Origin of the sequence: Devosia geojensis (assembly GCF_000969415.1) — a bacterium.
GTDB classification, from domain to species: Bacteria; Pseudomonadota; Alphaproteobacteria; order Rhizobiales; family Devosiaceae; genus Devosia; species Devosia geojensis.
In genome coordinates this window covers 1-56,010 of the sequence record NZ_JZEX01000088.1, presented here as the reverse complement: position 1 = coordinate 56,010, position 56,010 = coordinate 1, and the positions used below count along the sequence as shown (strand labels likewise).

Annotated in this window: 55 protein-coding genes (1 of these 55 only partly in view); 28 read left to right on the top strand and 27 right to left on the bottom strand. The window is 65.2% G+C overall.

Annotation, left to right across the window (positions count from 1 at the left end):
• The 6 genes in view from VE25_RS08850 to VE25_RS08825 are tightly spaced (at most 60 nt apart) and all read left to right on the top strand, a layout consistent with a single transcriptional unit that may run on beyond the window.
• Positions 1–824: the 3' portion of an ABC transporter substrate-binding protein gene (locus tag VE25_RS08850; protein WP_152664561.1), read on the top strand. 676 nt of this gene lie to the left of the window's left edge; the window shows 824 of its 1,500 coding nt (coding positions 677–1,500); the start codon falls outside the window, past its left edge; it ends in the stop codon at positions 822–824.
• A 60-nt stretch (positions 825–884) separates the two neighbouring features.
• Positions 885–1,832, top strand: coding sequence for an ABC transporter permease (locus tag VE25_RS08845; protein WP_046108243.1), 948 nt, complete (start codon positions 885–887; stop codon positions 1,830–1,832).
• Positions 1,829–2,698: an ABC transporter permease gene (locus VE25_RS08840; protein ID WP_046108242.1), complete on the top strand. Its 870-nt coding sequence runs from the start codon at positions 1,829–1,831 to the stop codon at positions 2,696–2,698. The genes VE25_RS08845 and VE25_RS08840 overlap by 4 nt, the downstream gene beginning before the upstream one ends.
• A gap of 23 nt (positions 2,699–2,721) precedes the next feature.
• A complete protein-coding gene (locus VE25_RS08835; protein ID WP_046108241.1) occupies positions 2,722–4,104 on the top strand; it encodes a M20/M25/M40 family metallo-hydrolase in 1,383 nt (460 codons plus the stop codon).
• 11 nt (positions 4,105–4,115) lie between these two features.
• The gene (locus VE25_RS08830) at positions 4,116–5,231 is read left to right on the top strand and encodes an NAD(P)/FAD-dependent oxidoreductase (protein WP_046108240.1); all 1,116 of its coding nucleotides are present in this window, start codon (positions 4,116–4,118) and stop codon (positions 5,229–5,231) included.
• 9 nt (positions 5,232–5,240) lie between these two features.
• The gene (locus VE25_RS08825; protein WP_046108239.1) at positions 5,241–6,290 is read left to right on the top strand and encodes an NAD/NADP-dependent octopine/nopaline dehydrogenase family protein; all 1,050 of its coding nucleotides are present in this window, start codon (positions 5,241–5,243) and stop codon (positions 6,288–6,290) included.
• A 116-nt stretch (positions 6,291–6,406) separates the two neighbouring features.
• Here the strand turns inward: VE25_RS08825 and VE25_RS08820 are convergent, their stop codons facing one another.
• The 6 genes from VE25_RS08820 to VE25_RS08795 all read right to left on the bottom strand — a co-directional run bounded on the left by VE25_RS08820 (position 6,407) and on the right by VE25_RS08795 (position 13,019).
• Positions 6,407–7,711 (bottom strand): aspartate aminotransferase family protein, encoded by a 1,305-nt coding sequence (locus VE25_RS08820; protein ID WP_046108238.1) that lies wholly within the window; start codon positions 7,709–7,711, stop codon positions 6,407–6,409.
• 103 nt (positions 7,712–7,814) lie between these two features.
• Positions 7,815–8,642, bottom strand: coding sequence for an ATP-binding cassette domain-containing protein (locus tag VE25_RS08815; RefSeq protein WP_052731838.1), 828 nt, complete (start codon positions 8,640–8,642; stop codon positions 7,815–7,817).
• Positions 8,639–9,622 (bottom strand): ABC transporter ATP-binding protein, encoded by a 984-nt coding sequence (locus VE25_RS08810; protein ID WP_046108237.1) that lies wholly within the window; start codon positions 9,620–9,622, stop codon positions 8,639–8,641. The genes VE25_RS08815 and VE25_RS08810 overlap by 4 nt, the downstream gene beginning before the upstream one ends.
• Positions 9,619–10,497, bottom strand: a complete 879-nt coding sequence (locus VE25_RS08805; RefSeq protein WP_046108236.1) for an ABC transporter permease — start codon at positions 10,495–10,497, stop codon at positions 9,619–9,621. Before VE25_RS08805 ends, VE25_RS08810 begins: the two co-directional genes overlap by 4 nt.
• Entirely contained in the window at positions 10,494–11,441 is a 948-nt protein-coding gene (locus VE25_RS08800; RefSeq protein ID WP_046108235.1) for an ABC transporter permease, read from the bottom strand. The genes VE25_RS08805 and VE25_RS08800 overlap by 4 nt, the downstream gene beginning before the upstream one ends.
• A gap of 51 nt (positions 11,442–11,492) precedes the next feature.
• On the bottom strand, positions 11,493–13,019 hold the full coding sequence (locus VE25_RS08795; protein ID WP_046108234.1) for an ABC transporter substrate-binding protein: 1,527 nt from the start codon (positions 13,017–13,019) through the stop codon (positions 11,493–11,495).
• Between the two features lie 262 nt (positions 13,020–13,281).
• Here VE25_RS08795 and VE25_RS08790 point away from each other — a divergent pair, with 262 nt between their 5' ends.
• Entirely contained in the window at positions 13,282–14,064 is a 783-nt protein-coding gene (locus tag VE25_RS08790) for an IclR family transcriptional regulator (protein WP_046108233.1), read from the top strand.
• 179 nt (positions 14,065–14,243) lie between these two features.
• On the opposite strand, the gene VE25_RS08785 is transcribed toward VE25_RS08790, so the two are convergent.
• The 3 genes from VE25_RS08785 to VE25_RS08775 are packed head-to-tail and all read right to left on the bottom strand — an operon-like array spanning position 14,244 to position 16,419.
• Entirely contained in the window at positions 14,244–14,642 is a 399-nt protein-coding gene (locus VE25_RS08785; protein WP_083988822.1) for a RidA family protein, read from the bottom strand.
• Positions 14,643–14,656: 14 nt separating this feature from the next.
• Positions 14,657–15,652 carry a GntR family transcriptional regulator gene (locus VE25_RS08780; RefSeq protein WP_052731837.1) on the bottom strand — a complete coding sequence of 332 codons (996 nt, stop codon included), beginning with the start codon at positions 15,650–15,652 and terminating at the stop codon, positions 14,657–14,659.
• Positions 15,649–16,419 (bottom strand): SDR family NAD(P)-dependent oxidoreductase, encoded by a 771-nt coding sequence (locus VE25_RS08775; protein ID WP_046108231.1) that lies wholly within the window; start codon positions 16,417–16,419, stop codon positions 15,649–15,651. Before VE25_RS08775 ends, VE25_RS08780 begins: the two co-directional genes overlap by 4 nt.
• A gap of 64 nt (positions 16,420–16,483) precedes the next feature.
• On the opposite strand from VE25_RS08775, the gene VE25_RS08770 reads away from it, so the two are divergent.
• From VE25_RS08770 to VE25_RS08760, 3 genes are read left to right on the top strand one after another with little or no spacing between them, the layout of a single operon-like run.
• Positions 16,484–17,677: an N-acetylglucosamine-6-phosphate deacetylase gene (locus VE25_RS08770; RefSeq protein ID WP_046108230.1), complete on the top strand. Its 1,194-nt coding sequence runs from the start codon at positions 16,484–16,486 to the stop codon at positions 17,675–17,677.
• Positions 17,658–18,122, top strand: a complete 465-nt coding sequence (locus VE25_RS08765; RefSeq protein ID WP_046108229.1) for a hypothetical protein — start codon at positions 17,658–17,660, stop codon at positions 18,120–18,122. The genes VE25_RS08770 and VE25_RS08765 overlap by 20 nt, the downstream gene beginning before the upstream one ends.
• Complete coding sequence (locus tag VE25_RS08760; protein ID WP_046108228.1) at positions 18,119–18,625, top strand: hypothetical protein; 507 nt, start codon at positions 18,119–18,121, stop codon at positions 18,623–18,625. The genes VE25_RS08765 and VE25_RS08760 overlap by 4 nt, the downstream gene beginning before the upstream one ends.
• Here the strand turns inward: VE25_RS08760 and VE25_RS21775 are convergent.
• Genes VE25_RS21775 through VE25_RS08750 form a run of 3 tightly spaced genes read right to left on the bottom strand, consistent with a single transcriptional unit; the run spans position 18,622 to position 21,831 of the window.
• Positions 18,622–20,874, bottom strand: coding sequence for an MFS transporter (locus VE25_RS21775; RefSeq protein WP_052731836.1), 2,253 nt, complete (start codon positions 20,872–20,874; stop codon positions 18,622–18,624). The two genes, VE25_RS08760 and VE25_RS21775, sit on opposite strands and share 4 nt — an antisense overlap.
• 11 nt (positions 20,875–20,885) lie before the next feature.
• The gene (locus tag VE25_RS22945; protein ID WP_160299969.1) at positions 20,886–21,023 is read right to left on the bottom strand and encodes a hypothetical protein; all 138 of its coding nucleotides are present in this window, start codon (positions 21,021–21,023) and stop codon (positions 20,886–20,888) included.
• Positions 21,024–21,030: 7 nt separating this feature from the next.
• Positions 21,031–21,831: a helix-turn-helix transcriptional regulator gene (locus tag VE25_RS08750; protein WP_046108227.1), complete on the bottom strand. Its 801-nt coding sequence runs from the start codon at positions 21,829–21,831 to the stop codon at positions 21,031–21,033.
• Positions 21,832–21,980: 149 nt separating this feature from the next.
• On the opposite strand from VE25_RS08750, the gene VE25_RS08745 reads away from it, so the two are divergent.
• Positions 21,981–22,754 carry a phytanoyl-CoA dioxygenase family protein gene (locus VE25_RS08745; RefSeq protein WP_046108226.1) on the top strand — a complete coding sequence of 258 codons (774 nt, stop codon included), beginning with the start codon at positions 21,981–21,983 and terminating at the stop codon, positions 22,752–22,754.
• Positions 22,755–22,825: 71 nt separating this feature from the next.
• Here VE25_RS08745 and VE25_RS08740 read toward each other — a convergent pair whose 3' ends face one another.
• The 7 genes from VE25_RS08740 to VE25_RS08705 are packed head-to-tail and all read right to left on the bottom strand — an operon-like array spanning position 22,826 to position 30,009.
• Positions 22,826–24,325, bottom strand: a complete 1,500-nt coding sequence (locus VE25_RS08740) for a M81 family metallopeptidase (RefSeq protein WP_046108225.1) — start codon at positions 24,323–24,325, stop codon at positions 22,826–22,828.
• A gap of 17 nt (positions 24,326–24,342) precedes the next feature.
• Positions 24,343–25,623 carry an amino acid deaminase gene (locus tag VE25_RS08735; protein WP_046108224.1) on the bottom strand — a complete coding sequence of 427 codons (1,281 nt, stop codon included), beginning with the start codon at positions 25,621–25,623 and terminating at the stop codon, positions 24,343–24,345.
• 9 nt (positions 25,624–25,632) lie between these two features.
• Entirely contained in the window at positions 25,633–26,445 is an 813-nt protein-coding gene (locus VE25_RS08730) for an HpcH/HpaI aldolase family protein (protein WP_052731835.1), read from the bottom strand.
• A gap of 13 nt (positions 26,446–26,458) precedes the next feature.
• The gene (locus VE25_RS08725) at positions 26,459–27,244 is read right to left on the bottom strand and encodes an SDR family oxidoreductase (protein ID WP_046108223.1); all 786 of its coding nucleotides are present in this window, start codon (positions 27,242–27,244) and stop codon (positions 26,459–26,461) included.
• Positions 27,245–27,246: 2 nt separating this feature from the next.
• Positions 27,247–28,206: a Gfo/Idh/MocA family oxidoreductase gene (locus tag VE25_RS21770; protein ID WP_052731834.1), complete on the bottom strand. Its 960-nt coding sequence runs from the start codon at positions 28,204–28,206 to the stop codon at positions 27,247–27,249.
• Between the two features lie 7 nt (positions 28,207–28,213).
• Complete coding sequence (locus tag VE25_RS08710) at positions 28,214–28,990, bottom strand: SDR family NAD(P)-dependent oxidoreductase (RefSeq protein WP_046108220.1); 777 nt, start codon at positions 28,988–28,990, stop codon at positions 28,214–28,216.
• An 11-nt stretch (positions 28,991–29,001) separates the two neighbouring features.
• Positions 29,002–30,009 (bottom strand): Gfo/Idh/MocA family protein, encoded by a 1,008-nt coding sequence (locus tag VE25_RS08705; RefSeq protein WP_046108219.1) that lies wholly within the window; start codon positions 30,007–30,009, stop codon positions 29,002–29,004.
• Positions 30,010–30,365: 356 nt separating this feature from the next.
• Between VE25_RS08705 and VE25_RS08700 the strand changes: the two genes are divergently transcribed.
• From VE25_RS08700 to VE25_RS08670, 7 genes are all read left to right on the top strand, one after another.
• Positions 30,366–31,085 carry an FCD domain-containing protein gene (locus tag VE25_RS08700; protein WP_052731833.1) on the top strand — a complete coding sequence of 240 codons (720 nt, stop codon included), beginning with the start codon at positions 30,366–30,368 and terminating at the stop codon, positions 31,083–31,085.
• 110 nt (positions 31,086–31,195) lie between these two features.
• A complete protein-coding gene (locus VE25_RS08695) occupies positions 31,196–32,827 on the top strand; it encodes an ABC transporter substrate-binding protein (RefSeq protein ID WP_152664560.1) in 1,632 nt (543 codons plus the stop codon).
• 82 nt (positions 32,828–32,909) lie between these two features.
• Positions 32,910–33,872 carry an ABC transporter permease gene (locus tag VE25_RS08690; RefSeq protein ID WP_046108218.1) on the top strand — a complete coding sequence of 321 codons (963 nt, stop codon included), beginning with the start codon at positions 32,910–32,912 and terminating at the stop codon, positions 33,870–33,872.
• Positions 33,873–33,874: 2 nt separating this feature from the next.
• On the top strand, positions 33,875–34,816 hold the full coding sequence (locus tag VE25_RS08685) for an ABC transporter permease (protein ID WP_046108217.1): 942 nt from the start codon (positions 33,875–33,877) through the stop codon (positions 34,814–34,816).
• Positions 34,817–34,820: 4 nt separating this feature from the next.
• A complete protein-coding gene (locus VE25_RS08680; protein ID WP_046108216.1) occupies positions 34,821–35,837 on the top strand; it encodes an ABC transporter ATP-binding protein in 1,017 nt (338 codons plus the stop codon).
• On the top strand, positions 35,824–36,864 hold the full coding sequence (locus VE25_RS08675; RefSeq protein ID WP_046108215.1) for an ABC transporter ATP-binding protein: 1,041 nt from the start codon (positions 35,824–35,826) through the stop codon (positions 36,862–36,864). Before VE25_RS08680 ends, VE25_RS08675 begins: the two co-directional genes overlap by 14 nt.
• Positions 36,865–36,885: 21 nt before the next feature.
• A complete protein-coding gene (locus VE25_RS08670; RefSeq protein ID WP_046108214.1) occupies positions 36,886–37,812 on the top strand; it encodes a dihydrodipicolinate synthase family protein in 927 nt (308 codons plus the stop codon).
• A gap of 24 nt (positions 37,813–37,836) precedes the next feature.
• Here the strand turns inward: VE25_RS08670 and VE25_RS08665 are convergent, their stop codons facing one another.
• Complete coding sequence (locus VE25_RS08665) at positions 37,837–38,880, bottom strand: amidohydrolase family protein (protein ID WP_046108213.1); 1,044 nt, start codon at positions 38,878–38,880, stop codon at positions 37,837–37,839.
• 328 nt (positions 38,881–39,208) lie between these two features.
• Here VE25_RS08665 and dusA point away from each other — a divergent pair, with 328 nt between their 5' ends.
• Positions 39,209–40,228, top strand: a complete 1,020-nt coding sequence (gene dusA / locus VE25_RS08660; RefSeq protein WP_083988819.1) for a tRNA dihydrouridine(20/20a) synthase DusA — start codon at positions 39,209–39,211, stop codon at positions 40,226–40,228.
• On the opposite strand, the gene VE25_RS08655 is transcribed toward dusA, so the two are convergent.
• Complete coding sequence (locus VE25_RS08655; RefSeq protein WP_046108211.1) at positions 40,189–40,875, bottom strand: retropepsin-like aspartic protease family protein; 687 nt, start codon at positions 40,873–40,875, stop codon at positions 40,189–40,191. The genes dusA and VE25_RS08655 overlap by 40 nt on opposite strands.
• A 152-nt stretch (positions 40,876–41,027) precedes the next feature.
• A complete protein-coding gene (locus VE25_RS08650; protein ID WP_052731832.1) occupies positions 41,028–41,867 on the bottom strand; it encodes an adenosylcobinamide-GDP ribazoletransferase in 840 nt (279 codons plus the stop codon).
• Between the two features lie 60 nt (positions 41,868–41,927).
• On the opposite strand from VE25_RS08650, the gene cobT reads away from it, so the two are divergent.
• On the top strand, positions 41,928–42,953 hold the full coding sequence (gene cobT / locus VE25_RS08645; RefSeq protein WP_046108210.1) for a nicotinate-nucleotide--dimethylbenzimidazole phosphoribosyltransferase: 1,026 nt from the start codon (positions 41,928–41,930) through the stop codon (positions 42,951–42,953).
• Between the two features lie 238 nt (positions 42,954–43,191).
• Here the strand turns inward: cobT and VE25_RS08640 are convergent, their stop codons facing one another.
• Positions 43,192–44,721 (bottom strand): sensor histidine kinase, encoded by a 1,530-nt coding sequence (locus VE25_RS08640; RefSeq protein ID WP_244466890.1) that lies wholly within the window; start codon positions 44,719–44,721, stop codon positions 43,192–43,194.
• Between the two features lie 98 nt (positions 44,722–44,819).
• Here VE25_RS08640 and VE25_RS08635 point away from each other — a divergent pair, with 98 nt between their 5' ends.
• The 3 genes from VE25_RS08635 to VE25_RS08625 all read left to right on the top strand — a co-directional run bounded on the left by VE25_RS08635 (position 44,820) and on the right by VE25_RS08625 (position 46,415).
• Positions 44,820–45,401: a thermonuclease family protein gene (locus VE25_RS08635; protein ID WP_052731831.1), complete on the top strand. Its 582-nt coding sequence runs from the start codon at positions 44,820–44,822 to the stop codon at positions 45,399–45,401.
• A 129-nt stretch (positions 45,402–45,530) separates the two neighbouring features.
• A complete protein-coding gene (locus VE25_RS08630) occupies positions 45,531–46,010 on the top strand; it encodes an Lrp/AsnC family transcriptional regulator (protein WP_046108290.1) in 480 nt (159 codons plus the stop codon).
• A gap of 6 nt (positions 46,011–46,016) precedes the next feature.
• Positions 46,017–46,415: a VOC family protein gene (locus tag VE25_RS08625; RefSeq protein WP_046108209.1), complete on the top strand. Its 399-nt coding sequence runs from the start codon at positions 46,017–46,019 to the stop codon at positions 46,413–46,415.
• Here VE25_RS08625 and VE25_RS08620 read toward each other — a convergent pair.
• The 4 genes from VE25_RS08620 to VE25_RS08605 all read right to left on the bottom strand — a co-directional run bounded on the left by VE25_RS08620 (position 46,412) and on the right by VE25_RS08605 (position 49,979).
• Positions 46,412–47,719 carry a HipA domain-containing protein gene (locus VE25_RS08620; protein ID WP_046108208.1) on the bottom strand — a complete coding sequence of 436 codons (1,308 nt, stop codon included), beginning with the start codon at positions 47,717–47,719 and terminating at the stop codon, positions 46,412–46,414. The genes VE25_RS08625 and VE25_RS08620 overlap by 4 nt on opposite strands.
• A complete protein-coding gene (locus VE25_RS08615; protein ID WP_046108207.1) occupies positions 47,719–47,952 on the bottom strand; it encodes a type II toxin-antitoxin system Y4mF family antitoxin in 234 nt (77 codons plus the stop codon). The genes VE25_RS08620 and VE25_RS08615 overlap by 1 nt, the downstream gene beginning before the upstream one ends.
• 150 nt (positions 47,953–48,102) lie before the next feature.
• Positions 48,103–49,137, bottom strand: coding sequence for a GTP 3',8-cyclase MoaA (gene moaA, locus VE25_RS08610; RefSeq protein ID WP_046108206.1), 1,035 nt, complete (start codon positions 49,135–49,137; stop codon positions 48,103–48,105).
• Positions 49,138–49,385: 248 nt separating this feature from the next.
• On the bottom strand, positions 49,386–49,979 hold the full coding sequence (locus VE25_RS08605) for a L,D-transpeptidase (RefSeq protein ID WP_046108205.1): 594 nt from the start codon (positions 49,977–49,979) through the stop codon (positions 49,386–49,388).
• Between the two features lie 252 nt (positions 49,980–50,231).
• On the opposite strand from VE25_RS08605, the gene rpiA reads away from it, so the two are divergent.
• The 5 genes from rpiA to VE25_RS08580 all read left to right on the top strand — a co-directional run bounded on the left by rpiA (position 50,232) and on the right by VE25_RS08580 (position 55,927).
• Positions 50,232–50,924: a ribose-5-phosphate isomerase RpiA gene (gene rpiA / locus VE25_RS08600; RefSeq protein ID WP_046108204.1), complete on the top strand. Its 693-nt coding sequence runs from the start codon at positions 50,232–50,234 to the stop codon at positions 50,922–50,924.
• 37 nt (positions 50,925–50,961) lie between these two features.
• Positions 50,962–51,474 carry a DUF2059 domain-containing protein gene (locus tag VE25_RS08595; protein WP_046108203.1) on the top strand — a complete coding sequence of 171 codons (513 nt, stop codon included), beginning with the start codon at positions 50,962–50,964 and terminating at the stop codon, positions 51,472–51,474.
• Positions 51,475–51,614: 140 nt separating this feature from the next.
• Positions 51,615–52,985 carry a glutathione-disulfide reductase gene (gene gorA / locus VE25_RS08590; RefSeq protein ID WP_046108202.1) on the top strand — a complete coding sequence of 457 codons (1,371 nt, stop codon included), beginning with the start codon at positions 51,615–51,617 and terminating at the stop codon, positions 52,983–52,985.
• Between the two features lie 306 nt (positions 52,986–53,291).
• Positions 53,292–54,668, top strand: a complete 1,377-nt coding sequence (locus VE25_RS08585; RefSeq protein ID WP_046108201.1) for a class II 3-deoxy-7-phosphoheptulonate synthase — start codon at positions 53,292–53,294, stop codon at positions 54,666–54,668.
• 335 nt (positions 54,669–55,003) lie between these two features.
• Positions 55,004–55,927 (top strand): hypothetical protein, encoded by a 924-nt coding sequence (locus VE25_RS08580; protein ID WP_046108200.1) that lies wholly within the window; start codon positions 55,004–55,006, stop codon positions 55,925–55,927.
• Positions 55,928–56,010: the final 83 nt, after the last annotated feature.

Here is a 56,010-nt window from a genome sequence, read left to right as displayed (position 1 = left end):
CGGGCGACCTCGACATCATCGAGCGTCCCGCGCCGTCCGACATGGCCACGATCGAGAACGATCCCAACGTCGTTTTCGAGCTCGTCACCGGTCTCGGTTTCTATGGCGTCAACTTCAACATGGGGAACGGCGACCGCTCGCAATCCCCGATCAACCAGGACGCGCGCCTGCGCGACGCGCTCAACCTGACGATCGACCGCAACGTGCTCAACGAAGTGCTGGGCATGGGAACTTATCTGCCGGCCTATCAGCCCTTCTCGACCGCTTCGTGGGCCTACAATCCCGAGTTCGACGGCGGCGAGCGAGACGTCGAGCGGGCCAGGGAACTGATGGCCGAGGCGGGCCATGAAACGGTCTCGTTCGAGATTCTCTATGCCAACAACAGTGCGATGCAGCAGCTCTTCGAGCTGGTGCAGGCCATGGCGGCCGAAGCGGGCTTCAACATCACGCTGCGCCCGACCGAATTTGCCGCCTATGTCGACGAACGCGAAGCCGGCAATTTCGAGGTCAGCCAGTTCGGCGCCTCCGGCCGCATCGATCCGGATGGCAACTTCCACCGCTATCTGGCTTGCGGAAGCGCTGGCAATGTCGGGCACTACTGCAACGACGAGCTGACCGATCTGCTGAACCAGGCCCGCGTCGTTAATGATATCGAAGAGCGCAAGGCGCTCTATGATCAGGCCCAGCGGATCGCCGCCGAGGACCTGCCGGCGCTCTACTTCTACTATACCCCGCGCACCTGGGCCTACAGCGCCAATCTCGAAGGGTTCGTGCCCTATGCCGACGGCGTGCTGCGCCTGGCCGGCCTCAAGCCCAAGCAATAGCAGCGAGCGGGGCGGCTGCCTGCGGGCCGCCGCCCCTTCCCGACATTCAGGCCCGAACTCGTGCTCAAACTCATTGCAAGACGCATTCTCGTCGCCATTCCGACCTTGATCATCCTGTCGATGATCATCTTCGGCCTGCAGCGCATGCTGCCCGGCGATCCGATCCAGACGATGATGGCCGAAGAGTCCGATCCGCAGGTGATCGCGTTCCTGCGCGAGAAGTACCGGCTCGACGATCCCGTGCCGGTGCAATATCTCGCCTGGGTCGGCAATGTCCTGCAAGGTGATTTCGGGCGCTCACTGCGAACCGGCCTGCCGGTGGCGGAGATGATCCTGCAGAAGCTGCCGATCACGGTACAGTTGGCGACCATGGCCATGATCATGGCCATGCTGATTGGCATACCCGCTGGCATTTTAGCGGCCGTCCGCAAGAACACCGTCCTCGACTACATCGCCAATGCCGTCGCGCTCTCGGGCATGTCGATACCCAATTTTTGGCTCGGCATCATCCTCATCATGGTGCTGGCGGTGAGCTGGAAGCTGCTGCCGGCCTCGGGTTACGTGCCGATCACCCAGGATTTCTGGCTGTCGGTCAGGACCATGCTGATGCCGGCCTTCGTGCTGTCGACCGCTGTCGCCGCCTATCTCATGCGCCATACACGCAGCGCCATGCTTGGCGTCCTCAGCTCCGATTATATCCGCACCGCACGCGCCAAGGGCCTGCTGAGCAAGACGGTGATCCTCAAGCATGCCCTGGGCAACGCGCTGATGCCTATCGTGACGCTCTCGACGCTGCTGTTCGGCGATCTCCTCGCCGGCGCCGTGCTCACCGAGCAGATCTTTGTCATTCCCGGTTTCGGCAAGCTCATCGTCGACGCCGTCTTCACCCGAGACTACGCCGTGGTGCAGGGCGTGGTGCTGTTCACCGCCATAGGCTTCATCGCGATGAATATCCTGGCGGACGTGCTTTACATCGTCGTCAACCCCCGTCTCAGGCACCCGCAATGACGCTAGCCGCACAAGCCGAGACCGTCGCGCCGCGCCGCCGCTTCCGTGGGCTGTCGAGGCTTGTGCGCAATCGCGGCGCACTGGTCGGTGTCGTCGTCGTCCTCTTCTTCGTGGTGCTCGCGGTGTTCGCACCTTGGCTGGCGACGCACGATCCGTTCGCGTCCTCGTTCACCAGCGTGCGTAAGCCCCCTTCGGCAGAGTACCTGCTCGGCACTGACGAGATCGGCCGTGACATCTACAGCCGCCTGCTCTACGGGGCGCGGGCATCGCTGATGGCGGGCGTCGTTTCGGTCGCCATCGCGCTTGCCATCGGCGTGCCGCTCGGCCTCATCGCGGGGTATTTCGGCGGGCTCGTCGATGGAGCGGTCTCGCGCGTTATCGAGGCATTGCTGGCCATCCCTTCGCTCATCCTCGCTATTGCGCTTGCCGCGACGTTGGGACCAAGCCTGATGAACGCCATGCTGGCCATCGGCATCGCCGCAACGCCGATCTTCGTGCGTTTGACGCGCGGCCAGGTGCTGGCAGTCAAGACCGAGGACTATGTGGAGGGCGCCCGTGCCATCGGGCTCCCGCACATCCTCATCATCGTGCGCTATATCCTGCCCAATGTCCTCTCCCCGATCGTGGTGCAGGCGACGATCACCATCGCCACGGCAATCATCGCCGAGGCCAGTCTCTCCTTCCTCGGCCTCGGGCAGCAGCCGCCCAATCCATCCTGGGGCTCGATGCTCAACACCGCCAAGAACTACATGACCCAGGCCCCCTGGATGTCGATTTTCCCGGGCGGGGCGATCTTCCTCGTCGTCCTCGGCTTCAACATGCTCGGCGACGGCCTGCGCGACGCGCTCGACCCGCGCAACAACTGACCAGTTTTCAGGAGTACTTGCACATGTCCCTTCGCGTAGCCGAGCATCTGGAAACCCAGCTCGACGCCATCATCGACCGGCTCGGCCAGTACGTCGCCTGCGCGAGCGTCAGCGCCGATCCGGCCTTCGAACACGGCATGCAGGCGGCGCGGGACTTCCTCATCGCCCGGCTCGGCGAGATCGGCATGGAGAACATTCAGCTGCTCGACGGCGGCGGACATAAGGCAGTTTACGCCGATTGGCTGCACGCACCGGGCAAGCCGACCCTCATCGTCTACGGCCACTATGATGTGCAGCCGCCCGATCCGCTCAACGCCTGGGAAACCGACCCATTCGTTCTCACCCGCAAGGGCGATCGGCTCTACGCGCGCGGGGCCTCTGACAACAAGGGCTCCTCGACCATCGCGATCGAGAGCCTTGCGGCCTATCTTGCGATCGAAGGAGGCTTCCCGTTCAACGTGCGGTGCCTCTTCGAGGGCGAGGAGGAGGTCGGCGCGGTCACCCTACCGGCGATCTTCGAGCGCTACCGCGATCTGCTCCAGGGCGATCTGGTGCTCTCGGCCGATGGCGGGCGAAACGGCTTCTGGCCAGCGATCAACGTCGGGTGCCGGGGCGTCAACGCCATGGAAGTGACCCTCAAGACCTCCGCCGTGCGCGATCTCCATTCGGGCCGCTATGGCGGGACCACCCGCAACGCCCTGCACGACATGGCTCGTCTTCTTTCCAGCCTCCACGACAACGACGGCCGGGTGATCGTCGATGGCTTCCTGCCGGAGACGTCGCTGCCGAGCGCCGAAGCTCGGCGGCACGTGGCGGAACTCGGCATGGACGAGGAGGCGTTCTTCGCCAGCTTCGGCGGCGCGTCGCACGGCTATCCCGACTATTCGGCGATCGAGCGGCTCATGCTGATGCCGACCCTCGAGATCAACGGCATGTGGGGCGGCTATACCGGACCTGGCTCTAAGACCGTGATCCCCAATACAGCGCACGCCAAGATCACCATCCGGCTGGTGCCGGGCCAGGACCCGAAGGAAACGGCGGCAACCGTCGCCCGGCATCTCGAGGCACATGCACCTGCGGGAACCAGCATCGAGATCACTTCGGACCGCGGCGGCGCGCCGGCCTACAATCTCGCCGAAGACAGCCCGCTGGTCATCGCCGCGGACCGGGTGCTGCGCGAAGTCACCGGCGAGACCCCCGTGCGCGTGCGCAGCGGCGGCACATCGCCCATCACCTCGACCATCCGCCAGGAGCTCGGCATCGACACGCTGATGTTCGGCTTCAGCCTGCCGGCGGACGGGGTGCATGCGCCCAACGAGTCCTACGCCATCGAAAGCATTCGCGAAGGCATCCGATGCTGGCCGCTGATGCTCACCGAGCTCGGTCGCGTCTGGGCTGCGAAATAGGAGACAAGAACATGAAAGCCATCGTCGTCGGAGGCGGTGTCATCGGCGCCTCCATCGCCTATAGCATGTCGCAGGGGGGAGCTGAGGTCACCCTGGTCGAGGCCGGCCGGGTGGGGGCGGGCACTTCGTCCACCAGCTATGCCTGGGTCAATGCATGCGAGAAGCTGACCTCGCGCGCCTATTTCGAGCTGAACTGGGCGGGCGTTCGCAGCCATTGCAAGCTTGCTGAGGAATTCGAAGGCGCCAACTGGCTGCATCGTCCGGGCGTCGTGCAGTGGCAGGACGCCGGCGCCGAGGCGGCCGGGTTCGACGAAGGCGATTTCGACAAGTTCGAGCGCCTGCGCGAGTGGGGCTACCCGGTCGAGAAGATCGATGCGCAGACGCTCGCCGAGCTGGAGCCCGATATCGATCTCGGCACCTTCAATGAAGACGGGGCTCTCTATTATCCCGAGGACGGCTGGCTCGACGGTCCTGTTTATGCCGGCGCCATGGTCGCAGCCGCCCGGGCGCGCCATAGCCTCAAGGTCGTCAAGGGCAAGGTGACCGGCCTCCTGGTGCGCGGCGGCGCGGCCGCCGGCGTCACGCTGGAGAATGGCGAGACGATCGAGGCGGACGTGGTCGTCAACAGCGCCGGCCGCTGGGCCAACGAGGTTGTCGGCAACCCGGAGCACGAGCTGCCGCTTGCGCCGACAGTCGGTCTCATCGCCTACACGGTCAGCTGCGACACGAGCCTGCGCCACGGGCTGCGCACGCCGCTGGTCAACTGCCGGCCAGACGGCGCCGGGCGCATCCTGCTGCGCGCCAACGATATCGACAAGGGCGTGCCGGCTGACGCGGACCCGGTGCCGTCGAACCCGGCGGCCCAGAAGCTGCTCTCGCGCGTCAAGAAGCTGATGCCGACCCTGAAGGGCGTTCACGTGGAGGCCGTCCGCACCGCGATCCGTCCCATTCCCAAGGACGGGTATTCGGCGATCGGCCCGCACCCGGCGCTCTCCAACTACTACGTCACTGTCACCCACAGCGGGGTCACGCTGGCCGCCTTCATCGGCGAGGGAGTGGCGAGCGAACTGGTGCATGGGCGCGATGTCGCGGAATTCTCCGCGTTCAGGCCGTCTCGTTTCTTCTAGGAGCCCGTCTTGCGCATCGCAATTCTCGGCGCGGGGGCCATCGGCTTCGCCAGCGCCGCATATCTCATGAGCCGTGGCCACGATGTCATCTTGTGGTCCCCATCAGGCAAGAGCACGAGTGCGCTGCGCACCGAACCGCTGACCTGCGAGGGCTTTCTCGAGGGAAAGTTCCGTCCAGCGATCGCCGGCTGCGCCACCGAGGCGATTTCGGGTGCACAGATTCTGTTTGTCGCTCTTCCCGCCAACGGGCACCGGATGGTCTACGAGCACCTGGCCGCCGCAATCGCGCCCCGTCAGGTCGTGGTGATCAACGCGCACCCGGCGCTTGGCGGGTTTCATCTGGCTTCGCTTCTCGAGGCATCGGGAAAGTCGAATGCGATCGTGGCCTGGGGTACCACGCTTCTGCGCGCCCGCCGTGGCAGTGGAACCAGCGTGCGCATCAACACGGTCAGAAAGCGCGTCGATGTCGCGACGCTCCCTGCGGGAGACGAGCACGCCATCGCGCTCTGCCGCGACGCCTTCGGTGATCATTTCGAGCCGCGGGCGGATCTGCTCGCCATCTCGCTCTCCAATCTCAATCCGCAGAGCCATCTGGCGCTCGCGCTCACCAATTTCACCCGTATGGAGCGGGCGGAAGCGTGGGGGCAGGGCGAGAACCTTACTCCTGCCGTGGCCAGGCTGATGGAGGCGCTCGATGAAGAGCGGTTGGCAACGGCCAAAGCCCTCGACGTATCGGTGCGCACGGCCGCCGAGCACTATCACCTGACTTACGGCATCCCTCTGGCGCCGCTCGAGGCGATGGCGGTGCAGATTCGCGCAAAGGGGCAGGGACAGCTTGGGCCTACGAGCGAGCAGAGCCGCTACGTGCTCGAGGACGCCCCCTTCGGCCTCTATCCGCTCGTCCGTCTCGGCGAAGTCGTCGGTGTCGACCTCAAGCTGCATCGCGCCGGTCTTCACCTGCTTTCAGCGCTTTATGATCGGGACTTCGCTGCCGAGAATGATCTCGTGGATGATCTCGATTGGAACCGCCTGTTGCGGCTGCGCAATCCAACGACATAGCAGCTGCGACACGTCCGCTTTGCAGTGCTTCGATCATGCCGAAGCCGTCATCTACGCATCTTTGGTGCAGAGTAACCCGCCCGGGCACCGGGCGAGTCCATGCGGGCTTGCGGCGCTCAGGCGGCCAGCGTGGGCGCAACTTCTTTTGCGGCGGCGCGCACGGCTTCCAGCGTCTGGTCGACGACATCGTCGTCGTGCTCGCTCGATACGAACCAGGCACCGCGTTCGAGAACACGCACGCCGCGGCTCAGCAGCGCCTTGGCGAAACGCGCATAGCCGGCCTTGTCGGAGCCGGCGAGATTCCGGTAGTTGCGAGCCGGGGCATCCATGCCGAAGGCGACATGGAACATCAGTTCGAACCCGGTGACCTGAGCCCTGACGCCGGCCTCGGCGAGCGCGTCGCGCATGCCGTTGCGCAGGCGCACGCCGTAGGCCGAGGATTTTTCGTAATGCTCGGGAGTCAGCGCCTTCTGGGTGGCGATCATGGCGGCCATGGTCACGGGTTGCGAGTTGAAGGTGCCGCCATGGAGCACGCCGCCGGTTGCGAACATGTCCATGAGGTCGGCGCGCCCGACGATGGCGGCGACCGGGAAGCCGTTGGCGATGGCCTTGGCGAAGATGGAGAGGTCCGGGGTGACGTCGAAGCGGCCCTGGGCGCCCTGCCCACCGAGGCGGAAACCGGTGATGACCTCGTCGAAGATCAGGATGGTGCCGTACTTACGGCAGGCCGCCTGCACGCCTTCGAGATAGCCGGGCATGGGGGCGATGGCGCCCTGATTGCACATGGCCGCTTCCATCAGCACGGCGGCGACGTCGCCGCGCGACAGGCGCGCCTCGACGGCGGCGAGGTCGTTCCACTGGAGGACGTCGAGACCGTCGCTGTCCTCGCGGGGCTGGCCTTTGCTGCCGCTCACCAGCACCGGATCGTCCCCGGGACCGGCATCGGCCAGGGCCGGGGCGGTGGACCACAGGATATTGTCGAACCAGCCGTGATAGTGGCCCTCGAACTTGACGACGGTGCGGCGCCCGGTGGCGGCACGCGCCAGGCGCATGGCGGCCTGGGCGACCTCGGAACCGGACGAACCGAAGCGAAGACGCTCGGCGCTGGGGATGCGCTCGCAGATGATGCGCGCAGCCTCGTATTCCACCGGAGACTGGCCGGCGTAGAGAATGCCTTTTTCGACCTGATCCTTGACCGCCTGCAGGACACCGGCAGGGCTGTGGCCGAGCACCATGGCGCCCATGCCGCAATAATAATCGATGATCCTGTTGCCATCGACATCGAACAGGTATGGCCCCTGGCCATGGGTGAACACCAGTGGGCCATGCCCCATGCCCAGACGGAAATTGCTGTTCACGCCACCGGAAACATAGCGAGACTCCGACGCAATGATGCGCGCGGACTCGTCGAACTTCAGCATTCGCTGCTCCTCGAGTTGTTTGGCCTAAAACACACGATGGGATGGTGCAGGTAAACGGCACGCCATTTCGTGGCACGGAACAGTTGCCGACAAATCCGGGAGGCTAGAGTGCGGTGCCGGCGAGGCCCGATTCCACAGTGAGAACGGCGTCCACCAGATTGCGGGTGGCGGGGGCAGCGGGGCGGGTAAAAAGCTCCACCGGTCGTCCGACCTCGACGATGCGGCCGGCGGCGATCACGGAGACTCGGCTGGTCGTATAGGCGACGACCGACAGGTCGTGGGCGATGAAGACCAGCCCCAGTTGCAGGTCCTGCACGAGGTCCTTGAGCAGGTTGAGAACCTGGGCCTGGATAGAGACGTCGAGCGCCGAGACCGGCTCGTCGGCGACGAGGACACGCGGATTGGGCATCAGCGCACGGGCGATGGCGATGCGCTGGAGCTGGCCGCCCGAGAATTCATGCGGGAAGCGTCCGAGAGCGCTGCGATCGAGGCCGACCTGATCGAGCACTTCGTGGATGCGCCTTGTGTGGTTGCCCTCGATGCGCAGGCTGCGCAGCGGCTCGAGCAGTGCGGTGCCGATGCGCATGCGCGGATCGAGCGAGCTGCGCGGATTCTGCAGCACCATCTGGACGGAGCGGCGGAACCGGGTGCGTTCGGCGGCGCCGGCGGCCCAGAGATCTTGCCCGTCGAACTCGACCTGGCCCCGCTGCGGGCGTTCCATGCCGGTGAGAATGCGGGTCAACGTGGTCTTGCCGGCGCCGGATTCGCCGACAAGGCCGACGGCCTCACCGGCACAGACATCGAAGTCGATGCCGTCGAGCACGGTGAAGCTGCTGCGCGGGCCGAAGAGGCTGGTGCGGGGCAGCTGGTAGGATTGGGTAACGTCCCTGAGGGCGAGGAGAGGGCGGCGCTCGATGGTCATCGCGGTCATGAGGCCACCGCCGGTTGGGAAGCGGCCACAGGGTGCCAGCAGGCGGCGCCCGTCGCGGCGTCGATCTCGGGCATCCTCGCGCGGCAGATATCGGTGGCTACAGGGCAGCGCGGATGGAAGGCGCAGCCGCTGGGCAGCGCCGGCAATGGCGGCACCATGCCGGGGATGGAGGTCAGCCGCGAGGAGCCGTCGAGGGCAATATTGTCCATCGTGGGCTGGGAGTCGAGAAGGCCGCGCGTATAGTGGTGGCGGGGATTGCGGAACACCTGCCGAACCGGGCCGTATTCGACGATGCGGCCGGCATACATGACTGCGACCGTGTCGCACATGGCGGCGATGACCGGCAGGTCGTGGGTGATCATCAGGAGGGCGCTGTTGCGCTCGCGGGTAGCGGCGCTGAGCAGGCGCAGCACCTGCTTCTGCACTGTGACGTCGAGAGCAGTCGTCGGCTCGTCGGCGATGATAAGCTGCGGATAGCAGGCCAGCGCCATAGCGATCATGATGCGCTGCTTCTGGCCGCCGGAGATCTGGTGCGGATAGGAGCGCGCTAGCTGCTCGGGACGTGGCAGGTTCATCTGCATCATCAGGTCAATGGTCTGCCCCATCGCTTCATGGCGGCCGACTCCGCCATGGCGCCGGATGACGTCGGCGATCTGGTCGCCGACGCGGCGGACCGGATTGAGCGAGGACATGGGGTCCTGGAAGACCATGGAGACGGTGCGGCCGCGGCGGGCGGAAAGCGCCTTGTCGGTCTGGGTGATGAGATCGACGCCATCGTGGAGGATCGTGCCTTGCGCCTTCCAGCCGGGCGGCAGGAGGCCCATGAGGGCGAGCGCCGTCATGCTCTTGCCCGAGCCGGATTCCCCGACCAGGCCCATGCGGCCTCCGGCCGGCACGGTGAAGGAGAGGCCGCGCACGGCAGCCAGCCCGTCATAGACGACGTGCAGGTCGCGGACCTCGATGGCGGCGGGCGCGGTCATGAGGATCTCCGCGCCAGCTTGGGATCGAGCACGTCGCGCAGGCCGTCGCCGAGCAGGTTGAGACCCAGCACGACGATGACGATGGCCAGGCCCGGCCACATGGCGAGCGGCGAGGATATCCCCACCTGCTGCTGGGCCTCGTTGAGCATCATGCCCCAGGAAATGGAGGGGCGTGTCACGCCGACGCCAAGATAGGAGAGGCCCGCCTCGGTGAGGATGCCGGCGGCAAAGTAGAGGGTGAACTGCACGATCATGACGCCGGCGACATTGGGCAGCACGTGGCGGAGGAGGATGAACCAGGTGGGCCGGCCATAGAGGCGCGCGGCGATGACGAAATCCTCCTGCGTCACCGAGAGGGCGGCCGAGCGGATGACGCGCGTGAAGGAGGGGGTGAAGAAGGCTGAGAGGGCCAGGATGGTGGTCAGCGCGCCCGACCCGATGGTGGCGGCAAGAACCAGCGCCGTCACCATGCCCGGGATGGACAGCATGATATCGGCGCCGCGCGAAATGGTCTCGTCTGTCAGGCGTCCGAAGGCAGCGGCGCTGAGCCCGGCGACGGTGCCGACAAGCAGGCTGATGAGGGCGGCGCCTGCGCCGACCAGGAGGGAGGTGCGGGCCCCCACCATCAGTTGCGAGAAGATGTCGCGGCCCAGCGCATCGGTGCCCAGCAGGTAGCCCGGCGAACCCGCCGGCAGCAGCCGGTCGGGAATGCGTGGTATGTTGGGGTTGTGCGGCAGGTAGAGGAAGGAGGCCAGCGCGATGGTGATGAAAGCCGCGGTGATGACGATGCCGATGGTGAGCGTCAGATTTCGGCGGCGCCGGCGCCGGGTGGCGCGCGCCGGAGCGGGTGCGGGAGCGGTGGCGAGGCTGGTCATCGCGCGAGCCTCACGCGTGGATCGAGCACGCCGTAGAGCAGGTCGACGATGAGATTGATGAGCATGACGAAGATGATGATGAGCATCACGGTGGATTGCACCACGATGACCTCGCGGGCGGCGACATTGGCCAGGATCATGCGGCTGAGGCCGGGCAGCGAGAACACGGTTTCGATGATCACGGTGCCGCCGATGAGCTCGGCGATCTGCAGGCCGACGACCGTGGCGATGGGCAGCGCGGCGTTGCGCAGGCCAACCTGCAGCAGCGCCTGCATTTGCGTCATGCCGGTGGCGCGGGCGGTACGCACATAGTCCTGGTTCATGACGTCGAGTACGGCCGAGCGCACATAGCGCGTGAGCGAGGCGCCGAGGATCAGGCCCAGCGAGATGACGGGCAGCACGAGCGAGCGTACGGCGCCCCAGAAATTCGCGTCCCAATTGGTCCACCCGCCGGTGGGCAGCCAGCCGAGGCGCACGCCGAACAGCAGCGAAAGCAGGATGCCCGCCCAGAAGACGGGAACGGCGATACCCACCTGGCTCAGGAGCGCCACCAGCGCACCGAGGGGCCGGTCGGAGTAGAGGGCGGAATAGGTGCCGGCGGGAATGGCGATCAAGAGGCCGAGCACCAGGCCCGATACGCAGAGCGGAATGGAAATGGAGAGGCGCGACACGACCAGGTCGGCAACGCTCTCGTTGGTGCGGAAGGAGCGCCCGAGGTCGCCCTGGAGCAGCTTGCCGATCCAATCGAAGTACTGGACCACCATCGGGCGGTCGAGCCCGTATTGCTGGGCGAGGGCGTTGATGGCCTCTGCCGTCGCATCCTTGCCCAGAACGACGGCGGCGACATTGCCGCCGGCCCCGCGGATGAGCAGGAAGATGGCGATCGAAGCTGCGATGACCGCCAGGATGAAGAATGCAAGTTTTCGGGCGATATAGATCGGCATCAAGAACCCGTGCTCGTGGGGAGCCGGCCGGAACCGGCTCCCGCGATGGCCTTACCAGTGAAGCGGTGCGAACTCGATCGCCACGGCAACGCGCGGTTCGAGAAAGCCCTTGAGATCGGGTTCGAACAGACCGACGCCCTTCTTGGCGATGATCGGGACGATGACGGCATCCTTGCGCAGGATGTCGGCGGCCTGCTTCATCAGGGCGAGGTATTCCTCGTCGGTGAGGGCCTCGTCTGCATCGGCGAGAGCCTGGGTGTAGTCGACCGAGCAATAGGTGCTCCAGCTGGCCTGGCTCTCGTCCGAGCACGCCCACTGGGCCGGATCGGCGTCGCCCGACATGACGGTGACATCGAACTGGGGCGGGCGGCCCTGGAAGATGAGCTGGGAGTAGCGCGCCAGGTCGATGGCGTTGCGCGTCATGTTGAAGCCGGCGGCCTGCATGGTAGGAACCATGATATCGGCCGGCAACGACAGGTCGGGCACGTCGCTGAGCGAGGCATATTCCAGCGGGGTCGAGGCGTAGCCCTTCTCGGCCACGAGCGCCATGGCCTTTTCGATATCGTAGGGATAAGGGCAGCTTTCGGCGCTCGCCGGCTCGTACCAGGGCTGGTTGGGCAGCGCGAAGGTGCAGGTGTTTTCCGCACCCCAGGAGGCGCCGAAGGCGTCGTTGTAGGCCTGGCGGTCGAGCGTCATGGCAAGGGCCTGGCGCAGCTCGGGATCGAGCTTCTGGTTGATCACCGCATAGGTGGGCTCACCGATCTGCGGATAGGTGACCATGGTGAAAGACTTGTCGAGGCCGCGGGCCATGAGCTGTTCCCAGAGGTCAATGGTGATGACCGGGATGGTATCGACCTCGCCCGCCTCGAGGGCATTGAGGCCGGCGGTGCCGTCGGTGATGATGCGGACGGTGACGTCCTTGATCGCCGGCGCCTCGCCCCAGTAGTTCTCGTTGACGGTGAACTCCAAAGCGCTGTTGGAGGTGTAGCTCACCAGCTTGTAGGGGCCGGTGCCGATGGGATTGGTGGCGATGGTGCCGGCAGCGGCCTCGGGCTGGATGAGGCCGGCGGTGGAGCCCATGCCCCTCCAGAAATTCTGGCTGGGGCGCGACAGGGTGATCCTGACGGTGCGGTCATCGACTTTCTCGATGGAGCTGACGGCCTGATAGGCCGAGGAGTTCTGCGAGACCGGGCTCTCCTTCATGGTGTTGAGCGAGTAGATCACGTCTTCCACCGTGACGGGCTCGCCATTGGAGAACTTGGCCTCGCGAATGACGAAGGTGTAGGTCAGCCTGTCGTCGCTGATCGTCCAGGACTCGGCGACGCCTGGGGATACAGAGCCGTCCTGGTTGAAGTAGACCAGCGGCTCGACCACGTTGGCCGGGATCCACAGGCGCAAGGCCGTCAGGTTGCTCTTGGTGTAATCGAGTGTGCCGGGGTCCTGGCGCGCCACCAGGATCATCTTTCCCTCTTCGGCGCGGGGCGAAGCGGCCATTGCGCCCGGCATGGCCGCCAGGATGGCGGCGGCTGCGGTCAGCGTGGCCAGCCCCAGGCGGAAGGACTTGGAGTTCGTCAGCATGTTGGTCGTTCCCTTGCTCGTGCAGCCTGTTCCTGCCGCCTCGCATGGCGAGGCGCCCTTCGGCAGTCGGCTCGTTCACAGAGAAGCCTTCGAGCGAAATCTGTAAATGCGACCGTGTTTCGCTTCACGAAAAAAGAGGGCTTCTCCTGCACAAGTGTTGGGCAGATTTGGCCTCTGTTGACAGGGCGAGCAGCATGTCCTCCTATCATGTCCGATTGGGCGCCGCGGAGCGCTTCCGTTGCACTGTTCGAGGGATTTTGCGATGAGCAAGGCAGGGGACCAGTACGCCGTGCTGCCGGTGGCCAAGGCGATGCAGGTTTTCGCCTATGTGGCCAGCCAGGCCCATGACGTGACGCTGACCGAGGTCGTGCAGGCGCTGGACATGCCTAAGACCACGGTGTTCCGCTACCTGCAGACATTGTCGGCGGCAGGGCTCTTCTCGCACAACATCGAACAGGATCGGTATGGCGTCGGAGAGCGCTTCCGAGAGCTGGCGCGGCTCGATGCGGTCTATCACAGCCTGCGCAGCACTGCGCAGGGCGAACTCGACAAGCTGGTGGGGGGCTTTCGCGAAACCGTGAACCTGGCGGTCTTGTCGCGGAGCGACATCGTCTATGTCGATATTCGCGAGGCCAACCGGTCGCAACGCTTCCAGGCGCGCATCGGACATCGGAATCCCATCCATTCCACCTCGCTGGGCAAGGCGATCGCGGCCTTCCTGCCCGAAGAGCAGGTGCAGGGATTGCCGGTGAACTTCGAGCCGCGCACATACCGCACGGTTGCGGACGCCCGCACGTTCCGTCGCCATGTCGATGACGCGCGCCGGCGCGGCTACGCTATCGAGATCGGCGAGAACGAGGACGGCATCGCCTGCATCGGCGTGCCGATCCTGGACGGGTACGGCTACCCGATCGCGGCGGTGAGCTTGTCGGCGCCGGACAACCGGATGAAGACGCTGGTGGACCGCGCGGCCGAGGCCCTGCAGGAGGCGTCGCGCCGGATCACCGCGGCCCTGCCGCAAATTTCGCTGCGGGGTGGTGTCTAGTCAGCGCATTCGTTCCTTCTAACGAAACCGACGCCGCTTACCGGACATGGCAGGCTGCAGTAGCGTTCTGACGTGCAGGAGGACCTGGCCGCTCGAGGCCGATCCGCTCGGGCTGGATGGGCGATAGCGGTTGCCCGTGTTCGGGGCTGCTCCCGGATTTCCCGGCGCACCGGCGGACGTCAGACGCGTTGGGCCTGCTGGCGGGTGGCGCCGACATAGGCGACGCAATCAAGCTCGAATTTGAGTTTGGTGCCGAGCACGCCGACGATGGTGCTGCGGCTGGGGCGCGGATCGCTGAAATATTCGGGATAGATGCGGTTGTAGAGCTCGCCGTCTGCTTCGTTCGCGAGGTAGGCCTTGACGTTGACGACGTGGTCGAGACTGAGCCCGCCGGCTTTCAGGATCGCCCGCAGGTTCTCGATCGAACGGCGCATCTCTTCCTCGAAGGTGCCCGGAATGATGGCGCCGGTGTCGCGATCGACCGAGGCCTGCCCGGATACGAACATCAGGTCGCCGGCAATGAAGGCCGGGCTGAAGGGCAGATGGGAGCGGGCGCCGCTGTCGATAAGCTTGAGCATCGTCATTCCTTGAATTAGGGAACAAAATGGGCGGGGAAGTTGTGCACTTCCCCTTCTGCGCGGCGGTCCTCGAGTTTCCGGTAGATCATCGGCAGGGTGGATTTCATCCAGTCGTCGCTGGTCACGACGAAACCGGGTCGGGAGGAATCGAGGCCGAAGGGATAGATGCGCACCGGCTTGGACAGCACCTCGGCCATGCGCGAATGCCAGCTGCGATGCATGTAGCCGCAGATGAGGTCCGGCTGGAATTCGGCGATGGCCCGTTCGAGCGGAGCGAAATCGGATGACTGGTCTTCCTGATTGACGGTGGCGATGCGCAGCGTCTGCAGCGCATCGGTTTCGCCGCAGGCCGCCTTGAAGGCGGCGAGGCGCGCCGCCTGCTCGGTGGAGACGTGGACGGTATCGAGGTAGAGGACGCGGTTGGGCTTTGAGCCGAACCGGGCGAACATCTCCCGGAAGGCGGGAGCATAGTCCAATCGGTAGCTGTGGACGCCCGGCAGGTCGATCAGGGCGTCGAGCACGCTGATCTGGCTGGTGGTCTGGCTGAGAGCCGAGATGTCGGTTTCGCCGGTGATGCCGGTCAGCACCACCATGTCGAGGCGGTCCCACAGGGTCACGGGCATCTTGGCGTGGGTGAAGCTGCCCATGATGAATTCGTGTCCGTCCGAGACCACGCCCTTTTCGAGGGCGATGACCAGGCGAGTGTAGAACTCGTTGTTGAAGATGCCGTCGCCGACGATGTTGCGGTTGTAGAAGAAGCCGACGCGGTGATGCTCCTCGGCCCACGGCGCCTGCACGAGGAACGAGCCGCGCCCGACCTGCCGGCGGATGACGCCCTCGCTCTCGAGATCCTTGAGCGTCTTGATGACGGTGATCAGCGAGAAATCGCAGAACTTGATGATCTCGTTCTGCGATTCGATCTTGTCGCCGGCCTTGAGGCCGTTGGTCTTCCAGCGGCGCAGCAAGAGGTCGCGAAGCTGGAGATGGCGCGGCGTCAGTTCAACGTTCACGGTTCTTCGCCCCAGGACATTTGATTGGCCAGGATACCACCATCGATGAACAGCATCTGCCCCGTGATATAGCGGGCCTCTTCTGACGCAAGAAAGACTGCGGCACCACCGATATCATCGGGCTCGCCGATGCGTCCCAGCGGAATCTGCCGCTCCAGCAATTGCCGGCGGCTCTCGGACTGGAGCCCGGCCGCCGTCAGCGGCGTATGCACCAGTCCCGGGCCGATTCCGTTGACGCGGATGCCGCGGTGGGCGAGCGTGACGGCCATGGACCTGACCAGCATGAGCACGGCGCCCTTGGAGGCGTCGTAGGCGACGCTGTCGCGCTCGGCCGCCATGGAGTTGGTCGAGCCCACGCAGATGATGCTGGGATTGACCTGGCCGGCCGCGACGCGGCTGGCGAAGGCCTGGCTGGCAAAGAGATAGGCGCGCACGTTCAGCGCGAAGGTGCGGTCGAATGCGGCCTCGGTGAGCTCGCCGAAAGGCGTATCGAGGAAAGTGCCGGCATTGTTGACCAGGGTGTCGAGCCGTCCCCATCGCCCATAGGCCGCCTCGACCAGGCGCCCGGCCTCGCCGGGCTGGGACAGGTCGGCCTTTATGAAGGCGGTTTCGGTCAGCGCCGAAAGTTCGGAGAGAGCCTTTTGAGCATGCTCGTCATCTCGATGGGAATTGATGATCACACGGGCGCCGGCCGTAGCGAAGGCCCTGGCGATGGCGAGGCCGATGCCATGGCTCGATCCGGTAACGCAGACGGTGCGCCGATCCATGTTTACACCCGATCCGAACTGAGTTAACTCATTAGCATAATAACATGCTAATAAGGGTTCGCCGATGGGTGTCAAGCAGAAGTGGGCCGGAGCGCTTGTCGTTACCCCCACCGGCGTCGTTCTGCGCGACCTGCTGATCGAAGACGACCGTATCGTCGATCTCGCACTTCCCGGCACACCCGTGGGTGAGGACTGGAAGGTGCTCGATTGCCGGGGCAGGCTGATCTTCCCGGGTCTCATCGACCTTCTGCAGCATGGGTTCGATGTCAACCTCTATTCGGATGCGACGCCGGAGGGCGTGGCCGATTCGGCGGCCAAGCTGCCCGCCCGGGGGGTAACCGGGTTTCTCCCTTCCATCGGCTGCCAGCCGCCACGCGCCTTTGCCGACGTGCTGACCCGTCTGTCGGCGGCTTGCGGCCGGGCGCAAGGGGCGCGCGCCATCGGCATCCACAGCGAGGGACCGTGCTTCAATTCGCCGGGTGCACACAATCCGCAGAACCTGCAATTGCCTTCCTCCGAGCTGGCCGCGCTTATGCTCGACAATGCCCATGGGCGGCTGGCGGCTGTCACCATCGCTCCTGAGTTGCCCGGCGCCGAAGCCTTCATCCGCACGATGAAGGACAATGGCGCGTCGGTCCATCTTGGGCACAGCCGGGCGGCGCCGGACGACGTTTCACGCTATGTGGGCTGGGGCATCGATGCGGTGACGCACATGTACGACGTGATGCAAACGCTACCGCCCGATGACTCCGGCGTGCATGTGTTTTCACTGCCGGACGCCCTTCTGGCGGAGCGGCACCTTGCGCTGGGCGTGGTGGCCGACGGCATCCATGCCCATCCCAAGCTGCTGCGCATCCTGGCGCAATTGCCGGTCGATCGCGTCTTCCTCGAGACGGACTCGATGAAGTATGCTGGTCTTCCCGGCACGGAATTCGAGTTCTATCCCGGCTATTTCGTGACCAGCGCGCCCGGCAAGGCGGTGCGCGACCGCAATGGCGGGCTCTGTGGGTCGTCGCTGACGCCGGACGAAGGCATGCGCAACTACATGGCGATGGCCGGGGCGGACCTGGTGCAGGCGGCTCATGCCGGCAGCCTGGTGCCAGCGCGGGTGATTGGCCGCCAGCGGGATATGGGCAGCATCGAGAAGGGCAAGCTGGCTGATTTCGCCGTGCTCGACCCGCTCGATCTTTCGGTGGTGGAGACGATCATTGGCGGACAGTCATTCTACAGGCGAGCAGATGCCCCGGCAGCAGCTTGAGAAATCCCTGCGCTATCAGGAGGACGGCAACGTCCACCTCGATTTCCACGGGGCGGTCAACACGACCATCGACTTCATCGTCGAGCGCTACGGCATCGAGGTGCTGCACGAGATTTTCGCCAAGGTCGGCAAGGACGTCTACCGCGACCTGCGCCAGCACATGCTGGATGGCGACCCCGACGAGATGGTGCGCCACTGGCGGCACTTCTTCGACCGCGAGAATGCCGACTACGACATAGCCGTGGGCGAGGACGAGATCGTGCTGACGGTGCGCCGCTGTACCGCTTACCACCACGTCGCCAAGATCGCCCCGGCAGTGTCGCCCTATTTCTGCGACCAGACGAGCAAGGTCAACGAGGCCATCGCCGAAGGCTCGGCCTATCGGATCGATACCGAAATTACCGGGCCGGGCGCCTGCCGCCAAGTCATCCGGAGGCGCGCATGATCCCGAGCGACCATTTCACCCGCTTTTACAACGAGGTCTTCAAGTTCCTGGAGAGCCGGGGCGAGGAGGACCTCGAGCTCTACTGGCTCGAAATCAGCAAGAACCAGGAGCGCCACATCCTGGAGCTGATTGAAACCAAGGGCTTTGAGGGCATGTACGAATATTGGTCGGTGATCCGGGACGAGGAGAATTGCGATCTCGACCTGATCGTCGATGACGAGCATATCGAGCTGCACATGCATAAATGTCCGAGCCTGACCAAGGCGATGGACAATGATGCCGAGCCGATGGAGCGCTATTGCGACCATTGCGCCGGCTGGATCGGCCCGATCATGGACAAGACCGGCTACCACCTGGTCTATGACGCGATCAGCCGCACCGAGCCGCGCTGCGTCAGCCGCATCTTCAAGGATCCGGCCAAGGCGCGCGAGGCCGAGAAATCGGCGCGGCTGCTGATGAGCTGGCCCGGGCGCAAAGCCAAGCAGGACGGATCAAAACCCTAGTTTTTCGCGCGGGGCAGAACAGCGCGCATCGATACGGCGAGCAGGACCATGAGGGCCCGGTGCGGCTCTGTCAGATGTGCTGTGCCGTCGAGTAAGGCCAGAACGAGATCACGGTCTTTGTGGCTGGCGGCAGCGATATCGGGTCGCAGGGCCTGGAGGGCGGCGAATGCGGTTTCGGTAGGGCCGTTGCCAAATTCGCTGGCCGCGGCCTGCAGTGTCCGGGCACGGATTCGGGCAGCTTCGCCCGACGGCATCGCCTTGGCGACCTTGCCCAGAAGTTCGGGCAGGCAATAGCCGGGCATCTTCTCCTCGCGGCGCCAGTTGCGCGCGAAACGTTCTTCGACGTGCAGGATCTTGGCGATGGCCAGCAGAACCACCTTGCTGCGCGGCTCGCTGACATGGCCGCCGTCCACCGCTTGTTGGACGTAGACGGCGACGAGCGCCGGGACACTCTGACGGTCGCCATATTTGCCGAGGGCCGAGGCGGCCGCCAGGCGGCAATCGATATCGGGATCGTCGGCCAGCATCGCACGGATGGCCGGCAGCTGGGCGGGGCTGCGGATATCGCCGAGGGAGCGGGCGGCGCGCGAGCGCAGCAGCCGGTTGGGATTGTCGAGGAAGGCGGCGATGGCGCCGGCGCTCGCAGTGGAGCGCAATTGGCCCAGGGATTCGAGCGCGGCATATTGCAGTTCGATCAGCCCGTCATAGCTGAGCATCTCCTCGAGCGCCCGGATGGCGGCAGGAGAGGGCGGCAGGCGGCCGAGGGCCCGGATGGCTTCGTGGCGAACGTCGAAACTCGGATCGGAGAGCGCGCCGATCAACTCGTTCCGGGCCAGGGTGCTGCCGATGCCGCCGAAGCCATAGGCGAGGTCGCGCCGCCGTTGCTCGGAGGTGAAGCTGGAGAAGCGCTGGATGCTCCAGAGCGCGCGGAGCGGATTGCCGGAATAGAACTGGCCGAGGAAGTCGCGGACGCCGGTGGCGCCTTCTTCCTGAAGCTGCGAGAACACCAAGGCCGAAAGCGCCGTGGCGAGGGCGCCGGCGAGGAAGAGAAGTTCATAGCCGCCCAGGTGAACGCCTGCGGCGGTGATGCCCGTCGGCTCGAAGTGCTGCACGAGCACGCCGGCAAGGACGGTGAGGCCGCCGCCGAAGATGCCGTCGCTGCTGTAGGCCAGAGCCATATAGCTCTCGCGATGGGCCGGGGGCACGTAGTTCAGCATGTAGATGCTGCCCGGCACCATGGCGCCCTGGACCAGGAAACCGAACAGCAGGAAGACGGCGCCCGCCAGGAGCTCGACGCCGGGAATGCCGGCATGGACGAAAGGCAGGACGAGCAGAAGCACGACCTGCAGGGCCTGCAGGGTGATGCGGATGGCGCGCGTGCCGTGGCGGTCGACGAACCAGCCGGCGGCATAGCTGCCGGCAGCAGCACCCACCGGCACGAGCGCGGCCATGAGCACAAGCTGGCCGCTGGAGATGCCGAGCCGTTCGCGGAAGAACAGCAGCAGGAAGACGTTCATCGCCGAGAAGATCAGGTACTGGCTGCCCGAGGAGAACAGGAAGGCGAGGAAATTGCGGTCGCGCAGGGGCACGCGCAGATTACCCAGCAGCTGAGATGATCCTCCGGCCGCCTGCCTTGGCGCGCCGCCGCCAAGGCCGAAGAGACAAAGAGCGCCCAAAGCACCGATGACGATACCGATGACGAAGACGGGGTAGAAGCGCTCGATGCCGTCCCGCCCATCCAGCCAGAGCTGGATGAGGAAGGAACCGATCAGCGCCACCGGCAGATAGGCGATGGCGATGCGGCCGCTGATCTGGCCCCGCACGAGGCGGGGGATGAACTCCTGCTGCCACGGCGTCACCGCGGCCTCCGAGAGGGTGCGGCAGATGGCGTAGGCGATGACGGCGCCGAAGATCAGCGCGAACGCGACGTCGGGGGCGTCGATGAATTGCGGCGCGAAGAACAGCGGCACGAGGAAGATGTAGCGCGCCAGAAGCGCGAGGGCGGCGACGCGGCGCATACCGAAGCGCAGGATGATCGGCAGGCTGGTAATACCCAGGATCTGGAAGAAAGGCAGGATGCCGCCGATGAGGCCGATGCGGTCCTTGTCGATGCCCAATTCGGCCGAGAACAACACCAGCGGCGCCCCGACCGTGCAGAGCACCGCGGTGGCCGTAAGGGCGGAATAGAGATAGAGGAACGGCAGGCGGCGGAGCTTTTCGTAGTCGGTCAACTCGGGCGCGGTGGACACGGGCGGATGCCTCAAAGCCGGATACGGAAGGTCTTGACGACATACTGGCAGTTTTCAACCTGCCAGCAGCAGGCGAGGAACTGGCAGTCGGCCAATCGCTGTCCGAAGCGGGGATTGGCGTAGGGCGTGCCGGCCTCGACGAGCTGCATTTGAGCCTCACGCGAAGGGGTTCGAGCGGTGGCGGAACTGCCCCGGCGTGCAGCCGCGGCTGCGGTGGAAGGCGGCAATGAATGTCTCGGCGTGGCCGTAGCCGACCAGATGCGCGATCTCGCCGATGCTGTGGCGCGTGGTGGACAAGAGGTCCTCGGCGCGGCGCAGGCGCATCTCGCGCAGATGGCCGCCGGCCGATGTGCGGTAGAACCGGCGATGCCGGGCGCGCAAGGCGCTTTCATGCACACCGAGAAGCGCAGCCACATCGCTAAGCGTGCGAATCTTGGGCAGGGTCTTGGCCGCCTGCCGCCAGGCCATCTCGAGGGCGCGATCGAGTTCGGGCGCAGGGGCGTCGACGGCGACGGCCGGATGCTGGAAGCAATCGAGAATGGCCAGGAGCAGCCGGCGACGGCGGTCGGCATCGACCGCGACGATGGAGCCGGCGAGATCGAGGCTGAGGCGCAGCATGGCCTGGATGTGGAGAGCATCCCCGGGCCGCGGGCGGAGATATCCCGGGCCATCGAGGCCGAGCGCGGCGGCATCGGGCCACTCGAAATGGCAGATGGAGGCAGTGGCGAAACCGTCGACGGCGGCGCCGGCGAAATGCGTGCCCGGCAAGATGAGCAGTCCGTCCGGGGCGGCGATGGTCAGGTCGTCCCCGGCGATGGCGAGGTGCACGGCACCTTCGTGAATCCACAGGAGGTCATGGAAGTCCCAGACCACGGGCCCGATGGGCATGCGTCTGTCGAAGCGGCCGAGGCGATGCTCGCGCAGGACGATGCCGTCGGGGGTGATGGGACCGCTCATGACAGCACTGCATCACCGCGGCATGGCGAAAGCCACCGCAAAGTGCGCTGATCGATCGGAATTCCTCGTTTGGCGTCGCAGGTCTCAACAGACGGGACGACCGGAACGGGCTTTGATGACCGAGAGGGGAACGCAGAAGGAGAGCATCCATGTCCCAGATCCAGCCGAACCTTGCCGGCCTCAAGCAGGACTTCGATCGCGACGGCTATATCGCCATCCGGCCGCTGTTCGACGCAGCCCGGATGGCCGAGATCAACCGCGAGTTCGACCGCTATATCGCCGAATGCGTACCGAAGATGGCGGACACGGAAGTGTTCTATGAGGCCAAGGGCGACAAGGGCTCGCTCAAGCAGATGCAGAACATGCAGCACTACGACGCCTATTTCCGCGACCTGTTGGAAACCGACACCATTCGGCAATTGGCCGAGACCATGCTGGGTGAGCCCGCCAGGGCGGTGAACCTCGAATACTTCAACAAACCCGCCGGCATCGGCAAACCGACCCCGCCGCACCAGGACGGCTACTATTTCCACTTCAATCCGCCGGCGGCGGTGACCGGGTGGCTGGCGCTGGAGCCCGTCGATGCCGAGAACGGGTGCATCCACTATGTGCGCGGCTCGCACCTGGCGCCGGGCTACCGCCCGCACGGTCGATCGGAAATCCTCGGCTTCTCGCAGGGCATCACCGATTTCGGCACCGAGGACGACAAGGCCAATACCGTGGCCTTTCCGGGTGAAGCCGGAACGCTCTTGATGCATCATTCCAAGACGGTGCACTGGGCGGGTGCGAACACCTCGCCAACGCGCGCCCGCCGGGCGCTGGGCTTCGTCTATTTCGGGCAGAGCGCAAAGGTCGACGAGGCGGCCAAGGCCGCTTATCAGGCTAGGCTGCAGGCCGATCTTCGGGCGGCCGACAAGATCTGAGCGACAGCGGAGCCCGGAGGGGCTCCGCCGTGCATCGATGCGATCGCTGTGGCAGCGCGGCATGGCGGCCCTCAGTGCAACGAGATGACCTTGCCCTCTAGCTTGGTGAAGGGCAGGCGGCGCAGGTCGCTGGTGCAGAGGCCGGGACTATCGACGTAGAAGCCGGCCCGCATGATCGGATCGTAGGCGGCACGGTGGGAAACGGCCGCCTTGATGACGACATAGGTGGCGTCTTCCGGCCGCAGGCCCTGCGAATGGTACTGGCCCAGGTCCATCGGCGCCGTCTTGCGTTCGGAGAGCAGAATCTTGGCCTGTCCATTGCTCACCACGGCGCAGCGGCCCATGCGGATGGTGGTGCCGCCCATGGAGGCGAGGTGCGACTTTGGATTCTCCAATTGGAAGACCCCGTCGCTGAGATGCTCGACCGTGCCGATGAAAGGGATGGGCTCGCCGTGGTGCGCGTCCGTCTTGCCGCCGATCTCGAGGGAGACGGTCTGACCCTTGCCGGCGGCGAAGCATTGAGCGACGGAGTCGCGGTCGGCGATGGCGGCGAGGATGTTGGTGCGGCCGGTTGCGAGCAAAGGCCCGAGCAGGCCCGTGGCGTCGCCAGGCGTACCGCCGCCGATGTTGTCGGCCGGTTCGATGAGCAGGATCGGTCCTTTGCCCGCCGGCAGGGCATCGGCCTTCGCCAGGGCGGTGGCGAGGTCGTCCTCATGCGGGTAGCCGGCGGCAATATTGGCCTCGAGCACATCCACCAGCGCGTCGAGGTGTTTTTCTGCCGCTGCGACCGGGCCTTTGGTGATGAGGTTCAGACTGAAGCCGCAATCGGCAATGTCGGAATAAGCGTAGCCGGCCATGACGTTGATGGCGAGGATATCGGGATCCTTCGCCTCGATAGCGCGGGCGGCGGTGAGCACGCTCCTCATCGGGTCGTTGGCTGACCCGACGCCTGTGGGCGGGATCACGTATTTGGTCGCTCGGTGCAGCGGTTTGAGGTCGGGTTCGCTGAAGGCGCGGTCGAGCAGTTCGGCGGCAGCGACCGCGGATTCGTAAGCGTCCGTGTGCGGGTTCTCGCGATAGGCGCGCAGGACCGTGGTGTTCTCGACCATCGTCCGGGAGATATTGCCGTGCAGGTCGAGCACGGCGCCGATCGGCAGGTTGCCGCGACCGGCTGCCGCCAGGCGTTCGCGGACGGTCTTGAAGATCAGGCCCTCGACGTCGTCCGAACCTTCGCTCACCATTGCGCCGTGCAGCACGAGGAAGATGCCGTTGATCTCGTGCATGTGGCGGTCGAGACCGGCGAGGAAATGTTTGAAGAAGAGGTCGACGACGTCGTCCGTCACCTTGCCGGCCGGCTGCGCCGCCATCTGGATGGTGGGCAGGATGCGCCAGCCGGCCTTGTCGGCATAATCGATGAAGCCGGCGCTGGGCGAGCCATTGCCGCGGTTCTGGTCGACGGCCGCCCGGCCGATCCTGATGCCGCCGTCCTCGAACTGGGCCATGCCGGTCTTGTGGGCGAGGAAGGTGTGGGTCTCATGGTAGAGGCCACCGAACAGGATGGTCTTGGTCATGACGGGCGGGCCTTGGGTCAGAAGAAGGTGAGGACGCCGTCGATGACGGTGTAGTCGTCGTCGACGATCGGCAGGAACCGCCATTTGTCGAAAGCGGTGCAGGGATGGGAGACGCCCGAGGCGACGAGATCGCCCACCTGCCAATCCGCGTCCGGACCGAGGCGGACATAGGCGTGCTGGTCGTTGGTGGCGAAGATTTCGGCCGTGCCGACCGGCAGGAAGCCGGCGCCCGGGCGGTAGCGTTTGAACGGCACCGGCAGGCCGGAATCGTAGGGCACGTCGCGCTTGCCCATGGAAAGGAAGGCCAGGCCTGGCTCCGGTATGGACTGGACATAGGCCCAGGCTTCGAGCGCCGGCTCGAGGTCGGACTTCCACGAGCGGCGCGGATCGGCCTTGGCCTCGTCCTGAGCCTTCTTGTAGGCGCCGGAATCGTTGGTGACGTAGCAGCCCGAACGCAGCAGCACGCGCACCGGAACGGGCAGGTCGAGCGTCGCGAAGCGGTCGGCGACGATGTCGAAATAGGAGGAGCCACCGCCCGAGAGGATGAATTCGTCGAGGCCGGCATAAAGGCCCGGCGGCAGGGCGCGGGCAATGTCGACGATCGATTGCGCGAAGGGCTCGACCAGCATCGGGTTTTCGCCGATGCCGGGTAAGACGCCTTCGAAGGTGGCAAGGCCGGCGAAGCGAACGAGTTTCGCGTCGCTCGCCGCGAGCCTTTCGGCCAGCGACAGGGCCTCGGCCTGGTCGCGCAGGCCGGTGCGCCCGCCCTTGGCGCCGATCTCGATCAACACCTTGACCGGACGTGGCGGGGCCAGCGGCGCAAGGTGGCGCAGCATATTGTCGAGTTGGGCGGGGGAATCGAGGAAGCAATAGAAGTCGAAGTCGGGATCGTCCCTGAACAAGGCGACAATTCCGGCCAGATGCGCCTTGCCGATCAGCTGGTTGGCCAGCACCACGCGTCTGACGCCGTAGTGATGCATGACCTGCACCTGGTTGATCGTCGCCGCGGTCATGCCCCAGGCGCCGCCGGCCAGTTGCTCGGCGAAGATGTGCGGACTCATCGTCGTCTTGCCATGCGGGGCGAGCGACAGGCCGTGACTGGTCAGGTATTGCCCGAAGACGCTGGCATTGTGGTCGAGGGCGCTGCGCTTGAGGACCATCAGCGGAAGCGGCAGGTCCTCCCTGAGCACGTTCCAGCCCTTGCTGCCGATCTCGGCGAGGGGGAAGGGGGCGGCTGTCGCGGGGATGCCCTTGGTGCGGCCGTCGAGCAGCGTTTTCGCCAGCGCTTCGAGGTCCATTGCTGCCTCCTAGATGGCGTCGAATGCGGACAGGACGTCGTCGGCATAGGTGGCCAGCGCCACCACGTCCGCACCGACGCTCAGCATGTTGTAGCCCATGGAGACGTAGTCCCTGACATTGGCCTTGCCGGCGACGGTCACGGCGATCTTGCCGTACTTGCGGGCGACCTCGGCGACGCGCTGGCGCACCTTGACGATCTCGGGCGCCTGGAGCTGGCCGGGAATGCCGAGGCGGACGGAGTAGTCGCCGGGACCGAAGAACAGCGCGTCGACGCCGTCGATCTCGGCGATGGCCTCGATCTCCTCAAGGGCCTCGGGATCCTCGATCTGGTGGCACACGAAACGTTCCCTGTTCGCCGCCTCGAGATAGTCGAGGAAGCCGACGCGGGTGAACATGCCGTCATTGTTGCCGCCGTCGACGGCCCGGCGGCCGAGCGGGGCGAACTTGGTCATGTCGCGTACGGCGCGGGCGTCGGCGGCGCCCATGACATGGGGCACGATGAGGCCGGCGGCATCGGCTTCGAGCGGACGGATATAGTCGGAATAGCTGCCGCGGGCGACGCGGACGAGACTGTCGACATCGTAGATCTTGGCGGCACGGATCTGGTTCTCGATGGCTTCGAGACTGGCCGACGTATGCTCCTGGCAGAGCCAGAGCGCATCGGGCCGGGCCTGGGCGAAGATCTCGGCAACCTTGGCGTCGAAAGTATTGAGCTTAAGCACGCGGGCGACCCCGCCGGCGGCGATGGTGCGCAGCACGCGGCTGGGACGCATGCGGTGCGCCGTCGCGGGGGTGGCGGAATAGGGCTGCTTTTCGGACATGGGGGACCCGGTGCTATTTTGCGGTGTAGCCGCCATCGACCGGGATATTGGCGCCGGTGATGTAGGCGGATGCGTCGGAGGCGAGGAAGACGATCGAGCCCATGAGGTCGGTCTCGTTGGCCATGCGGCCAAGCTGGGTCCGGTCGGCGTAATTCCTGACGAAGGGCGCCGGCTGGCCGCTGTAGAGGCCGCCGGGGGAGAGGCAGTTCACCCGCACATTGTCCTTGCCCAGGATGCTGGCGGCCCAGCGGGTGAAGTTGAGCATGCCGCCCTTCTCATAAAAGTAGATGGGCGAGGGATTGGCATTCATGTCGGTACCCGCATAGTTGCCCATCTCCACCCCGACCATGCCCATCATCGAGCCGATATTGATGATCGAGCCCGACTTGTTGGCGGCCATCGACTTGCCGAAGAGCGAAGTGATCTTGAAGAGCGCCGAAGCGTTGACGCGCAGGCTTTTGTCATACTCATCGAGGTCGTGGTCCCAGCCGTCGATGGCCGAGCGCGCGACCGCGTTATTGACCAGCACGTCGCAACGCCCGGCACGCTCGAGGATGGTCCTGTGCAGGGCCTCGATCGAAGCATCGGAACTGAGGTCGAGCGGCAGGGCGGTGACGTCGTTGCCGGCGGCGCGCTCCTCGGCGGCGACGGCTTCGAGCTTGCCCTGGTCACGGGCGGCGATGAAGGTCGTGGCGCCCGCTTCGGCCAGGGCGGCGACGATCTGGCGGCCATAGAGGCCGGCGCCGCCGGTACAAAGGGCGACCTTGCCCTTAAGGGAGAAGGTGTCGAGTACGCCCATGGTCAGGCTCCGAAGCTGGAGAGCAGGATTTCTGCACCGCCGGCCTCGCGGCTTTCGATGCCGGCGATGACCAGTTGCATCAGCTCGCGCGTCTGTGCAAACGGCACGGGAGGAGTGCCGGTGCGCAGGAACCCGACATAGCTTTCGAGCTGCGCCTTGAACGCAGTATAGGTGTCCTGGCTGCGTAAGGTAACGCCGCCCTCTGTGCCGGCAAGGGTGATGAAGCCGGAGCCGCCGATCTGGTCGGCGGTGGTGGTGATCACCACGTCGATGCCCCTTGAGTGCTTGAGATGCACGACATTGCGCTCATAGGTGCCGGTGTTGCGCACCGAGACGAAGCCGGGGCCGACGATCGGATAAATCGATTCCAGCGCGTGAATGCCATAGGTCTCCCACTTCTTGGCCATCGTGGCAAAGACCGTGCGCAGGGCGCCGAACTCGTGGGTGGCGCCGTGATAGGGCGCGAACTCCTTGGCAAAGCGCATGCCGGACGAGGAGATGATGGGCTTGCCCTCGGCCACCCAGCGGCTGAAGGTCTCGAGATCGGCCCGGTTGTCGCAAAGGGGTTTATCGACGAAGACCGGCAGCCCGGCTTCGACGAAGGGGCGGGCGCGTTCGACATGCTCGAAGCCCTTGTCGGTGGCGACGATCACGGCGTCGACCTCGCCGACCACGTCCTCGGCGCGGGCGACGACATTGGCGATTTTGGCGACCGCGGCGACCTGCGGCGCGTCGGCGGGATCGTCGGTCCAGACATGGGTCACCTCGACGCCGGGGATGCCCAGCGTTTCGGGGGGCTGCTTGCCGATATAGTTGATGATCGCCGGGTAGGGGCAGGTCTTGAGTGCCTCGGCGTCGTAGCGGCCGTTGATGATCATCGACCAGGAATAGGGGTGGCCGTTGCCCTCGACCATGCCGAGCATGGCCAGCCGGATCGGGCGGTCTCCAAAGGGAAAGTCCATCAAGTCCTCACCAGGCGGTCCAGCCGCCATCTACGCCCAGCACCTGGCCGGTGACGTAGGAAGCGGCGTCGGAAATCAGGAAAACGGCGGCGCCGGCGGTCTCGTGCTGGCGGCCGATGCGGCCGAGCATGGTCCCGGCCTCGAGATTGGCGATGAAATCAGGATGCGCCTGCTGCACGGCGGCATGCGGGAAGGGGCCGGGATAGAGCGCGTTGACGCGGATGTTGCGCGGGCCGTAGTGCCCGGCCATGTAGCGCACCATCTGGTTGAGGCCGGCCTTGCCGACGCCATACTCGATGGCGTTGGGCGCCATGCCGCCCGGGTATTTCTTCGGGTCGGGCGAGACGACGCCGTACATGGACGAATAGAGGACGATCGCGCCGCCCGAACCCATCGCATCGGCCGCAGCGCGGGCCAGAAGGAACGTGCCGGTGAGATTGATGCGGTTGGCCAGATCGAACGTCGCCGCGTCGAGCTCGCCGAAGGTCTTGCCGGAATTGAATGCGGTGGCGGCGATGAGCCCGGAGAGCGGGCCGAAGGCTGCCGCGGCATTCTCGACGCAGGCGAGGATGGAGGCCTCGTCGGCCATATCGAGAGGCAGCGTGGCGACGCTGCCCTTGCCCGGCGCCGCCTCGACCTCGGCCTTGGCCGCGAACAGGCGCTCGGCGTCACGGTCGGCGATGACCACATTGGCGCCCTGCGCCTTGAGCAGCAGGCAGACGGGAGTGCCGAGATATCCGGCGCCGCCGGTGACCAGAACGTTGCGCCCGTCCAGTGCGAACATGGCGTGCCCCCTCAATTGTCGACGGTGATGATCTTGCGCTCAGTCCAGGACCGCTTGGCGGCGAGCGCTACCTTGAGGTTCAGGCGGGCGTCCTCCAGCGTCGCCAGGTGGCACGGCTTGCCCTCGAGTGCATCGAGCATGGCGTTGGCCTGGATGGTGAAGCGTGCCTGATGCGCCTCGGTGGGCACAAGGCCATCCATGTAGTCGCGGGTCTCGACCGGCTTGCCGCTGTCGTCGGTGGAATAGCTGAGCACCGAGTGCTCGAGCGTCAGGTTGCCCTTGGTGCCGATGAAGTCGCTGCGGTTGGTATTGGGCTTCTGGAACTGGTTGATGGTCAGGTTGGCCATGGCGCCGCTTTCGAAGCGGATGTTTACGAGGCAGGTATCCTCGGTGTCGGTCCCCTCCAGCACCAGCCGGTCATACATGGCGCCGACCTGTACCGGACGTCCCATGAGCCAGATCAGCATGTCGAAGGCGTGGCTGGCAGCGTCGAGAATGGCACCGCCGCCCATTTCGGGGCGGGCATAGTAGGTGCGCTGGAAATCCGGGCGGTATTTGGGGAATTCCTGGGAGGAGTTCACGTAGGCGAGCCGCAGGGCGCCGATATCGCCATCGGCGATGCGCTGGCGCAGGGCCAGGAGTTCGGGAGCGATGCGGCGGATATAGCCCACTCGTGCCAGGATGCCGGCTGCGGTCACGGCTGCGAGCGCTTCGTCGACGCCGTCCATGGTCACGGCCAGAGGCTTCTCGACCATGAAGGGCAGCCTGGCCGCGGCGCAGGCCAGCATCAGAGGCACGTGCAGATGTGCGGGGGCGCAGATCACTGCGAGATCATGGGCTGGAAGGTCCACCTCGGCGAGGTCGGCATAGCCGCGTTCGAGGTCGAACATGGCCGACGCTTCGGACCGCCTCTCTGCATCGGGCTCGACGATGGAGAGCCTTGCCCTGCCGGTCGCGAGATAGCCGCGCAAGTGCCGACGACCGATCCCGCCACTGCCGATGACCAGGACCCTCTTCATCAATTCCGCCCCCCGCCATGCGACCTTGATTGTCGCTTGACACCCAAAAAAGATATGTTGTTATGTTAATGAGATATCTTTGACTGTCAACTGGATCGCCGGGGCTCGTGAAGAGAAATTTGCCCATAAATAGCCGATTTCACGCACATCGTTCTGCAGATAGTGCGATCACAGGTATCTTTGAGCGAATTTTTTGCTTTCAGAGGGAAAAGCCGTCAGAGAGACGTGAAGCTTCTGGTCAGTCGAGGTGCCGAAACATCGGCGCACGTGTCCGTTTTGGTCGACCAAAAAGGAAATATTTGACACCAAAATGGGATGTGTGGTTGCCTTTTGGCGAGTTAGGTGTGGGGAACGCCATGGCTGTGACGGCATCGGAAATCGCCAATGTTCTGGCCCGCGAAGTGCATGAGGGCGTCCTTGGCGTCGGCGCCATGCTGCCATCCGAGCGCGACCTATGCGCCCGTTTCGGAGTGGGGCGTACGGCGATACGCGAGGCGATCGGGCTGCTCGAATCGATGCGGCTGATAGAGCACCGCAAGGGATACCGGCCGCGCGTCGTCTATCCCACGCTGTCGCAGTTGCTCGCCAGCATTTCCGAAGCGTCGGGCTTGTTCTTCCGGGGAACGGAGGGCAGCGCCCATCTCGAGCAGGCGCGACTGTTCCTCGAGGTCAGCATGGCCCGCTATGCAGCCGAGTGGGCGACGCCGGCGCAGATCGGCAAGATGGTCGCGGCCATCGAAAAGGCGGATATCGCCGTCGAGGACCTGTCGCGGTTCCGGGACGCTGACGTGGAGTTCCATCGGGCGCTGGCGGAAGTGCCCGGCAATCCGATCTTCGTGGCGCTGCACGATGCCTTCGTCGACCGGCTGATGCGCGCCCGCCCGGCACCCAGGGACATTCCCAGCCACAACCGCCGCAGCAACGACGAACATCGCGGCGTGGTGCAGGCCATCATCGCACGCGACCCCGAGGCCGCCGTGTCGATCCTGACCAAGCATCTGACGCGAAATTACGCCGTCTACGTCAACCACGTCCTGGCTCCGTCCATGGCCGGCACGAAACCAGCGGAGGCGTGACGCGGCGAGACGGGTAACGCGGGGGACACACCCGCCCTGGTTCGAGATGCCGGCAGGGAGTGAAACCGGTCCGGACCAGATCAATCAATCTTCATGACAGGGGAACGCATATGCATATGAAGAAGCTCATGGCCCTGGCCGTCGCGGGGCTGATGTCGACGACTTTCAGCGGCTCGGTAGCCGCCCAGCCCATCAATGACAACCAATTGTCCGATCCGCGCGTGCGCCAGGCGATCGCCTATGCCATCGACATGGATACGATCGCCGAGACGATCTTCGAGGGCCAGGCCGTGCCGGCCGTCGGCATGCTGCCCGATGGTCCCAACAAGCCGACCGACCTCGAGCCCTACGCCTACAATCCGGACAAGGCCCGCGAGCTGCTCGCCGAGGCGGGCTGGGATTCCAACCGCGTGCTGGACGTCGTCTACTATTATACCGACCAGCAGACGGCCGACCTGATGGCCGCCATCCAGGCGTATCTCGCCGATGTCGGCATCCAGATGAACTATCGCCTGCTCGAGGGCGATATCGGCTCGCAGATCTCGGTGGTGCCGGATGATCCGGTCAACGGCCCGTCCAAGGTCACCTGGGACATGCTCTACGGCGCCCGCGCCGCGTTGGCGCTGCAGGAGTATTTCAACCGCTACGCCTACGGCCTCAAGCCGATGATCCCCAATATCCCGCGGATGAACGAGCTGGTGGCCAAGGTCAACGGCACCACCGATCCCGAAGTGCAGCGTGAAGGCTACTTCGAGATGGAGCACATCATCAACGAGAACGTCTACCAGATCCCGCTCTACTACCAGCAGCTCTTCACCTATGAGAGCGACCGGTTGAACCGCAACGGCGCTCCCTATGGCAACGAGCAGTACAACTACGACTGGGCCGTCGAGACCTGGACGATCGAGCCCGACGCCAGCGGCAAGGGTGTGCTCTATACCAATGCCGGTCCGGCGCAGTTCTTCGAAGTGCCGTGGCAGAACTTGGGAATCTGGGTGCACAACAAGTTCGCCTTCGACACGATCCTCGAGGCCGATGGCACATTGACGCCGATCGGCGGGGAACTCGCCGACACCTATTCGGTGAGCGAGGACGGGCTGACCTTCACTTTCACGCTGAAGGACGGGCTGACTTGGCACGACGGCGAGCCGATCACCGTCGATGACGTGGTGTTCTCGATCGGGGCGGCCCTGAAGTTCCCGATCACCCAGCCGGTGCTGCAGGCAACCCTCAAGAAGATCGAGGGCGCCGAAGCCTATGTGGCCGGCGAAGCCGACACCCTGGCCGGCGTCACGACCGAGGGCAACACCGTCACGATCAAGTTCGCCAGCATCGACCCGAACGTGCTGCTCAGCTTCAGCCAGTTTGCGCCGTTGCCGGCCAGGCATTTCGAGGGTGTCGATCCGTTGAACCTGCAGCAGGCGCCGTTCTGGCAGAAGCCGATCGGCTCGGGCCCCTTCAAGATCGACGAGGTGGTGATGAACGACTACACCACGCTGGTGCCGTTCGAGGGCTACCACAAGGGCACCCCGAAGATCGAGCAGATCATCGCCCGTCCGTCCTCGGACAATGACGGCAACCTGCTGGTCAACGCCACCGCGGGCAAGGCGGACTTCGGCTACACCAAGTCCGCCGCCGACGTGCCCGGCCTCGAGGCCCTCGACTTCATGAACATCCACCCGATCGACATCCCGTATACGCGTATGCTGTGGATCAACCAGTTCGAGCATCCGGCGAACTGATCCGCCAACTGCGGGAGCGCCGGGCCTCGCCGGCGCTCCCGCAGCCATTTGTCGATCCCAAGAGAACGCGGACCGGGCGAGCATGCTGACCTACATCATCAGGCGTGTCCTGATCCTCATCCCCATGGCGTTCGCCATCTGCTTCCTGGTGTACCTGGGACTGGAGCTGACGCCGGGGGACGCCGTCTCCCACATGATCAACCCGGACGCGCTGGGCAGCATGAACGCCGATCAGCTCGAGGCGCTCCGGCAATCGCTCGGCCTGGGGCAACCCTTCTACGTCCGCTTCTGGGCCTGGTTCACCAACCTCATCCAGGGCAATTTCGGCTACTCCATGAATGGCGGTGTGCCGATCGGCAGCATCATCGCGACGCGCCTGCCGGCGACGCTCGAACTGGCAGCGGTGGCGCTGGTTTTCTCGACCGTCCTCGGTTGCCTGCTCGGCGTCGTTAGCGCGCTCAGCCGCGGCAGCAGGACCGACAATGTGCTCACGGTCATCGGCATGCTTGGCGTTTCCATCCCCGAATTCTTCTTCGGCCTCGTCGCCATCCTCGTTTTTGCGCTGAACCTGGGCTGGTTTCCGGTGGGCGGGCGCTCGATGCCCGGCTATATGACGTTGTGGGACCGTCTGCCGCACCTGGTGCTGCCGTCGCTGGTCCTGTCGATCATGCTGACGGCCGGCGTGATGCGCTACGCGCGCTCGTCCATGCTGGACGCTCTGAGCCGGGATTTCATCAAGACCGCGCGCAGCAAGGGCATTCCCGAGTGGCGCGTGAACCTGCTGCACGGCTTCCGGGTGGCGTTGACTCCGGTCGTCGTCCTGATCGGCTTCCGACTGCCGGTGCTGATCGGCGGCTCGGTGATCATCGAGCAGGTGTTCCAGTGGCCCGGCATCGGCAACGAGTTCATCTCGGCGGTGCGCTCGCAGGACTATCCGGTGGTGATGACCATCGCGCTCCTGTCGGTGATGGCTGTGCTGCTGGCGAGCCTGATCGTCGACATCCTGACCGCCGTCATCGATCCGCGCGTGCGGCTGGGAGAATAGAAATGGCCCATCAAACCTACCCCACGACCCGCAAGCGGACCCGGCTCGATGCACAGTTCGACCGCATCAGTGCCCGCGAGGAAGCGGGTGAAGCCCGCTCGAAAGGCGGTTCGCGCGCCTTCAACAAATTCCTCAACAACCGCCTGGCGGTGATCGGGCTCATCATCTTCTCGGTGATCGTGCTGACCGCGATCTTCGCGCCGCTGCTGACCCCCTACGATCCCAACAGGATCGATTTGCGCGCCATGCTGCAGCCACCCTCCTGGGAACACTGGTTCGGCACCGACCGGACAGGGCGGGACCTCTTTTCGCGCGTGCTCTATGGCGGACGCATCTCCATCCTGGTGGGGCTCGGCAGTGCCGTGCTCGCGGCGATCGTCGGCATCCTGATCGGCGTCTATACCGGCTATGTCGGCGGATGGCTCGATGCGTTGGCCATGCGCGTTTCGGAAATCTTCATGTCGTTTCCGCAGATCATCCTGGTGCTGCTGCTGGTCTCGATCCTCGGCCAGTCGTTGGTCAACCTCATGCTGATCTTCACGCTGACCGGCTGGGGCGGCATCTACCGCATGGCGCGGGCCCGCATGCTCAGCATCCGTGAGGAAGAATACGTGCTCGCATTGCGCAGCTTCGGGCTCAGCCGGCCGCTGATCGCCTACAAGCACATGCTGCCCAATGCGCTCGGTCCGATCATGGTGAACATCACCCTCTCCACGGCCGCCTTCATCCTGCAGGAGGCGGGGCTGAGCTTCCTGGGGCTCGGCGTGCCGCTCTCCATTCCCACCTGGGGCAACATCCTCAACGTGGCGCAGGATTTGCGCGTGCTGCAGAGCAATTGGTGGGTCTGGCTGCCCGTCGGCACCGTGATCTCGCTGTTCGTCCTCAGCGTGAACTTCATCGGTGACGGGTTGCGCGATGCCACAGACCCCAGCCAGCAGGGATAGAGCGATGACCGACACCCAGGACGTCGCCATCAGCGTGCGTGGCCTCAAGACCTTCTTCTACACCAACAACCGCTGCAACAAGGCGCTCAACGGGGTGTCCTTCGACATCAAGAAGGGCAAGACGCTGTGCATCGTAGGCGAGAGCGGGTGCGGCAAGTCGGTGACCGCCGCCTCGATCATGCAGCTGCTGCCTACCCTGTCGCGCATCGAGGAAGGTGAGATCATCTACCACTCCGACCGTGGCGACATCCCGCTGCATGCGCTCGAGCGCAACGGGCGCGAGATGCGCCGGGTGCGGGGCGCGGAGATCGCCATGATCTTCCAGGACCCGATGACCGCCCTTAACCCTGTCTACAGCGTCGGTTTCCAGATCAAGGAGAGCCTCAAATACCACACGGACATGTCGCGGCGCGCCGCGCATGAGCGGGCGATCACGCTGTTGACCGAGATGGGCATCGCCCTGCCCGAAAAGCGGGTCAACGACTTCCCGCACCGCTATTCCGGCGGCATGCGCCAGCGCGCCATGATCGCGATGGCCATGGCCTGCAACCCCAAGGTGCTGATCGCCGACGAGCCGACGACGGCGCTCGACGTGACCATCCAGGCGCAGATCTTCGAGCTGATGGACAAGCTCAAGCGCGAGCACGGCACCGGCATCATGCTCATCACCCACGACATGGGCGTGGTGGCCGAACTCGCCGACGACGTGGCCGTCATGTACATGGGCAATATCGTGGAGGCCGGCACGGTCGACGAGGTGCTGCGCAATCCGGTGCACCCCTATACCAGGGCATTGCTGGCCTCCGTGCCGGTGCTTGGCAACGGCAAGGACCAGGACATCAAGGCCATCCGGGGCTCGACGCCCGATCCGTTGAACCGGCCCAAGGGCTGCCAGTTCGCCGACAGGTGCGATTTCGCCACCGCCCAATGCCAGGCCATGCCGGACGAAACCCACATCACGCCGACCCACCGGGTCATGTGCTGGCGCCACGAGGAGCTTTCCGGCCATGGAGCACAATAACGACGTCATCCTGCGCCTGCGCGGGGTGAAGGCGCATTTCCCGGTGAAGGCCGGCGTGTTCAAGCGCACGGTAGGGCACGTCAAGGCGGTGGATGGCGTCGATCTCGACGTCTATCGGGGCGAGGTGCTGGGCCTCGTGGGCGAAAGCGGCTGCGGCAAGACCACGCTGGGCAAGACCATCCTACAACTGGTTCGCTCGACCGAGGGCGAGATCGTCTATCGCTCGCCGCAAGACAAGGAAACCGACCTCACCCGGCTCGACAACGAGGGCCTGGTGCCGTTCCGCAAGCGGCTGCAGATCGTGTTCCAGGACCCGCACTCGTCGTTGAACCCGGCCTTCACCATCTTCGGCTCGCTGGAAGACCCGCTGAAGAAATACGGGGTCAAGTCGCGCGAGGAGCGGCGCAGGATCATCGGCGACCTGCTCGAGGCGGTGAACATGCGCCGCGAATACATGGACCGCTATCCGCACGAATTCTCCGGCGGCCAGCGCCAACGCATCGGCATCGCCCGTGCGCTGAGCATCGAGCCGGAACTGATCGTCTGCGACGAGGCGGTGAGCGCCCTCGACGTTTCGATCCAGGCGCAGGTGCTGCAGCTGCTGATGAAGCTCAAGCGCGAGCGGAACCTGACCTACATCTTCATCACCCATGACCTCAGCGTCACCGAATATATCTGCGACCGCGTGGCTGTGATGTATCTGGGCCGGGTGGTTGAGCTCTGCCGCTCCGAAGACCTCTTCGCCAAGAACCTGCACCCCTATACCGAGGCGCTGCTGTCGGCCATTCCGGTGGCGGACCTCGACAAGAAGTCCGAACGCATCGTGCTGCAGGGCGACGTGCCGAGCCCGGTCAACCCGCCCCCGGGTTGCCCGTTCCATCCGCGCTGCCGCTACGCCAGGGACGTATGCCGGACCGAAGTGCCGCGTCTCAAGCGCTACCAGGTCGACGGCCATGACCATTATGCCAGCTGTCATCTCATCGATTTGCCGGAAGCCGCGCCGGAAGCGGTCGCCGCCTCGGCCTGATTTCCTCATCCCGGAGCCAAAATGCCTCGCAAGCTATCCCAGATCACCGGTGTCCTGCCCGCCCTGGTCACGCCCTTCGACGAAAACGAGGCGTTCGACGAAGGCCGCATGCGCACCGTCGTCGACTTCCTGATCAGGCGCAAGGTCGACGGCCTCTATGTGACCGGCAGCACCGGCGAGGCCTTCATGATGTCGCCCGAAGAGCGCAAGCGCGTGCTCGAAGTGGTGATGGACGAGGTCAAGGGCAGGATACCCGTCATCGCCCATGTCGGGGCGATCAGCACCCACCTTTCCATCGACCTGGCGCGCCATGCCGAAAAGGTGGGCGCCGACGCCCTGTCGTCCGTACCGCCCTTCTACTGGGGCTTCTCGCAGGACCAGATCGTCTCCTACTACACCGACATCACCGCTTCCACCGGCCTGCCCATGTGCGTCTACAACGTGCCGCTGGCCGGGCTCTTCGGCTTCGATATGATCAAGCGGCTGGCGCAGATCAAAGGCGTCGAAGGCATCAAGTACACCGCCTCCACCCACCATGACATCATGCGCATCAAGACCGAGATCGGGCAGGATTTCGTGCTCTATTCGGGCGCCGACGAAATGGCGATGTCGGGTGTTGCCTTCGGTGCCGACGGCATCATCGGCAGCTTCTACAACACCATTCCGGAAGTCTTCATCGACCTCTTTGCCGCGGCCAAGGCCGGAGACATAGAGAAGGCAAGGGCGCTGCAGGAGGTGGGCAACGCCATCATCTTCTTCGCGCTGGCGCGTAATCCGATCGCGGCGATCAAGCGCAGCATGGCCTGGCAGGGTGCCGACGCCGGCTATTGCCGCAAGCCCTTCGGCAACTTCTACGACGCGGCCTCGGAGGAAAAGCTCAAGGCCGAGTTCCGCGCCTTCAAGGCCGAGCGCGGGCTCACCGGCGTCAACTTCCTCGACGCGATCTGAGGTACATCGCGGCCGACCGGAGGATCACGCGCTCATAGCGGCGCGTACATCCCGCCGGGCGGCATCGACCAGGCTGCGGGCCGTGTCGTGGAACAAGGCTCGGCGCTGGACTGCGTCGAGTCCCACCTGGCGGGCGCCGCGTTTCATGGCCCGCAGTTGTTCGTAGCGAATGAAGGTCATGCGGCCATCGCAATGGCCGAGCGAGAGCTGGTGGTTGGTCTCGGACAGGAAGGCCCAGGCATAGCCGAACGCGATATACTTGCCGCGCATCGGACCGATCATGTCGTCGCTGCCATACATGACCCGGTCGACCCCCACGCCGGTATAGAGCGCATCGAGAGCGTCGGCCTCGCAGACGGTGGACGTGTCGTACCAGATGTTGGGCAGGCCGCGCAGGCTCGCGGCCGCCCTCTCGATGGCCCAGGCGGAATAGGACCGCGCGCAGTGGGCGAGGATCCAGCGAACGCGCGGATAGGCTTCGCTCAACCTGCATAACTCTTTGATATTGTTCGGGTCAGCCACAGCCTGGCGCTTGGAGAGGTGCATCATGACGATCAGCCCGAGCCGGTCGGCCAGCGCGATCTGGTGCTCGGGCAGGAAGTCGGTGATGGAGGCCTCGGCGCGGTCGGCATTGGTGGCATAGACAAGATAGGGCTTGAGGCCGACGGCGCCGGTGCGGCGGAGCGTCGCCTCGATGACGGTCGCGCTCATGCCGGGATGCACCAGCATCAGCGACGCGGAATCGGCGGCCTTGGCCATTTCCCTGCCGACATGGTCGTTGGACGCATCGAAGTCGCAGGCTCCGGCGAACGGGAAAGGGAAGGCCAACCGCTCGATCTGCCGGCCGGGCATCAGGGCCTCGTCTATCTGGTTGGCCAGCTCGAACGTCACCTCGGGAAAGTGCCGGCCGATGCTGGCGGCATAAGGGCCGCTCTCCTTGTCCTGGTTGATGTTGAACGCCCAGCGATAGATGTGCGTATGCACGTCGAAAACCTGTCGCGGCACAAAGGCATCGAGTTCTTCCTCCCAGATGCGCCGGTCCAGATCGGTGGGTGCATATTCGCTCATCGATATCGTCCTGATCCTGAACCATTATATTACATTGATAATAGCCCAGATGAAGCCGACATGACCCTGAGGCCTGGCCTCAACTCGAGACCGAATCTCTTTTGAGCGACCGATTTCCTTGCCAACATCCTTCATATCCCCGATATGCAGGTCGATCAGATTTGCGAAGGGCTTAGTCCCGTCCTTATGCTTGGGAGCTTTTGGCCCGAGTCAATCTCGCGTCCTGCTTGGCGAGAAGCTGGATGCCATCCCGTGCACACTGCGGGGGTACAGAACGCGAAAGGCGAGCTTGCGCACGTTTAAGGCCCGGAAAGACACGAGAAAAACCTTGAATTATCAAGCGCATAGATTTTCCGTCGCGCCCATGATGGAGTGGACGGACCGGCACTGCCGCTATCTCCACCGGCTCCTCAGCCGTCGGGCGCTGTTGTTCACCGAAATGGTCACCAGCGCCGCGCTCGTTCATGGCGATGCCGAGCGGCTCCTCGCTTTTTCGCCGGCCGAGCAGCCTGTGGCCATTCAGCTCGGCGGTTCGGACCCGGCCGAGCTTGCCGCCGCCACGCAGCTCGCCACGGCCGCCGGTTACGCTGAAGTAAATCTCAATGTCGGCTGCCCGTCCGATCGCGTGCAGTCCGGCCGGTTCGGCGCCTGCCTCATGGCCGAGCCGGACCTGGTCGCCGATTGTGTTCGCGCCATGCGCGAGGCGACGCATCTGCCGGTCACCGTCAAGTGCCGCATCGGCATCGACGATCAGGATCCGGAAGTGGGGCTCGACCGGTTCGCCGACGCGATGGTCGCGGCCGGCGCCGAGGCGCTCTATGTCCATGCCCGCAAGGCGTGGCTGCAGGGACTGAGCCCCAAGGAAAACCGCACCATCCCGCCGCTCGATTATGACCGGGTCTATCGTCTGCGTAAGCGCCTCGCGCCCTATCCGGTGATGATCAACGGCGGCATCGATACGCTGGAGGCTGCGCTCGCCCATCTCGACCACGTCGATGGCGTCATGCTCGGCCGCGCCGCCTACCACAATCCGATGATTCTCGCCGATGTCGATGCGCTCGTCTTCGGCGAGCCGGCGAAGCCGGTGACGCTCGAAAGCGTCATGGCCGGCATGCGCGTCTATGCCGGGGAGCAGATCGGGCAGGGCGCCCGCATCAACCAGATCACCCGCCACATGCTGGGCCTTGCCAATGGTCTGCCGGGCGCGCGCCAGTTCCGCCAGATCCTTTCGACCGACGCCTGCCGCAGGGGCGCCGGCGTCGAGGTGCTGGACAGGGCAATGGATGCTTTGGACGACGCCCGCCGGCGTCAGTCGGTCAGCTCCAGCGCGTTGCTGGTCACCGCGTAGCGGCTGAGGGTCTCGAGGAACGTCATCCCGAGAAGGCTCGTTTCCAGCGCTCCGTCCTCCGAGATGAAGGCGCGCACGTTCTGGCGCGTGATGCCGCCGACTTCGACGGCATCGAGGGTTACCCGCGCCGCCATGCCGGTGCCGTTGGCGGTCGAGACGGGGATGTCGAAGCGCAGCGTGTCCGTGTCGATCCCGGCCGCCCGCGCATCGGCTGTGGTCAACACCACGGCGCTCGCCCCGGTATCGAAGATCATCGGCGTCGTATGCCCGTTGACGGTCGTGCTGACCTCGAAGTGCCCGCCGATGCCGCGCCGGAAGGTCGCCGTGCCGCGCTCGGCGTCGACGACCGCGACGCCCGGTGCCAGCTCGCCGAAGACACGGCTGGCGACCCCCGCGATCTCCGCACGGTAGGAGTAGGTGAGGAGCGCAACGCCGAAAATCGCCACCCACATGGCGACGCCGCTGACGAGCTCGCCTGCCTTGTGCCGCCGCATGAAGGTGCCGCCGGCCAGGAAAATGAGGATGATGACGAGGAAAAGCAGCTGCCCCGTCTGGGATTCCGTCAACCCCACCAGGCTTCCCGCATCGCTGGCGATGAGAAGTCCGAGCCCGGCGGCAATGACGAGCGCGATACCGATGAAGATCATGTGCGGTCTCTGCCCTCGCCGAAGTCGTTCCTTATCCCGATAAAGTCATTCGTCTTGTCCGTTTCAAGGCAGGGCTCGGGATTTCTGGTTGAGGTCGACGCAAACTTGCGTGTGTTCTCCAAAACAGCCTTTCCACCGGGCTGGAGTTGGGTTCAGGACGCCAGCAGAAATGCCGTCAGCGCGGCTATTTCGCAAAGCGCGATGAGTCCTCCGGTCAGGTCTCCCGTCTGTCCCGCAACGAGCTTGCGGCAGAGCGCCGTCCAGCCGGCGACGGCGAGCGCGAGCAGCACGAAGGCGACGAGAAGCCCGAGATAGCCGGCGAACGGGCCTGCCAGCACGAGCGAGAGGATGACGGCAAAGCCCGCTCCGGCGGCAAAGCTCTTCCAGCCGAGCTCGCCGGCCGTGGCGCCGGCGCCCGTCTGCCGCGCCGGTGGCAACGCCACCGGCAGCCAGAGCGCCGTCGAGCGGGCGAGTACGCCTGCCGCCAGCCACAGTCCTCCCGCCGCCAATGGGTTTTCCGCGCCGATCGCTCCAAGCGCCGTCACGCGCAGCAAAAGAAAAAGGCAGAGCGCCGCCACGCCATAGGTGCCGTGCCGGCTGTCCTTCATGATTTCCAGCCGGCGCTCACGACTCGCCCCGCCGAAGAGCCCGTCCATGCTGTCGGCCACGGCGTCCTCGGCCATGGCGCCGGTCGCCAGCACCGCCGCCGCCACTGCCAGCGCCGCGGCGAAATAGCTGGGCAGCCCCAGCAGCAATCCGAAAACGAGGAGCAGCGCCGGGCCGATCCCGATGACGAGGCTGGCGAAGGGCAGGGCGAGCGCCATGCGCGCGAGCGAAGGCGTCTCGTGCGGGCTGTCACCCGTCGGCAGGCGCGAGAAGAAACGCAGCGCCATCACCGTATCGGCGAAGAGCCCGCCCGCGTCGTCCCTCGCGAGGCGAGGCCCCGGCCCCTCCTCGGTTTGCGCAATGGTCGGTTCGCTTTCCTGGCTCAATTGCAATTCCACCCACTTTGGGCAACAAGACCCAGCCTTCCTACCATAGCCGGAGTCGTCATGTCCGCCCCGCTCAATCCCGCCTATTCCGACGTCCTCGATCTCATCCTCACCGTGCCCGATGGCGACGAGGCGGCCGTGGCGGCGGTGCGCGAGCGCGACGCGCAGCTCACCAAGCCGCCGGGTTCATTGGGCGAGCTCGAGCGGCTGGTCGAGCACCTCGCCCGCTGGCAGGGCAAGCCCAGGCCCACCCTCGACAATCCGATGGTCACCATTTTCGCCGGCAACCACGGCGTCACCGATCAGGGGGTATCCGCCTTCCCGCGCGAGGTGACGGCCCAGATGGTCGCCAATTTCACCAATGGCGGGGCTGCCATCTCGCGCATCTGCGCGCTGCACGAATTGAACCTGCGCGTCTTCGAGCTGGCGCTGGAACTGCCGACCGGCGACATGACCCGCGAGCCGGCGCTGGACGATCGCATGTGCGCGGCCACCATCGCCTATGGCATGGAGGCGATTGCCGGCCGTCCCGATCTCATCTGCATCGGCGAGATGGGCATCGGCAACACTACGGTCGCTGCCGCCGTCTACGCCGCGCTCTTCGGCGGCACCGGCGCCGATTGGGTCGGGCGCGGCACCGGCGTCGACGACGCCGGTCTTGCCCGCAAGGCCGATGCGGTGGATCGCGCGCTCGCCTTCCACAAGAACGAGCTCACCCATCCCCTCAATATCCTCGCCCGCCTCGGCGGCCGCGAGATCGCCGCCATGCTGGGCGCGCTCCTCGCTGCTCGCCACCAGAAGATCCCGGTCATCGTCGACGGGTTCGTCGCCACCTCCGCCGCGGCCATCGCCTATGCGATCAATCCGGAGGCGATCGACCACTGCATCTTCGGCCACACCTCCGCCGAAAGCGCCCATGCCCGGGCGCTGGCCGCCATGGACCGCAAGGGCCTCCTCGATCTCGGCATGCGCCTGGGGGAGGGGAGCGGCGCTGCCCTTGCCGCTGTCGTCACGAAGACCGCGCTCGACCTCCACAACACCATGGCGACCTTCGCGGAGGCGGCCGTCAGCGGCAAATCGGCCTGAGCGCGTCTGCCCATCCACCGACGGTGCGGTTCGAGCGCCATCCAAACCTTACCCACGGGCTGTCATTCCGGCGAAGGCCGGAACCCATCCTGAGATGCCGCGCCAGTCGCAAGGTGTGTGAATGGGGCACGACAGCCCGACGTGCGTGTGGATGCGTTCAGGGCTGGGTCCCGGCCTTCGCCGGGATGACAGCCGGTTGATAGGGAGAAATTTGCGACACGTAACTTGCCGCTTCCGGCTACCCCGCCTCGGAAAAGATCTGCAGCCTGTCGCGCCGCTCCACCACCGGCGCCAGCGCATCCATCACCCGCGCCCGCGGGAAGCTGGCGATGACCTCGGTGCCGAAGCGCACCTTGGAGAAGAGATCGAACCGGCCCTGGTGCAGGTCCATGATCTTCTGGACGATGGGCAGGCCCAGGCCCGCGCCCTGTTCGGCGGTCTTTTGCGCCAGCGACCCCTGTCCGAACGAGGAGAGCACGGTCTCGATCTCGTCCTCGGGAATGCCCGGCCCGTTGTCCTTGACCGAAATCAGCTGCCCGCCATCGGCGCTGCGGTTGATGACGAGTGTCACCTTGCCGCCCTGCGGCGTGAACTTGATGGCGTTGGAGAGAAGGTTGAGGACCACCTGCCGGATCGCCCGCTCGTCGCCCCACAGCTTTGGCAGGGCGTTGCCGTAGCTGAAGGTCAGGTCGATGCCCTTGGCCTTGGCGCGCAGCTCCATCATCCGCCGGCAATCCTCGGCGATGTCGATCAGCGACACGACCTCTTCGTTGAGCTCGTACTTGCCCGCCTCGATGCGCGACAGGTCCAGCAGCTCGTTGATGAGATTGAGCAGGTGCAGGCCCGACCCGTGGATGTCGGCGGCATATTCCTTGTACTGCGGCACCTGGTGTGCACCCAGCAGCTCTGATTTCAGCACCTCGGAAAAGCCGATGATGGCGTTGAGCGGCGTGCGCAGCTCATGGCTCATGGTCGCAAGGAACTGCGACTTGGCAATGTTGGCCTGCTCGGCATGCCGGCGCGCCTCGTCCGACATGTGCTGGGCTTCCTCGAGCTCGGCAATCAGCGAATCCTTCTCGGCCTGGTGCGAGATGCGCTCGAGCTCGGAGGCGTGGAGCTGGCGCGCCAGATAGACGAAGAAGATTTCGGCGCAGATGACGATGGCGCCCAGCGTGTAGTTGAGCGTACCGCCGAGATAGATGAGGTTGATGGCGACCGTGAGCGTTGCCGGCAGCGTGCTCATCACCGTCGCCGGGGTGAGCGTGCGCGTCGCCACCGCGTTCGAGGCGATGCTGACCAGCACCATGGCGAATGTCACCAGCGTCAGTTCGGCTGCCTGCGTCAGCAGCCCGAAGAGGGTGATCAGCGACCAGGTGACGCCGTAGACCGTTTCGGCGGCGACGAAATTGGTGGTCCAGTGCTCGGCGTGGAACTTGGCCGGCGACACGCGCTGGAAGCGCCGGCAGAGCAGGGCGACCGCCAGCAGGCTGAGGAGCACCATCCCCGCCCAGATGGCGGTGAACATGAACGGCACCCAGAAACTGGCGACGACCGCAAGGATGATGACGATGGCCGAGAGGGGGAGCGCTGCGCCGATGCGCGACTCCGCATAGGCTTGCATCAGCTGATAGTCGAAGGCGGCGCGCGTGCCCGAGCTCGACGTCAGGCGCTGGCGCGCGTCGAGCACGGTCTTCTGGATGTTGCGGCGCACCTCGCGCCCCATTTGCGCGCGGACGTCGGTGCTGGATGTCGCCGGCTGGGACGGCATGACGCGGTTACTCGATAACTAGATGATGCGAACAGAAAACGCATTCGCTACGCTGGTTAAAAACACTATCAACAGCGTGGTTAACAGGGGATGAAACCTTGGTTTTTACCTATCGGCGCGGTAGCCGCCGGCGAAGCCGCCTCGGCGGACTGTCCGGCACCCTGACGGCGCTGGCCGTGCTCGCCGTCGTTGCCGTCGGCGCCACCCTCCTCGGGCCGCGTTACGATCCGGTCTCCGGCCGGGCGCGGGTCAGCGACGGCGACAGCTTCCGGCTGGGCGAGGAGCGCATCCGTCTGCTCGACATCGACGCGCCCGAGTTCGACCAGACCTGCACGGATGCGTCCGGGGCCGACTGGCCGTGCGGGCGCGCCGCGCGCGACCACATGGCGCGCCTCCTCGCCTCCGGCGTGGTCTCCTGCGTTCCCCACGGCCACGACCGCTTCGGCCGGCTCCTCGCCAATTGCGAGATCGGTGGGCGCGACCTCGGCCGCGAGATGGTGTCGGCCGGCCTTGCCATCGCCAATGGCGGCTACGACCATGAGGAGCAGCAGGCCCGCCGGCAGCGTCTCGGCATCTGGGCCGGCACCTTCGATGCGCCGCGCGCCTGGCGCGACGATCACCAGGACGGGCTAAGCCCTTTGAAGTGGTTGTCTGATTTGTTCCGCCCGTCGCAAACTTGACTGCCGGAGTAGAGTTGACAAGTGAACGTTTTTTGCTTTGACTAGGTTGATTTGGCGCATATCGCGCTAGATTTCCTGTATAATTTCATTAAATCCGCAAACGGATTTCTTCTGGGGGCTTCAATGGCGCTGGATAAGATCGATCGCAAGATACTGGGTCTCCTGCAGCGGGATGCGACCATGCCCGTCGCCGAGATCGGGCGAAAGGTCGGCCTGTCGACGACGCCGTGCTGGCGGCGCATCCAGAAGATGGAGGAGGACGGCGTCATCCAGCGGCGCGTCGCGGTGCTCGATCCGGTCAAGGTCAACGTCGGCGTTACCGTCTTCGTCTCGGTCAAGACCAACGAGCACAACGAAGCCTGGATGCGCAAGTTCTCCGCCGTCATCGACGATTTCCCCGAGGTCGTCGAGTTCTACCGCATGAGCGGCGACGTCGACTATCTGATGCGCGTCGTCGTGCCGGATATCGCCGCCTACGATTCCTTCTACAAGCGGCTCATCGGCAAGATTGCGCTGACCGATGTCAGCTCGGCCTTCGCCATGGGCCAGATCAAGTACACGACAGCCCTTCCGCTCGATTTCGCTCTCGTCGTCGACGACGACAAGTAACCGGCCATGCTTATCGGCTTCGAGCACGTCGGCATGACGAGCGGCAATCTCGACCGCACCATCGACTTCTATGTCGGCCTTCTCGGGCTCGATCTCGTCCTGCGCAAGCGCCAGACCCGCGGCGAGGTCGCCTTCCTCGACGCCGGCGGCGGCATGCTCGAGGTGATCGCGCCCGACCGCGAGGTCGATCTTGCCCGCGACGTACCCGAGGGCGTCGCCGGCATCCGCCACCTGACCCTTGCCTATGACGATATCGACGAGGTCGTCACCCGTCTCGAAGCTGCCGGCATCGAGATCATCGAGCGCCCGCGCCTCGCCTACAACTCCGAAATCCTCAAACGCGTGGCCTTCTGCCGCGATCCCGACGGTATCATCGTCGAGCTGGCGGAACGGTCGGCGAACTAGCGCACGAAAGTGTCCATATCTCGTGCCGGCCCGGGGACCTCGAGACCGAGGTTGTCGCATAGCGTGCGGATGTTGGTGGCGATGAGATCGCCGAAGTTCTTGTCGTGCCTTGCGATCTCCCCGAGTTGGCCGTTGAGCGTGCGAACCGCGCGATCGGTCGCTTCCTGGAGGATGCGGCGGCGTCCCGCGATGGAGCTCAATCCCAGTTCGGCAAGGAAATCGTCGAGGGCACGAGCGTCCACCTGCGCCAGCGCTTCCGCGTTGCCGATGCGGTATGCGAACTCGTCCGTGGTGCCCCGGTCCAGCACGGTCGGCAGCACATCGTAGCGCGGCGTCGTTCTGATCCGGTTTCCGGGCAGGTGGAACAGCGAGAAGTTCTTGGCGTGGGCGTCGGCATTGCCGATCAGCATGTCGAATATCGTGATGTCTATGAAGAGCTGGCGCTCGCGCACCGGATCGATCGTCCGGTCCAGGATGGTTCGAACCGCGGCGACATCGAACCGGCGTCCTTGCGTCCCCCGGCGTTCGTATTTGAGCCGCGCCGGCAGCCCCAGGGCTTGGCAGAAGTCCTCCTGATGGATGCGCCGGACGCGCCCGCCCTCGACCACCCGATCGTATCGCTCGACGAGCAGCGCGGGTATGCCCGCGATCTCCATGAGTCCGGTTGCCGCCGTTTCGAAGCCGCTTTCCCGCGAAAGAACCATCGCACGATGCTCTCGCGCCGCCTCGCGTTCGTGACGCTCCTGAGGCACCTTGAGGATGTGTGTCGTTGGCGCGCCGCCCAGCGGCGCAGCCATTCTTCCGTCCGGCAGGACCGTCACGGCGATCTTGCTCTGCACGCCTGCCAGAGGCGAGGGGTCCTGGACCTCCTCGGGTAGCGGCCTGCGTTCATGGAGCGATCGAACGATGCTCTCGAGTTGTGCATCCGCATAGGGCTCGTAATCCCTGGAAAGGACGCCGGGGACTTTTACCGCCGGGGCCCCCTCGGGCAGCACCGATACGGCGCCGGAGCAGTCCTTGCCCAGGTGATAGAGAATGCCGGCGATATCGTCATTGGCCAGGCCGTATTTCGCGATGATGTCGGCGCGCGCCGTATCCCGCTCCTGCAGCAGGTTGTCGAAATAGGCGCGGGTGGCAACATCTGCGAAAGGTTGTGGCGTCAAGGGCAGGGCAAGGGAGAGCGCCAGCGCATCCGCGCGCTCCAGGTGCTCGCCCGTATAGGTGAACGTGACCGCGCCCCTGTCGTCCGCCGCGAGCTCGCCGATCGGCGCGCCGAAGCCGTCCAGTCGAACATCGAGGATCATCAGCGGTCCTTTACGACAAGATCCAAGCCCAGCGCATTGAGCACCTGTAGAACCTTGCCGATCTCGGCCGTCGCCTTACCGTCTTCCAGTTCCGACACGAAGCGGCGTCCTACCCCGGCAAGGTCGGCGAAGTGCTGCTGCGTGTAGTTCCGCGCCCTGCGCTGCTCGGCGACGCGTCGCCCGAGGTCCTTGATGGTTCGGATCATCTCCGATGAAGGTGCGGGAACCGCCATGTACGTTCTCCTGCCGGGATGCAATGTGCTCCCGTACGGGAACATATAGGCTGCATTATCCACTTTGGCAAGCAATTGCTCCCGTGCGGGAGCGCGGCGCGGGCGATCAAGGGGAAATGGAATGCAATGTTCCCGAGCGGGAGCGCGAGGCTACCCTCCCGTCACCGACATATGTCGCATCACTGCCGGCTCTGCGTGTTCGCGGTCGAGCACGAAGTCGTGCCCCTTGGGTTTGAGGATCATCGCGTGTTCGAGCGCGGCATCGAGCGCGTCGAGCCCGCCTTCGCGCAGCGCGTCGCGCAGGTTCACCTGGTCGTCCTGGCCGAGGCACATGAAGAGCTGGCCGGTCGCCGTCAGGCGCACCCGGTTGCAGCTCTCGCAGAAATTGTGGCTCATCGGCGTGATGAAGCCGAGCACGCCTCCGGTCTCGGCGACCCGCACATAGCGCGCCGGACCCCCGGTGCGCTTGTCGATCTTTTCGAGGGTGTAGCGCGCCGCCAGCCGGTCCCGCAGCTCCTTCAGCGGCAAATAGCTCTCCACCCGGTCGATGCCGACTTCGCCGAGCGGCATGCCCTCGATCAGCGTCAGCCCCATGCCCCGGCCATGGGCGAAGGCCATCATCGGCTCGATCTCGTCCTCGTTGACGCCGCGCATGGCGACCATGTTGATCTTGATCTCGAGCCCCGCCGCCTGCGCCGCCTCGATCCCGCCGAGGACGTCCGCGATCCGCCCGCGCCGCGTGATCGCCGTGAACCGTTCGGCGTCCAGCGTGTCGAGGGAGACGTTGATCCGGCGCACGCCCGCCTCGACCAGCTCCTCGGCATATCTGGCGAGCTGGCTGCCATTGGTGGTGACGGTCAGCTCCTTCAGCCCGCCGCCCTTGAGGTGCCGGCCGAGGCTCCTCACCAGGTCCATGATGTCGCGCCGCACCAGCGGCTCCCCGCCCGTCAGGCGCAGCTTCGTCACCCCGCGCGAGACGAACGCCTCGGCGATCGTCTCGATCTCCTCGAACGAGAGGATTTCGCGCTTGGGCAGGAACGTCATGTTCTCGGCCATGCAGTAGACGCAGCGGAAGTCGCAGCGGTCGGTCACCGAGATGCGCAGATACGTCACGTGCCGTCCGTAGCGGTCGACGAGCGGCCGTCCGGCGGAAGGTAGGGCAGGGCGGGAGGCGAGATGCGTCATGAGGCGCAATCTATATCGTGGCTCTTCTCATTCAAAGCGCCCTCAAAACAAAATGGCCGGCGCAGACGGCCGGCCATTGGCAAACTTTGCTTTGGAGGGCGTCTAGGTTGTGTGGACAGTTAGGTCAGGGTGAGCCGAAAAGGGTGGTTTTTGAGAACCGGCGCGCAGCGTACGTTGGGGTACGTGAGCACCGGAAGCGCAGAAAACCGCCCTTTTGCAGGCCGCCATCACCTAAATGTCCACACAACCTAGTGTTTCACCACGACGGTCGCGCCCACGCGCACCCGCTCATAGAGATCGGTCACGTCGTCGTTGGTCAGCCGGATGCAGCCCGAGGAGACCGCCTGGCCGATGGTCCAGGGCTCGGAGGTGCCGTGGATGCGGTAGAGCGTCGATCCGATATAGAGCGCGCGTGCGCCCAGCGGATTGGCGGGGCCGCCGGGCATATAGGCCGGCAGGTCCGGAACGCGCTTGCGCATGGCCGGCGGCGGCGTCCAGCCGGGCCATTCGGCCTTGCGGGTGATGCGGTGCGTGCCCGCCCAGCGGAAGCCGTCGCGCCCGACGCCGACGCCGTAGCGAAGCGCCTTGCCGTCCTCGAGAACGAGGTAGAGCCGGCGCTCGGATGTCTCGATGACGATCGTGCCGGGCCTGTAATTGCCGGAGTAGTCGACGGTTTCCCGCCGGATGGGGCTGCCGCCCTTGTTGCGCGTCGCAACCGCGGAAGGCTCTTCCCAGGTATTGGTGAAAGAATTGTAGACCCGCGCCGCCGACACCGGCGCCACGATGCTCAATGCCAACAGTATCGACAGCGCCACGGCTGTCACCGATCTAAGCCTCGTCATATCCCCACTGTGCCTCTGACAGTAGAACCGCACAAACGATTCGCGCGGTTCAACAATACGCGGATGCTTACGCACAATCCTGCAACGCGCCTAGCCAGGCTGCCACGTTGTCGCCGCACTTTCGCCAACTACACCAAACTGTGTTGCCGACAGGTTACGATCTTTGTTCACCAATGCGTGAAATGCGCCTGTTGACTTTAGGCAATCGTCCAGTCAAACACCCGCCGCAAAGGCTTTCCGGGGGAGAACGAGGTGAGCGAGGCGCTGAAGCGCGAGGCCGCACGGGCGGCGCTGGCGGAGGTGAGGCCGGGCATGCGCCTCGGCCTCGGCACGGGCTCGACCGCACGGCATTTCGTTGATCTCTTGGGCGAGAAGGTCGCCGCGGGCTTCGAGTGCCTCTGTGTGCCCACCTCGGAGGTGACCGCCGAGCAGGCCAGGGGCCTCGGTATTCCGCTGACCGACCTCGACACCATCGACGCCCTTGATCTGACCATCGACGGCGCCGACGAGATCGGCCCCGGCCTCGCCCTCATCAAGGGCGCCGGTGGGGCGCTCCTGCGCGAGAAGATCGTCGCGGCGGCCTCGGCCCGCATGATCGTTATCGCCGATGAATCCAAGATCGTGCGTGAGCTCGGCCGGTTTCCCCTGTCCATCGAGGTCAACCGCTTCGGCCTCGGTGCCACGCGCCGCGCCGTTGCCGGCGTGATGGCCGCGCATGGAGCCGAGGGCGGCCTCTCGCTCCGCCTCAGGTCCGATGGCGAGCCCTTCGTCACCGATGGCGGACATGTGATTCTGGACGCATCTTTTGGCCGTATTTCCTCGCCAGAAGCCCTTTCCCGGGCGCTCTTCGACATTCCGGGTGTCGTCGAGCACGGCCTTTTCCTGGGGATGTGCAAAAGGGCTTATGTCGCGGCCGCCGATGGCGTAAAGACGGTGGACCCGTGAACGGGCAGGAGTTGGATCGAAACGAATGGGTTTTGCAATGACAGGTCTGGTTCAGCGCGTGAGGGCGCTTCTGGCTATTCTTCTCGCCACTGCCGCGGTTTCGGCTGCCGTCCCGACAATGGCGCAGGAGCTGGCGCCCGAGCATCTGGCGCTTGCCCGCCAATATGTGGACCTGACCGACCGCGCCAACGTCTATGAGGTCACCCTCGTCGAGACCGGCATCCAGACCATGCGCCAGATCGTGACGCAAAACCCCGAGATCATCGACCAGACCGACGCCGCCATCAAGAAGATCCTCGAGGAGTACCGCGACCGCAAGGGCGAGCTTCTCGATCAGTTCGCCCGCATCTATGCCGTGCGCTTCACCATGGAAGAGCTCCAGCAGATCGTCGATTTCTATTCGAGCCCCGTCGGCCAGAAGCTCGCCACCACCAATATCGAGGTCAATCAGGACCTGCAGAACGTCATCGCGGTGTTCGAGAACAATCTCAACCGCGAGTTCTTTGCCAAGGTCCGCGCCGAGCTGCGCGCGCAGGGCGTCGAGCTCTGACCGCTCTCCGGTCGTCGCTTCGAGGGACCCCGCCTTGTGCGGGGTCTTTTTTTGTGCCAAGCGCCACCCCATCTGATGCTGTCCCTCGCGGCGTGGCCGTCCCGCCGTCACGCCGGACATCGCCATAGGAGTGTGCGCAATTGGCTTATGACCTGCTGGTGATCGGTGCGGGCTCCGGCGGTGTCCGGGCCGCCCGTATGGCGGCGACCTACGGCGCAAAGGTCGCTATCGTCGAGGAGTACCGGGTCGGCGGCACCTGCGTCATCCGCGGATGCGTGCCCAAGAAGCTCTTCGTCTACGCCAGCCGCTTCTCCGATCTCTTCGATCTCGCCCCGAGCTTCGGCTGGACGGTGGATGCCAGGTTCGACTGGCCGACGCTCGTCGCCAACAAGGACAAGGAGATCGCCCGGCTGGAGCGCGCCTATGTGGCCGCGCTCGAAAAGCCCGGCGTCGAGATCATCCGCGACCGCGCGGTCTTGACCGGCTCCAACGCCATCCGCCTCGAAAAGGCCGGCACGACGCTCGAGGCAAAGCATATCCTCGTGGCCACCGGCGGCCACCCCTTCATTCCCGACATCCCCGGCGCCAAGCTCGGCATCACCTCCAACGAGGCCTTCCACCTCGAAAAGCTCCCGCACTCGATCCTCATCGAGGGCGGCGGCTACATCGCGGCCGAGTTCGCCACCATCTTCGCCGGCCTCGGGGTCGCGACCACCATCGTCTACCGCGGCGATTGCATGCTGCGCGGCTTCGACCAGGATATCCGCGAGGGGCTGGACGCCGGCCTCGTGGAGCGCGGCATCCGCATCATCTACCAGACCAATGTCGTGAGCCTGCGCAAGGACGGCGAGAATGTCTGCGTCACCTTCGGCGACGGCGTCGAGGCCCCCTTCGGCGCGGTGATGTTCGCCACCGGCCGGCGCGCCAACACCGCCGGCCTCGGCCTCGAGAAAGCCGGCGTCGAGCTCCATTCGGACGGTTCCATCCGCGTCGACGCCTATTCCCAGTCCTCCAATCCCGCCATCTACGCCGTCGGCGACGTCACCGGCCGCGCCGCGCTCACCCCCGTCGCCATCCGCGAGGGCGCTGCCTTCGCCGAGACCGTCTTCAACGCCAATCCCACCGCGGTCGATCACTCCATGATCCCCACCGCCGTCTTTGCCGAACCCGAAGTCGGCGTCGTCGGCCTCACCGAGACCGAAGCCATGACCCATGGCGACATCGACGTCTTCATCGCCCGCTTCCGCCCGATGAAGAACACCCTCTCGGATAAGACCGGCCGCATGCTGATGAAGCTCATCACGCAAAAGGACGGAGGCCGCGTCCTCGGCGTCCATATCCTCGGCCCCGACGCCGGCGAGATCGTGCAGATGGCCGCCATCCCCATGGCCATGAAGGCCAGCAAGGCCGATTTCGACCGCGCCATCGCCCTCCACCCCTCCGCCGCCGAGGAGCTCGTCACGTTCAAGGCCCCGAGCTACACCTATCGCGCCGGCGTGAAGCAGGGGTAGGGCTGCGTTGGCTGGCGGGGATATGGCTGACGAGATGAGGCACCATCCCGCCATATCCCACCGGCTGTCATCCCGGCGAAAGCCGGGACCCAGCCCTGAACACATCAGCGAGCACGGAAAGATCGGCAAGGGATTCCTTGGCTCATAGACCTTGCGGCCGGGAATGGATCGCAGGATGGATCCCGGCCTTCGCCGGGATGACAGCCGGTGGATGACTCTCGCCTACCCCTCCAACCGCGGCATTTGCGCTTGTCCGTCCCGCCCGCTGCTGGTAGACCGCGCCCGGTACAAGTATTGAGGCCGCCGATGAGCACGTGGACCCCCTCGAGCTGGAGAGATAAGCCCATCTCCCAGGTTCCGGCCTATCCGGATGAAGCGGCCCTGCGCGAGGCCGAGCGGCAGCTTTCGACCTTCCCGCCGCTGGTCTTTGCCGGCGAAGCCCGCGATCTGAAGTCGAAACTCGCCGACGTCGCCCACGGCCGCGCGTTCCTCCTCCAGGGCGGCGATTGCGCCGAGAGCTTTGCCGAGCACGGCGCCGACCACATCCGCGATTTCTTCCGTGTCTTCCTGCAGATGGCGGTGGTCCTGACCCACGGCGCATCCAAGCCCGTCGTCAAGGTCGGGCGCGTCGCCGGCCAGTTCGCCAAGCCGCGCTCCGCCGACATCGAGACGGTCGACGGCATCGACCTGCCGAGCTACCGCGGCGATATCATCAACGGCATCGACTTCACGCCCGAAGCGCGCACCCCGAACCCGGACCGACTCCTCCAGGCCTACCGCCAGTCGGCCGCGACCCTCAACCTGCTGCGCGCCTTCGCCTATGGCGGCTATGCGGACCTGACCCGTATCCACGAGTGGACCGTCGGCTTCATGAAGGGCTCCAACTGGTACCCGCGCTATGAGGAGGTGGCCCGCAAGATCGACGGCGCGATCGATTTCATGCGCGCCCTCGGCCTCACGCCCGACAATACCCCGGCGCTGCGCCAGACGAGTTTCTTCACCAGCCACGAGGCGCTGCTGCTCGGCTACGAGGAAGCGCTCACCCGCCGCGACTCCATCACCAACGACTGGTACGCCACCTCCGGCCACATGATCTGGATCGGCGACCGCACCCGCCAGCCCGACGGCGCCCACGTCGAATACTTCGCCGGCATCCGCAACCCCATCGGCATCAAGTGCGGTCCCTCGCTTTCGAGCGACGACCTTCTGCGCCTGCTCGATCGCCTCAACCCGCAGGACGAGGCCGGCCGCATCACCCTCATCAGCCGGTTCGGCGCCGAAAAGGTCCACGAGCACCTGCCGCGCCTCGTCGAGACCGTTGAGAAGGCCGGCCGCACGGTCGTCTGGTGCTGCGATCCGATGCACGGCAACACCATCAAGGCCTCGTCCGGCTTCAAGACGCGTCCGTTCGACAAGGTGCTGGCCGAGGTCCGCGGCTTCTTCGAGGTGCACCGCGAGCTCGGCACCTACGCCGGCGGCGTCCACGTGGAGATGACCGGCGACGACGTCACCGAGTGCGTCGGCGGCGTCTCGGCCGTCACCGAAGCCACCCTCTCGGACCGCTACCACACCCACTGCGACCCGCGCCTCAACGCCAGCCAGGCCCTCGAGCTCGCCTTCCTCGTCGCCGAGGAAATCCACGCCGAAAAGCCCGAACGCCCCCAATACGCAGCGGGGGAGTAGGGGGGTGAGGGAACCTCTGGGCCCAGTACGCTCGCGACTGGTGCGCCACCGCCTCCACCACCACGATGTCACCCCGGCGAAAGCCGGGGCCCATCCCGAGGTATCTCGCCAGCCGCCAGGTGTATGATCGGGGCAGGAAGAGCAAAGCCGCTCTTTCCATGCGCGTCGGTGTGTTCAGGGCTGGGTCCCGGCCTTCGCCGGGATGACAGCCGGTGGGTGTGGGCGAGTTGTGCTCCCGAACTCTTGCAGCTTGTGCCCGCTTAGAAGATCATTAACCCTAATAATCGATAAAGACTCCGGGGGCCTCGAATGGGCCTGTCTTCGCGGAGGGCTCAATGTCGCGCACTCATACCGTCGCCACCGTCTCCTCGGCCGTGCTCATGATCGCCGCGCCGGCGCTGGCGGCCGACTACAGCATGTACCCCGAGCTGCGCCCCGCCTATCCCAACCAGTGGACGCTTCCTGACGATGATCCTCTGCGCTTCGAGGTCGGATTGCGCTACTGGTATTCGAAGGGCGAGCAGACGGTGAAGCTCGACGGCGAGGATTTGTCCGCCAAGGATACCAGCCATATCCTCGAGGGGCATTTCCGCATCGATGACTTCTCGACCAGCAGCTACCTCAAGGGCATGGCCGGATACGCCATCGCGACCGATGGTGAATACACGTCCAGCGAGGTTCCCGGCGCCATCGATTTCGAAGGCGGTCATATCGGCTACGCCGGCGCCGATTTCGGCTACTTGCCGTTCGGCAACGACCGGGTGAGGGTGGGTGCTTTCGCCGGCTACCAGTACAACCGCGAGGCCCCGGATATCGCACGGGTCAATCTGTGGGATGTCGACGGCCTCGACATCCATTCGTTACGTCTTGGCTTGGCCGCCAAGGCCGAGTTCAACGAGATGTTCGACATCACCGCCGAGGTCGCCGGTGTTCCCTATGCCTATATCAACGGCAGCACCCCCGAATATGTGATCGACCCCACCGACATCGGCGGCGGGGTGATCGCCAACCGTGCCGTCGGCCGTATCGACGGCGCCGCCTACGGCGCCAGCGCCGAACTGATGGCCGGCGTGCATCCCACCCCCAACTTAACCATCCGGGCGGGTGCGCGGGCATGGTTTCTCAAAGGGCCGGCAACCGCCGAGGTCAACGCCTACAATAGCGTCGATCCCGACACCATCGGCGTTTGGGGCGTTGTTTTGGACGAAATCGCCTACAGCCGCCTTGGCGGCCTCCTGGAGATCACGGGCAGGTTCTGACGGTCCCGCACCTTCCGTCCGTGGGCACCCTGCTGCCACAAGCACGATGCGTCCCCCTCCCCCTTGAGGGGAGGGGATAGGGG

What these genes read in the sequence shown, in the direction of transcription:
- VE25_RS08840 (WP_046108242.1), top strand. Translation starts at nt 1,829, where the DNA reads ATGACGCTAGCCGCACAAGCCGAGACCGTCGCGCCGCGCCGCCGCTTC.
- VE25_RS08835 (WP_046108241.1), top strand. Translation starts at nt 2,722, where the DNA reads ATGTCCCTTCGCGTAGCCGAGCATCTGGAAACCCAGCTCGACGCCATC.
- VE25_RS08830 (WP_046108240.1), top strand. Translation starts at nt 4,116, where the DNA reads ATGAAAGCCATCGTCGTCGGAGGCGGTGTCATCGGCGCCTCCATCGCC.
- VE25_RS08820 (WP_046108238.1), bottom strand. Translation starts at nt 7,711, where the DNA reads ATGCTGAAGTTCGACGAGTCCGCGCGCATCATTGCGTCGGAGTCTCGC.
- VE25_RS08815 (WP_052731838.1), bottom strand. Translation starts at nt 8,642, where the DNA reads ATGACCGCGATGACCATCGAGCGCCGCCCTCTCCTCGCCCTCAGGGAC.
- VE25_RS08810 (WP_046108237.1), bottom strand. Translation starts at nt 9,622, where the DNA reads ATGACCGCGCCCGCCGCCATCGAGGTCCGCGACCTGCACGTCGTCTAT.
- VE25_RS08805 (WP_046108236.1), bottom strand. Translation starts at nt 10,497, where the DNA reads ATGACCAGCCTCGCCACCGCTCCCGCACCCGCTCCGGCGCGCGCCACC.
- VE25_RS08800 (WP_046108235.1), bottom strand. Translation starts at nt 11,441, where the DNA reads ATGCCGATCTATATCGCCCGAAAACTTGCATTCTTCATCCTGGCGGTC.
- VE25_RS08795 (WP_046108234.1), bottom strand. Translation starts at nt 13,019, where the DNA reads ATGCTGACGAACTCCAAGTCCTTCCGCCTGGGGCTGGCCACGCTGACC.
- VE25_RS08790 (WP_046108233.1), top strand. Translation starts at nt 13,282, where the DNA reads ATGAGCAAGGCAGGGGACCAGTACGCCGTGCTGCCGGTGGCCAAGGCG.
- VE25_RS08785 (WP_083988822.1), bottom strand. Translation starts at nt 14,642, where the DNA reads ATGCTCAAGCTTATCGACAGCGGCGCCCGCTCCCATCTGCCCTTCAGC.
- VE25_RS08775 (WP_046108231.1), bottom strand. Translation starts at nt 16,419, where the DNA reads ATGGATCGGCGCACCGTCTGCGTTACCGGATCGAGCCATGGCATCGGC.
- VE25_RS08770 (WP_046108230.1), top strand. Translation starts at nt 16,484, where the DNA reads ATGGGTGTCAAGCAGAAGTGGGCCGGAGCGCTTGTCGTTACCCCCACC.
- VE25_RS08765 (WP_046108229.1), top strand. Translation starts at nt 17,658, where the DNA reads ATGCCCCGGCAGCAGCTTGAGAAATCCCTGCGCTATCAGGAGGACGGC.
- VE25_RS08760 (WP_046108228.1), top strand. Translation starts at nt 18,119, where the DNA reads ATGATCCCGAGCGACCATTTCACCCGCTTTTACAACGAGGTCTTCAAG.
- VE25_RS22945 (WP_160299969.1), bottom strand. Translation starts at nt 21,023, where the DNA reads ATGCAGCTCGTCGAGGCCGGCACGCCCTACGCCAATCCCCGCTTCGGA.
- VE25_RS08750 (WP_046108227.1), bottom strand. Translation starts at nt 21,831, where the DNA reads ATGAGCGGTCCCATCACCCCCGACGGCATCGTCCTGCGCGAGCATCGC.
- VE25_RS08745 (WP_046108226.1), top strand. Translation starts at nt 21,981, where the DNA reads ATGTCCCAGATCCAGCCGAACCTTGCCGGCCTCAAGCAGGACTTCGAT.
- VE25_RS08740 (WP_046108225.1), bottom strand. Translation starts at nt 24,325, where the DNA reads ATGACCAAGACCATCCTGTTCGGTGGCCTCTACCATGAGACCCACACC.
- VE25_RS08735 (WP_046108224.1), bottom strand. Translation starts at nt 25,623, where the DNA reads ATGGACCTCGAAGCGCTGGCGAAAACGCTGCTCGACGGCCGCACCAAG.
- VE25_RS08730 (WP_052731835.1), bottom strand. Translation starts at nt 26,445, where the DNA reads ATGTCCGAAAAGCAGCCCTATTCCGCCACCCCCGCGACGGCGCACCGC.
- VE25_RS08725 (WP_046108223.1), bottom strand. Translation starts at nt 27,244, where the DNA reads ATGGGCGTACTCGACACCTTCTCCCTTAAGGGCAAGGTCGCCCTTTGT.
- VE25_RS21770 (WP_052731834.1), bottom strand. Translation starts at nt 28,206, where the DNA reads ATGGACTTTCCCTTTGGAGACCGCCCGATCCGGCTGGCCATGCTCGGC.
- VE25_RS08710 (WP_046108220.1), bottom strand. Translation starts at nt 28,990, where the DNA reads ATGTTCGCACTGGACGGGCGCAACGTTCTGGTCACCGGCGGCGCCGGA.
- VE25_RS08705 (WP_046108219.1), bottom strand. Translation starts at nt 30,009, where the DNA reads ATGAAGAGGGTCCTGGTCATCGGCAGTGGCGGGATCGGTCGTCGGCAC.
- VE25_RS08700 (WP_052731833.1), top strand. Translation starts at nt 30,366, where the DNA reads ATGGCTGTGACGGCATCGGAAATCGCCAATGTTCTGGCCCGCGAAGTG.
- VE25_RS08695 (WP_152664560.1), top strand. Translation starts at nt 31,196, where the DNA reads ATGCATATGAAGAAGCTCATGGCCCTGGCCGTCGCGGGGCTGATGTCG.
- VE25_RS08690 (WP_046108218.1), top strand. Translation starts at nt 32,910, where the DNA reads ATGCTGACCTACATCATCAGGCGTGTCCTGATCCTCATCCCCATGGCG.
- VE25_RS08685 (WP_046108217.1), top strand. Translation starts at nt 33,875, where the DNA reads ATGGCCCATCAAACCTACCCCACGACCCGCAAGCGGACCCGGCTCGAT.
- VE25_RS08680 (WP_046108216.1), top strand. Translation starts at nt 34,821, where the DNA reads ATGACCGACACCCAGGACGTCGCCATCAGCGTGCGTGGCCTCAAGACC.
- VE25_RS08675 (WP_046108215.1), top strand. Translation starts at nt 35,824, where the DNA reads ATGGAGCACAATAACGACGTCATCCTGCGCCTGCGCGGGGTGAAGGCG.
- VE25_RS08670 (WP_046108214.1), top strand. Translation starts at nt 36,886, where the DNA reads ATGCCTCGCAAGCTATCCCAGATCACCGGTGTCCTGCCCGCCCTGGTC.
- VE25_RS08665 (WP_046108213.1), bottom strand. Translation starts at nt 38,880, where the DNA reads ATGAGCGAATATGCACCCACCGATCTGGACCGGCGCATCTGGGAGGAA.
- VE25_RS08655 (WP_046108211.1), bottom strand. Translation starts at nt 40,875, where the DNA reads ATGATCTTCATCGGTATCGCGCTCGTCATTGCCGCCGGGCTCGGACTT.
- cobT (WP_046108210.1), top strand. Translation starts at nt 41,928, where the DNA reads ATGTCCGCCCCGCTCAATCCCGCCTATTCCGACGTCCTCGATCTCATC.
- VE25_RS08640 (WP_244466890.1), bottom strand. Translation starts at nt 44,721, where the DNA reads ATGCCGTCCCAGCCGGCGACATCCAGCACCGACGTCCGCGCGCAAATG.
- VE25_RS08625 (WP_046108209.1), top strand. Translation starts at nt 46,017, where the DNA reads ATGCTTATCGGCTTCGAGCACGTCGGCATGACGAGCGGCAATCTCGAC.
- VE25_RS08620 (WP_046108208.1), bottom strand. Translation starts at nt 47,719, where the DNA reads ATGATCCTCGATGTTCGACTGGACGGCTTCGGCGCGCCGATCGGCGAG.
- VE25_RS08615 (WP_046108207.1), bottom strand. Translation starts at nt 47,952, where the DNA reads ATGGCGGTTCCCGCACCTTCATCGGAGATGATCCGAACCATCAAGGAC.
- moaA (WP_046108206.1), bottom strand. Translation starts at nt 49,137, where the DNA reads ATGACGCATCTCGCCTCCCGCCCTGCCCTACCTTCCGCCGGACGGCCG.
- VE25_RS08605 (WP_046108205.1), bottom strand. Translation starts at nt 49,979, where the DNA reads ATGACGAGGCTTAGATCGGTGACAGCCGTGGCGCTGTCGATACTGTTG.
- VE25_RS08595 (WP_046108203.1), top strand. Translation starts at nt 50,962, where the DNA reads ATGACAGGTCTGGTTCAGCGCGTGAGGGCGCTTCTGGCTATTCTTCTC.
- VE25_RS08585 (WP_046108201.1), top strand. Translation starts at nt 53,292, where the DNA reads ATGAGCACGTGGACCCCCTCGAGCTGGAGAGATAAGCCCATCTCCCAG.
- VE25_RS08580 (WP_046108200.1), top strand. Translation starts at nt 55,004, where the DNA reads ATGTCGCGCACTCATACCGTCGCCACCGTCTCCTCGGCCGTGCTCATG.